This window comes from Phormidesmis sp. 146-20, from assembly GCF_052939475.1.
On the sequence record NZ_JBJPHT010000001.1, the window covers coordinates 57672 to 114135 of the forward strand.

At 48.2% G+C, this 56464-nt stretch carries 56 protein-coding genes (2 of these 56 only partly in view); 25 read left to right on the top strand and 31 right to left on the bottom strand.

From position 1 onward, the window contains the following. From ACKFKH_RS00265 to ACKFKH_RS00275, 3 genes are all read left to right on the top strand, one after another. Positions 1-296: the 3' portion of a LapA family protein gene (locus ACKFKH_RS00265; RefSeq protein WP_446856208.1), read on the top strand. The gene continues 58 nt to the left of window position 1, outside the view; the window shows 296 of its 354 coding nt (coding positions 59-354); the start codon falls outside the window, past its left edge; the stop codon is at positions 294-296. Between the two features lie 253 nt (positions 297-549). Beyond that, complete coding sequence (locus tag ACKFKH_RS00270; protein ID WP_446856209.1) at positions 550-1389, top strand: segregation/condensation protein A; 840 nt, start codon at positions 550-552, stop codon at positions 1387-1389. A 467-nt stretch (positions 1390-1856) separates the two neighbouring features. Beyond that, a complete protein-coding gene (locus ACKFKH_RS00275) occupies positions 1857-3035 on the top strand; it encodes a sugar phosphate nucleotidyltransferase (protein ID WP_446856210.1) in 1179 nt (392 codons plus the stop codon). Positions 3036-3690: 655 nt separating this feature from the next. On the opposite strand, the gene ACKFKH_RS00280 is transcribed toward ACKFKH_RS00275, so the two are convergent. The 4 genes from ACKFKH_RS00280 to ACKFKH_RS00295 form a co-directional block, all read right to left on the bottom strand. Continuing rightward, the gene (locus tag ACKFKH_RS00280; protein WP_446856211.1) at positions 3691-4527 is read right to left on the bottom strand and encodes a YebC/PmpR family DNA-binding transcriptional regulator; all 837 of its coding nucleotides are present in this window, start codon (positions 4525-4527) and stop codon (positions 3691-3693) included. Positions 4528-4608: 81 nt separating this feature from the next. Further along, positions 4609-5433 (bottom strand): carbohydrate ABC transporter permease, encoded by an 825-nt coding sequence (locus ACKFKH_RS00285; RefSeq protein WP_446856212.1) that lies wholly within the window; start codon positions 5431-5433, stop codon positions 4609-4611. 8 nt (positions 5434-5441) lie between these two features. Then, on the bottom strand, positions 5442-6344 hold the full coding sequence (locus ACKFKH_RS00290) for a carbohydrate ABC transporter permease (RefSeq protein ID WP_446856213.1): 903 nt from the start codon (positions 6342-6344) through the stop codon (positions 5442-5444). A 2-nt stretch (positions 6345-6346) separates the two neighbouring features. Continuing rightward, entirely contained in the window at positions 6347-7591 is a 1245-nt protein-coding gene (locus ACKFKH_RS00295; RefSeq protein WP_446856214.1) for an ABC transporter substrate-binding protein, read from the bottom strand. Positions 7592-7695: 104 nt separating this feature from the next. Here ACKFKH_RS00295 and ACKFKH_RS00300 point away from each other — a divergent pair, with 104 nt between their 5' ends. Continuing rightward, a complete protein-coding gene (locus tag ACKFKH_RS00300; protein ID WP_446856215.1) occupies positions 7696-9024 on the top strand; it encodes an ABC transporter substrate-binding protein in 1329 nt (442 codons plus the stop codon). Here ACKFKH_RS00300 and ACKFKH_RS00305 read toward each other — a convergent pair. The 5 genes from ACKFKH_RS00305 to ACKFKH_RS00325 form a co-directional block, all read right to left on the bottom strand. Next, the gene (locus tag ACKFKH_RS00305) at positions 9021-10055 is read right to left on the bottom strand and encodes an FkbM family methyltransferase (RefSeq protein WP_446856216.1); all 1035 of its coding nucleotides are present in this window, start codon (positions 10053-10055) and stop codon (positions 9021-9023) included. The genes ACKFKH_RS00300 and ACKFKH_RS00305 overlap by 4 nt on opposite strands. Before the next feature lie 38 nt (positions 10056-10093). Then, complete coding sequence (locus ACKFKH_RS00310; protein ID WP_446856217.1) at positions 10094-10540, bottom strand: type II toxin-antitoxin system VapC family toxin; 447 nt, start codon at positions 10538-10540, stop codon at positions 10094-10096. Then, positions 10528-10743 (bottom strand): hypothetical protein, encoded by a 216-nt coding sequence (locus tag ACKFKH_RS00315; protein WP_446856218.1) that lies wholly within the window; start codon positions 10741-10743, stop codon positions 10528-10530. The genes ACKFKH_RS00310 and ACKFKH_RS00315 overlap by 13 nt, the downstream gene beginning before the upstream one ends. An 89-nt stretch (positions 10744-10832) precedes the next feature. Next, complete coding sequence (locus ACKFKH_RS00320; protein ID WP_446856219.1) at positions 10833-11342, bottom strand: hypothetical protein; 510 nt, start codon at positions 11340-11342, stop codon at positions 10833-10835. 312 nt (positions 11343-11654) lie between these two features. After that, positions 11655-11912, bottom strand: coding sequence for a hypothetical protein (locus tag ACKFKH_RS00325; RefSeq protein WP_446856220.1), 258 nt, complete (start codon positions 11910-11912; stop codon positions 11655-11657). A gap of 261 nt (positions 11913-12173) precedes the next feature. Between ACKFKH_RS00325 and ACKFKH_RS00330 the strand changes: the two genes are divergently transcribed. The 4 genes from ACKFKH_RS00330 (at position 12174) to ACKFKH_RS00345 (ending at position 17407) form a co-directional block, all read left to right on the top strand. Further along, positions 12174-13397 (top strand): glycosyltransferase, encoded by a 1224-nt coding sequence (locus tag ACKFKH_RS00330; RefSeq protein WP_446856221.1) that lies wholly within the window; start codon positions 12174-12176, stop codon positions 13395-13397. Further along, the gene (locus ACKFKH_RS00335) at positions 13397-14494 is read left to right on the top strand and encodes a glycosyltransferase (protein ID WP_446856222.1); all 1098 of its coding nucleotides are present in this window, start codon (positions 13397-13399) and stop codon (positions 14492-14494) included. Before ACKFKH_RS00330 ends, ACKFKH_RS00335 begins: the two co-directional genes overlap by 1 nt. A gap of 22 nt (positions 14495-14516) precedes the next feature. Next, on the top strand, positions 14517-16373 hold the full coding sequence (locus tag ACKFKH_RS00340) for an ABC transporter ATP-binding protein (protein WP_446856223.1): 1857 nt from the start codon (positions 14517-14519) through the stop codon (positions 16371-16373). A gap of 680 nt (positions 16374-17053) precedes the next feature. After that, on the top strand, positions 17054-17407 hold the full coding sequence (locus ACKFKH_RS00345) for a hypothetical protein (RefSeq protein WP_446856224.1): 354 nt from the start codon (positions 17054-17056) through the stop codon (positions 17405-17407). Between the two features lie 96 nt (positions 17408-17503). Here the strand turns inward: ACKFKH_RS00345 and ACKFKH_RS00350 are convergent, their stop codons facing one another. From ACKFKH_RS00350 to ACKFKH_RS00365, 4 genes are read right to left on the bottom strand one after another with little or no spacing between them, the layout of a single operon-like run. Further along, complete coding sequence (locus tag ACKFKH_RS00350) at positions 17504-18637, bottom strand: ABC transporter ATP-binding protein (protein WP_446856225.1); 1134 nt, start codon at positions 18635-18637, stop codon at positions 17504-17506. Positions 18638-18650: 13 nt separating this feature from the next. Further along, positions 18651-19535: a carbohydrate ABC transporter permease gene (locus ACKFKH_RS00355; protein WP_446856226.1), complete on the bottom strand. Its 885-nt coding sequence runs from the start codon at positions 19533-19535 to the stop codon at positions 18651-18653. Between the two features lie 3 nt (positions 19536-19538). After that, positions 19539-20447: a carbohydrate ABC transporter permease gene (locus tag ACKFKH_RS00360; protein WP_446856227.1), complete on the bottom strand. Its 909-nt coding sequence runs from the start codon at positions 20445-20447 to the stop codon at positions 19539-19541. Between the two features lie 10 nt (positions 20448-20457). Further along, entirely contained in the window at positions 20458-21771 is a 1314-nt protein-coding gene (locus ACKFKH_RS00365; RefSeq protein WP_446856228.1) for an ABC transporter substrate-binding protein, read from the bottom strand. 391 nt (positions 21772-22162) lie between these two features. On the opposite strand from ACKFKH_RS00365, the gene ACKFKH_RS00370 reads away from it, so the two are divergent. Together ACKFKH_RS00370 and ACKFKH_RS00375 are read left to right on the top strand one after the other, a co-directional pair. Beyond that, positions 22163-24889, top strand: a complete 2727-nt coding sequence (locus ACKFKH_RS00370; protein ID WP_446856229.1) for a WD40 domain-containing protein — start codon at positions 22163-22165, stop codon at positions 24887-24889. 34 nt (positions 24890-24923) lie between these two features. Beyond that, positions 24924-27764, top strand: a complete 2841-nt coding sequence (locus tag ACKFKH_RS00375; protein WP_446856230.1) for a C1 family peptidase — start codon at positions 24924-24926, stop codon at positions 27762-27764. 20 nt (positions 27765-27784) lie between these two features. Here ACKFKH_RS00375 and ACKFKH_RS00380 read toward each other — a convergent pair whose 3' ends face one another. From ACKFKH_RS00380 to holA, 5 genes are all read right to left on the bottom strand, one after another. Next, positions 27785-28327: a C39 family peptidase gene (locus tag ACKFKH_RS00380; protein WP_446856231.1), complete on the bottom strand. Its 543-nt coding sequence runs from the start codon at positions 28325-28327 to the stop codon at positions 27785-27787. A 267-nt stretch (positions 28328-28594) separates the two neighbouring features. Beyond that, entirely contained in the window at positions 28595-30136 is a 1542-nt protein-coding gene (glpK, locus tag ACKFKH_RS00385) for a glycerol kinase GlpK (protein WP_446856232.1), read from the bottom strand. A 192-nt stretch (positions 30137-30328) separates the two neighbouring features. Further along, complete coding sequence (gene biuH / locus ACKFKH_RS00390) at positions 30329-31015, bottom strand: biuret amidohydrolase (RefSeq protein ID WP_446856233.1); 687 nt, start codon at positions 31013-31015, stop codon at positions 30329-30331. Positions 31016-31101: 86 nt separating this feature from the next. Next, a complete protein-coding gene (locus tag ACKFKH_RS00395) occupies positions 31102-31584 on the bottom strand; it encodes a DUF4168 domain-containing protein (protein WP_446856234.1) in 483 nt (160 codons plus the stop codon). Positions 31585-31723: 139 nt separating this feature from the next. Beyond that, a complete protein-coding gene (gene holA / locus ACKFKH_RS00400) occupies positions 31724-32704 on the bottom strand; it encodes a DNA polymerase III subunit delta (protein ID WP_446856235.1) in 981 nt (326 codons plus the stop codon). Positions 32705-33243: 539 nt separating this feature from the next. On the opposite strand from holA, the gene ACKFKH_RS00405 reads away from it, so the two are divergent. Continuing rightward, positions 33244-34023 carry a DUF1868 domain-containing protein gene (locus tag ACKFKH_RS00405; protein WP_446856236.1) on the top strand — a complete coding sequence of 260 codons (780 nt, stop codon included), beginning with the start codon at positions 33244-33246 and terminating at the stop codon, positions 34021-34023. Between the two features lie 107 nt (positions 34024-34130). Here the strand turns inward: ACKFKH_RS00405 and ACKFKH_RS00410 are convergent, their stop codons facing one another. Together ACKFKH_RS00410 and ACKFKH_RS00415 are read right to left on the bottom strand one after the other, a co-directional pair. Further along, on the bottom strand, positions 34131-34991 hold the full coding sequence (locus ACKFKH_RS00410) for a CPBP family intramembrane glutamic endopeptidase (RefSeq protein WP_446856237.1): 861 nt from the start codon (positions 34989-34991) through the stop codon (positions 34131-34133). Positions 34992-35049: 58 nt separating this feature from the next. Continuing rightward, positions 35050-35463: an AbrB family transcriptional regulator gene (locus ACKFKH_RS00415; RefSeq protein WP_446856238.1), complete on the bottom strand. Its 414-nt coding sequence runs from the start codon at positions 35461-35463 to the stop codon at positions 35050-35052. Between the two features lie 574 nt (positions 35464-36037). Here ACKFKH_RS00415 and ACKFKH_RS00420 point away from each other — a divergent pair. Then, positions 36038-37048 (top strand): succinate dehydrogenase/fumarate reductase iron-sulfur subunit, encoded by a 1011-nt coding sequence (locus ACKFKH_RS00420; RefSeq protein WP_446856239.1) that lies wholly within the window; start codon positions 36038-36040, stop codon positions 37046-37048. 183 nt (positions 37049-37231) lie between these two features. On the opposite strand, the gene ACKFKH_RS00425 is transcribed toward ACKFKH_RS00420, so the two are convergent. From ACKFKH_RS00425 to psbX, 4 genes are all read right to left on the bottom strand, one after another. Beyond that, on the bottom strand, positions 37232-37750 hold the full coding sequence (locus ACKFKH_RS00425) for a TolB family protein (protein WP_446856240.1): 519 nt from the start codon (positions 37748-37750) through the stop codon (positions 37232-37234). A gap of 12 nt (positions 37751-37762) precedes the next feature. Further along, a complete protein-coding gene (locus ACKFKH_RS00430; RefSeq protein WP_446856241.1) occupies positions 37763-38302 on the bottom strand; it encodes a TolB family protein in 540 nt (179 codons plus the stop codon). Positions 38303-38448: 146 nt separating this feature from the next. Further along, positions 38449-39204, bottom strand: a complete 756-nt coding sequence (locus ACKFKH_RS00435) for a Ycf66 family protein (RefSeq protein WP_446856242.1) — start codon at positions 39202-39204, stop codon at positions 38449-38451. 237 nt (positions 39205-39441) lie between these two features. Beyond that, on the bottom strand, positions 39442-39561 hold the full coding sequence (psbX, locus tag ACKFKH_RS00440) for a photosystem II reaction center protein PsbX (protein ID WP_446856243.1): 120 nt from the start codon (positions 39559-39561) through the stop codon (positions 39442-39444). 156 nt (positions 39562-39717) lie between these two features. Between psbX and ACKFKH_RS00445 the strand changes: the two genes are divergently transcribed. Then, positions 39718-40005, top strand: coding sequence for a YggT family protein (locus ACKFKH_RS00445; RefSeq protein WP_446856244.1), 288 nt, complete (start codon positions 39718-39720; stop codon positions 40003-40005). Positions 40006-40040: 35 nt separating this feature from the next. On the opposite strand, the gene accC is transcribed toward ACKFKH_RS00445, so the two are convergent. Further along, positions 40041-41393, bottom strand: coding sequence for an acetyl-CoA carboxylase biotin carboxylase subunit (gene accC / locus ACKFKH_RS00450; protein ID WP_446856245.1), 1353 nt, complete (start codon positions 41391-41393; stop codon positions 40041-40043). 95 nt (positions 41394-41488) lie between these two features. After that, positions 41489-42187, bottom strand: a complete 699-nt coding sequence (locus ACKFKH_RS00455) for a TIGR02117 family protein (protein ID WP_446856246.1) — start codon at positions 42185-42187, stop codon at positions 41489-41491. 178 nt (positions 42188-42365) lie between these two features. Between ACKFKH_RS00455 and ACKFKH_RS00460 the strand changes: the two genes are divergently transcribed. From ACKFKH_RS00460 to ACKFKH_RS00470, 3 genes are all read left to right on the top strand, one after another. Continuing rightward, the gene (locus ACKFKH_RS00460) at positions 42366-43019 is read left to right on the top strand and encodes a Uma2 family endonuclease (RefSeq protein ID WP_446856247.1); all 654 of its coding nucleotides are present in this window, start codon (positions 42366-42368) and stop codon (positions 43017-43019) included. A gap of 121 nt (positions 43020-43140) precedes the next feature. Next, positions 43141-44448 (top strand): aminopeptidase P N-terminal domain-containing protein, encoded by a 1308-nt coding sequence (locus ACKFKH_RS00465; protein WP_446856248.1) that lies wholly within the window; start codon positions 43141-43143, stop codon positions 44446-44448. Continuing rightward, positions 44445-44702 carry a TIGR03643 family protein gene (locus ACKFKH_RS00470; RefSeq protein ID WP_446856249.1) on the top strand — a complete coding sequence of 86 codons (258 nt, stop codon included), beginning with the start codon at positions 44445-44447 and terminating at the stop codon, positions 44700-44702. The genes ACKFKH_RS00465 and ACKFKH_RS00470 overlap by 4 nt, the downstream gene beginning before the upstream one ends. Before the next feature lie 6 nt (positions 44703-44708). Here the strand turns inward: ACKFKH_RS00470 and radC are convergent, their stop codons facing one another. Further along, positions 44709-45440, bottom strand: a complete 732-nt coding sequence (gene radC / locus ACKFKH_RS00475; RefSeq protein WP_446856250.1) for a RadC family protein — start codon at positions 45438-45440, stop codon at positions 44709-44711. 145 nt (positions 45441-45585) lie between these two features. On the opposite strand from radC, the gene ACKFKH_RS00480 reads away from it, so the two are divergent. Then, positions 45586-46482 carry a peptidoglycan-binding domain-containing protein gene (locus ACKFKH_RS00480; protein ID WP_446856251.1) on the top strand — a complete coding sequence of 299 codons (897 nt, stop codon included), beginning with the start codon at positions 45586-45588 and terminating at the stop codon, positions 46480-46482. Between the two features lie 96 nt (positions 46483-46578). On the opposite strand, the gene thrS is transcribed toward ACKFKH_RS00480, so the two are convergent. Beyond that, positions 46579-48396, bottom strand: coding sequence for a threonine--tRNA ligase (thrS, locus tag ACKFKH_RS00485; RefSeq protein WP_446856252.1), 1818 nt, complete (start codon positions 48394-48396; stop codon positions 46579-46581). Positions 48397-48643: 247 nt separating this feature from the next. Here thrS and ACKFKH_RS00490 point away from each other — a divergent pair, with 247 nt between their 5' ends. The 5 genes from ACKFKH_RS00490 to ACKFKH_RS00510 all read left to right on the top strand — a co-directional run bounded on the left by ACKFKH_RS00490 (position 48644) and on the right by ACKFKH_RS00510 (position 51634). After that, positions 48644-48790 (top strand): Uma2 family endonuclease, encoded by a 147-nt coding sequence (locus ACKFKH_RS00490; RefSeq protein WP_446856253.1) that lies wholly within the window; start codon positions 48644-48646, stop codon positions 48788-48790. A 156-nt stretch (positions 48791-48946) separates the two neighbouring features. Beyond that, positions 48947-49300 (top strand): Pepco domain-containing protein, encoded by a 354-nt coding sequence (locus ACKFKH_RS00495; protein WP_446856254.1) that lies wholly within the window; start codon positions 48947-48949, stop codon positions 49298-49300. Beyond that, positions 49301-50953, top strand: coding sequence for a GUN4 domain-containing protein (locus tag ACKFKH_RS00500; protein ID WP_446856255.1), 1653 nt, complete (start codon positions 49301-49303; stop codon positions 50951-50953). A 94-nt stretch (positions 50954-51047) separates the two neighbouring features. After that, positions 51048-51311 carry a type II toxin-antitoxin system Phd/YefM family antitoxin gene (locus tag ACKFKH_RS00505; RefSeq protein WP_446856256.1) on the top strand — a complete coding sequence of 88 codons (264 nt, stop codon included), beginning with the start codon at positions 51048-51050 and terminating at the stop codon, positions 51309-51311. Then, positions 51308-51634, top strand: coding sequence for a type II toxin-antitoxin system RelE family toxin (locus ACKFKH_RS00510; protein WP_446856257.1), 327 nt, complete (start codon positions 51308-51310; stop codon positions 51632-51634). Before ACKFKH_RS00505 ends, ACKFKH_RS00510 begins: the two co-directional genes overlap by 4 nt. A 33-nt stretch (positions 51635-51667) precedes the next feature. Here the strand turns inward: ACKFKH_RS00510 and ACKFKH_RS00515 are convergent, their stop codons facing one another. After that, positions 51668-51820, bottom strand: a complete 153-nt coding sequence (locus ACKFKH_RS00515; RefSeq protein WP_446856258.1) for a hypothetical protein — start codon at positions 51818-51820, stop codon at positions 51668-51670. A gap of 9 nt (positions 51821-51829) precedes the next feature. Next, positions 51830-52033 carry a hypothetical protein gene (locus tag ACKFKH_RS00520; RefSeq protein ID WP_446856259.1) on the bottom strand — a complete coding sequence of 68 codons (204 nt, stop codon included), beginning with the start codon at positions 52031-52033 and terminating at the stop codon, positions 51830-51832. Positions 52034-53054: 1021 nt separating this feature from the next. Between ACKFKH_RS00520 and ACKFKH_RS00525 the strand changes: the two genes are divergently transcribed. The 3 genes from ACKFKH_RS00525 (at position 53055) to ACKFKH_RS00535 (ending at position 55289) form a co-directional block, all read left to right on the top strand. Further along, on the top strand, positions 53055-53372 hold the full coding sequence (locus ACKFKH_RS00525; protein WP_446856260.1) for a DUF2605 domain-containing protein: 318 nt from the start codon (positions 53055-53057) through the stop codon (positions 53370-53372). Between the two features lie 169 nt (positions 53373-53541). After that, positions 53542-53859: a DUF2973 domain-containing protein gene (locus tag ACKFKH_RS00530; RefSeq protein ID WP_446856261.1), complete on the top strand. Its 318-nt coding sequence runs from the start codon at positions 53542-53544 to the stop codon at positions 53857-53859. Between the two features lie 116 nt (positions 53860-53975). After that, positions 53976-55289 (top strand): YcjF family protein, encoded by a 1314-nt coding sequence (locus tag ACKFKH_RS00535; protein WP_446856262.1) that lies wholly within the window; start codon positions 53976-53978, stop codon positions 55287-55289. A gap of 30 nt (positions 55290-55319) precedes the next feature. Here ACKFKH_RS00535 and ACKFKH_RS00540 read toward each other — a convergent pair whose 3' ends face one another. Next, a protein-coding gene (locus ACKFKH_RS00540; RefSeq protein WP_446856263.1) for a type I secretion system permease/ATPase crosses the window boundary here: on the bottom strand, positions 55320-56464 show its final stretch. 1390 nt of this gene lie beyond the right edge of the window; 1145 of the gene's 2535 nt are visible here — the last part of the coding sequence; its start codon lies beyond the right edge, outside the window — the gene reads right to left on this strand; the stop codon is at positions 55320-55322.

The window sequence follows — 56464 nt, forward strand, 5'->3', positions numbered from 1 at the left end:
GCATTGAAAACACCGAACCTACTGTGATTCGAGTGGTTGAGGGTGTACAGGTGCAGGCACCTTTGTCGATCGAGCTAATTTTGGCGATGGGCATCGGGGCCGTCATGGCCTGGGTGTTTAGCGTCTGGAGTCAGATTCAACGGATGATGGACAGTCGCAAAGAGCTTGACCTCCGAGAAGACCGTATTCAAGAACTAGAACAAGATGTCGAACGCTACAAGGCTGAAATTCAAGAACAACAACGACTACTACCCCAAGCTCAGGATGCCGAATCGAGGGAAGTTTTTGCTCAGTAGAGAGTGAGGGATGAGGGATGAGGGATGAGGGATGAGGGATGAGGGGTTGCCGCTGGCGGCACGCTTCGCGAGAGGGATGAGGGATGAAACTGGTTGATCTGGGTAGTTTGTGGAGTCTTTGGGTGCCTGGTGTGCTGCTGGTGTTTATTCTGCTGGCGGCCGCCTACTTTGTGCAGATCAAAATCAAGTGACCAATTCGCTACAATCGTGCCACCATAAGACCATTCAGCTTTCATCCCTCATCCCTTCCCCTATGACCCTCTCTTTAGCACAGGACGCGATCGCCCTCCTGATTGACCTGGCAGAACGGGGAGAAATTGACCCCTGGGATGTGAAGGTGATTGATGTCATCGATCGCTTCTTAAGTGAGTTGGCACCCACGGCGAGCGGACGAGAACAGTACGAATCTAATCTTTCACAGTCGGGGCAGGCGTTTCTCTATGCATCTATGTTGTTGTTGCTCAAAGCAGACAGCATTACTCAACCTGAACCGCTCGCTGAATCGGAGTATGAAGAAGACTTCTTGGAAGGAGCCGACCTGAATGGGAACGCCCTACCGCTTAATCTAGAACGTCAGCTACGACGTAGAGCCGTGGCCCAACCGCCTCGAAACCGTCGAGTCACGCTTAAAGAACTAATCGACCAGCTACAACTGATTGCCGAAGCGCTGGAGGACAAAGCCCCACGTTCTGCCATTCGTCGCCCCAAAAAGCAAACTCGATCGCAGGCCGTCAAAGCGATCGCCGCCCTCGCCCACCAGGAAAATCTCTCAGAAATGGCAGTGGCGATCGAGCAGTTTTTTCTCGAACACTGGACGGATGTCGCACAGGGCAAAGACTGGATCGATTTTGACCTGGTTTTAGAATTTTGGGTGGCCCTCAAGGCCCAGCGTCCTTCTGATCCCGATGAAGCCGCCCATGCTTCTCACCCCAATCATGAGCGAGTGGGCGTGTTTTGGGCGCTGCTGCTGTTGTCTGCCCAATCTAAAGTCGAGCTTGCTCAAGAAGAGTTTTATCAAGATCTCAAAGTCAAGTCTCTCTTACTGGGAGGATCAGAATTAAGTGACCTATCCACCAGTATTTTGTCCGATTAGCCCTTGAGCGATTTGAATTAGAAATCTTGGTTTAAAGTTCTCCACAGCAAGGAGCAGAAGCGCCAAACCGCAAAGTAAAAACCACGAAGAAAAAAAACTTCACCACCCTGTTTTATTTTGATGTCAGCAATCTAACACCAACAATTTACAATCAGCCAATCGACGAAACCTGTCGGCGTACGTTAAGGTTGGCAAGGTTACACGATTCTCCGTTTTCGCCCGCATTTGAGCAGCCTTGTCCCAAACTGGAGCAGCGAGAAAACTTCTTGGCGCTTACTGTTGAGGGTTCGGTCTTTAGGCGGTGTCGAATTTGAGCGAGAATCGTTATATTCACGACAAGACTGGTTTGGTCGATGACATTTTTTTGGACTCTGCTAAAACAGTAGTTTGTGAATAGTTGGAAAGAGACCTCGATCGCGAGATTTCTGATTGCATTTTGATGGTGTAGGGTTGAGAGAAAACGATCTATGAAAGCCATGATTCTGGCGGCCGGGAAGGGTACGCGGGTTCGTCCGATTACGTATACGACTCCCAAGCCCATGATTCCCATTCTGCAAAAGCCTGTGATGGAGTTTCTGCTTGAGTTGCTTCGTCAACACGGGTTTGACGAAATCATGGTAAATGTGAGCCACTTAGCCTACGAGATCGAAAGCTATTTTCGAGACGGGCAGCGCTTTGGGGTGCAGATTGGCTACTCGTTTGAAGGGCGAATTGTCGATGGCGAACTGGTTGGCGAGGCGGTCGGTTCGGCGGGCGGCATGAAAAAGATTCAGGATTTCTCCCCGTTTTTTGACGATACCTTTGTGGTGCTCTGTGGCGACGCTTTGATCGACCTGGACTTGACGGCTGCGGTGAAGTGGCACCGAGAGAAGGGATCGATCGCCACCGTGATTATGAAAACCGTTCCCCTCGAAGAAGTGCCGAGCTATGGAGTAGTGGTGACCGACGAAGACGGCAAGATCAAAGCCTTTCAGGAAAAACCGTCGATCGAAGAAGCCCTCAGCACCAATATCAACACTGGGATCTATATTTTTGAACCCGAAATCCTGGACTACATTCCATCGGGGCAAGAATACGACATTGGGGGAGAGCTTTTTCCCAAACTGGTGGAGATGAATGCGCCCTTTTATGGGTTGCCGATGGATTTTGAATGGGTTGATATTGGCAAAGTCCCTGACTACTGGCACGCGATTCGCAGCGTCTTGAAGGGTGAAGTCAAAAATGTGGCGATTCCAGGGCATGAAGTTGCTCCAGGGATTTACACGGGGCTAAATGTCTCGGTCAATTGGGACAAAGTTGACATTCAGGGCCCAGTCTATATTGGCAGCATGACCTGTATCGAGGATGGGGCGAAGATTGTTGGGCCGACGATGATTGGGCCAAACTGCTGGGTCTGTAGTGGGGCAACCGTCGATAACAGCGTGATTTTTGAATATTCTCGGCTTGGGCCGGGCGTTCGGTTAGTCGATAAGCTGGTTTATGGTCGGTATTGCGTTGATAAGACGGGTGCCACGATCGACGTACAAGCCGCTTCTCTTGACTGGCTGATTACTGATGCGCGTCAACAACTGCCCTCTCATCCCCCCGCCGAGCACCAAGCGATCGCCGAACTATTGGGCACTGACAGTTCTAAAGTTGCGCCTTAGATAGTCCAAATCACCCAGTCAGGCGACCCTTCTGGAGGAGGTGAAAGCCTGTTTGGAACTATATTCTAGTAAATGAATAGAGCACAGACTCCTCAGAGAAAGTTTGGATGGGGGCATCCCAGGTTTCTTTGAGGAATTTTTTTTGCAAACTTGGCGCAATAGAACTGTTGATATCCATTTAAAGATACGTCAGTTCGATGAACGCTTCGCTTCGCTTTTAGATCCAGGCACGCCTCCTAAATCCCCCACGAGTGAGGGACTTGGAACCAGAATTCCTCTCTGAAAGTCCGCCAAAATTGGCAGCTTGGGGGGCAGAAGCCGTGAACAACGAAGCGAAAAAACTCTCATCGAATTCACGTTAAAGATGTGACAGATAGTTAAAACAACCAGCGATGACGACGCGATCGTTCTTCTCATTGCAGTAAGGCGGTGAACGCGATCGACTGCACAATTAATTCTGCGATTTAGGGTTGCGATCGATGAAACTGAGAGTTCTGTCGATTCATAACTAACTATCACCTGATAAGTCCACCCACTTGGAGGAAGGGGAACCTGGGAAAGGAAGCCTATCCTAGTAGACGAATAGAGCACAGACTCCTCGGAGACAGCTTGGATGGGGGCATCCTGGTTGCTCCGGGGATTTTCTTTTGCAGGTCTACACGATGCTCAGGGCGATCAGGTCGTCTGCCATCTCAAAGTTTGCGGTGACGCTCTGAACGTCGTCGAGGTCTTCGAGCGCCTCCATCAGTTTGAGGAGCGATCGTGCCTGGTCTGGATCGGTGACCTCCATCGTGTTTTGCGGAATCCAGCGCAGTTCGACTTGAGTGACAGTGTAGTGTTTGGTTTTGAGGGTTTGGCTCAAGGTTTCGAGATTTTCGACCTGCGTGAAAACTTCGGCAACTTTTCCGTCTTCGGTGTCAATCAGGTCGTAGGTTTCGGCTCCTCCTTCGAGGCAGGCTTCGAGAAATTCATCTTCGTTGAGAGGTTCTGGGTGAGGGGAACGATCTCTCTGAGTTACCCGCAAGGAGTCGCGCCCTCGGCTCGATTTTTGTAGCGCGAAGGAAACCTCTACCACGCCTTTTTGCTCAAACATCCAGCCGACACAGCCTATTTCGCCCAGGTTGCCGCCATTTTTGCTAAAGGAGATCCGTAGTTCGGCGGCAGTGCGGTTGCGGTTGTCAGTCAGGGCTTCGATTAAGACAGCGACTCCCCCTGACCCATATCCTTCGTAGCGGATCGCTTCCAACGGTGCGTCTGAGCCGAGTTTGCCTGCACCTTTGGCGATCGCGCGATCGATGTTGTCATTGGGAATGCCTGCGGCTTTGGCTTTGTCGATCGCCGTTCTCAGTTGAAAGTTGCTGGCTGGATCAGGAACGCCACTCCGCGCAGCGACGATGATTTCCCGTGAGATTTTGGTAAACACTTTCCCTTTGACAGCATCTACTCTGGCTTTTTGCCGCTTGATGTTTGCCCATTTGCTATGTCCTGCCATACCTGATTGAGAATGCCTGATTGAAAATGTAAGAAAGTCGCTCGATTTATAGAATAGACAAAAATTGCGATCAAAGGGTTCTTATTTTCCGCCTGTAAAGGTGACTCCTTGAATAAAGTAGCGATTAAAAAAGGCGTAGATTGCCAGAGCGGGAAGGGTAAACACCATTGAGGCGGCCATGATGTAGTTCCAATAAGTAATATATTCCCCCTTAAAAGCATTTAGCCCTAACGGTAGCGTGAACATTTCTGGGTTAGACATGACGACAAGCGGTAAGAGAAATTCGTTCCAGGAACTCATGAAAATGAAAATTGTTTGAGCTGCTAAAGCAGGTTTTGCAAGCGGTAAAACGACTTGAAAAAAGGTTTCAAAACGGTTTAATCCATCCAATGCGGCCGCTTCTTCTAATTCTTTGGGAAAGTTGAGAAAGAACTGACGCATCATAAAAATAAAGGTGGCATTGACTAAAGTGGGAACAATTAATCCTTGATAAGAATTAAGCCATCCGAAGGATTTTAAAATCAAAAACTTGGGGAGTAATGTAATCTGACCGGGGACTACTAAGACCGCCAAAATCAGAAAAAACCACCATTTTCTACCCGGAAAATGAATTCTCGCTAGGGCATATCCCGACATTGAATTAAATAGTAGATTGAAGGTTGTTACAATCACTGCTACTAAGACACTGTTGAAGAGCCATCTTCCAAATAAAGGCTCTTGTGTGAAGATTTTCTGATAATTCTCGATCGTAAACTCCTGTGGGATAAAGTTAGCGCCCCCCGCCGAGATCTCTGCCAACGACTTGAACGAGGCAGACAACGCCCAGGTGAATGGAATGAACGTGATCACCGTGTAGAGGACTAATCCTACATAGAGAAGCCAGTTTGACCTTAGCGATCGCATCATTTTTTCACCTAATCTAAGCTTTCTTCTTTGAACAGCGTTCTTTGAATTAAAGTCACACTCATAATCACAAAAGCTAACATTAACGTCAGCGCTAATGCGTAGCCCATATCCAAGTTTTTGAAGGCGTATTGGTAGATTAGAAGCACGATCGTCAAGGTTGCATTATTCGGCCCGCCTGAGCCATTAGAGAAGATATAAGACTGATCAAATAATTGAAACGTCCCAATTACTCCCATTACAATCACAAAAAAAGTAACAGGTTTCAAAAAGGGAAGTGTGATGCACCAAAACTTTTCCCAGGGTGTCGCGCCATCAATCACGGCTGCCTCATATAAACTTTCTGGAATATCTTGAAGGGCTGCTAGATAAATCACCATAAACAGCGGTGCCGTTGACCAAATGTTCATGATCATGATTCCCTTGAGCGCCACTTCTGGATCGCCTAGCCAGTTGTACGCAGAAATTCCGAATAAGCCAAGGAAGCTATTTAGTAAGCCATTCGTATTATAAATCCACATAAAAATCAGTGTCAGGACGGCTGAAGAAGTTACGGTTGGTAAAAAGAAGGCTACCCGAAACCAACTTTTTCCTTTAATTTTTGTATTCAATGCTAAAGCTAAACTAAGGGCAAGTAGCGTCTGAATTGGAACGACGATCGCCACATATTCAACCGTATTTTGTAAAGCGATCCAGACTCGCTCATCGCTTCCCATTCGTACAAAATTTCTCAATCCATTAAATCGGTAACTCACCTCACCCAAAAGTTGAACTCTGTGAAATGCGAGTACGATCGTGTAGAGAATCGGTAAGACTAAAAAGATACCTAAAATGACGATCGTAGGCATCATAAAAACATAGCCCGTCACGCCTTCTCTCGAACTTTGTTTGTTCCAGAAGTGTTTTTTTAGCATCACTAGTTTGATAAATAAATTTCTCGATTTGCGGTATCTTGAGCTTTTCTCATCGCATCGGGTAATGATTGCTCTCCTAACAAAGCGCTAATGAATTGATTGTCAAAATTGGTGAGAATTGTGGGTAAAGTTTCGCCTGCTTGCCAGATAGTGGCGTATTTGGCTCCGGCGACTAGAGGCGCATAAAGCGGATCGCGATCGTATCCCAACTCGGTTAAGACCGATCGACGCGATGGCAATGCAAACCCCTGATTACCTGATGCTTTCATTCCTTCTGGGCTGGTCAAATATTCGATCAGTTTCCAGGCAGCTTCTTTGTGTTTTGATTGGCGATTCATCACATAGGCAACCGTGTACGCCATTGTGCCTTTTTTACCATTAATTGTCGGCACTTCTGCGGTCGCAAACTTTAAGTTAGGAAAGGTTTCTCGAAAGTAGGGAATTGCCCAGGCACCCTCGATCGCCATCACGATTTTCCCTTGTCCAAATCCCTCACTATTCGAGTTTGCTCCTACATCAGACGGTTGAGCGGCAGAGCGATCGTTTCGATACTGGTCTACCACTAATTGCAATCCTTTCAAGCCTTCTGGGGCGGCGAATGCAGCGTAGTTTTTCTGATCTACTAGCTTGCCACCAAAAGCTTTGATCATAAAAGACTGCCTTGCAAGTTCTGGAGCGACTCCCATTCCATATTGATCAATTCTGCCGTCCTTATTTTGGTCGATCGTCAGTCTTTTAGACTTTTGAATTAATTCATTCCAGGTTTTAGGAGGCGCAATGTTTGCTTGAGAAAGAGCAGCTTGATTATAGAAAAGAGCGAGTGTGGAAAAGTCTTTAGGAATACCATAGATTTTGTCATTTTGCTTAAAAGCATTCATTAAAGATGATTCAAAATCTTTGATATTATGTTCAGGTGTAATATACAAATTTAACGGCTCTAGTACTTCATATTTCATCAGTAAAGGAGCTTCAAATGAATCTAAATAAAATACATCTGGAGCCACGTCTCCAATCAAACGAGTTTTGATCACATCCATATATTGACTGTTGATGACTTCTCGCTTGACTTGAATATTAGGGTATTTTTTCTCAAATTGATCAATCACCTGTTCTAATAGTCGTGACTCAGCCGGATTGCTTTGCCAGCCGCTTAAAGTAATTTCGATCGCTGCATCTTTTTGCGTCGATCGACAGCCAGCCAACAGCATCAACGCCAAAACTGAAAGACCAGAAAGCAGTTTTCTCATCAGAAAATCTTTCCAAATAGTGAGATATTTAGATTATCGAAGCGATCGAGCGCTAAACTGACTCCCGTAAGATAGAGATTGGTGCGGGCGAGGGATTCAAAACAATGATTCAAATCATGCAGCGTTGGTTGATTGGGTTGGTTGCTTGCTTATTTTTGAGCTTACTGCTGACGAGCTGCGAGGGTCATTCAGCTTTACAATCCTCTGCAATTCAACTCACGCTTTGGCAAGGGGTGAATCCGCCTCCCAATCGAGATGTTTTGCAAAAGCTGGTGGACAAGTTTAATCAGCAGCATTCTGATATTCAAGTTGAGTCGATTTACGTGGGTCAGGGCGATCAGCAAATGCCCAAAATTCTCGCGGCTGTGGTGGGAAATGCTGCCCCGGATATGCTTTGGTTTGCGCCCATGTTGACAGGTCAGTTGGTCGAATTGGATGCGCTGCGCCCGTTGGATGATTTTCTCGCGACTTCACCACTCAAAGGAGAACTCGATCGCGCCCTTTTTGAAACGATGAATTATCAGGGACAAAATTGGTCGATTCCTTTTAGCACCAACAATGTCGGGATTTATTATCGTCCTAGTTTGTTCAAGGCGGCGGGCATTACGGAGCTACCGCAGACGTGGGATGAGTTTCGTCAGGTGGCGAGGCGGCTAACTCGTGACACCGACAGCGACGGACGAGTTGATCAACACGGAATGCTGCTGCCATTGGGCAAAGGGGAATGGAGCGTCTTTACGTGGTTGCCGTTTATGTGGAGCGGTGGCGGCGAGTTGATTGAGAAAACAGCAGTTCAATCGGGTACTCCCGACAACACAGGTTCGGTCATCAAAGAGGATGTGACGATCGTCAATAAAGGCGCGATCGCAGCGCTGCAATTTTGGCGTGACTTGATTCAAGACGGTTCGGCTATTCTTTCGCAACCAGAGCGCGGCTATGAGTTGGATGGCTTTTTGGCAGGCAAAGTGGCCATGCAGATTTCCGGGCCCTGGACACTGGGACAACTGCAAGCGACGAAAACGGATTTTGGCGTGATGCCCATTCCATCGGGAACTCGACAGGCAACGGCGATCGGGGGCGAAAATCTGTTTCTCTTTAAATCGACACCTGATCGAGAACGAGCCGCCTTCACCTTCGCCGAATACGTGATGAGCGAAGCCTTTCAAACCGAATGGGCGATCGGCACTGGCTATTTGCCCATCAATCTAAAATCTCGCGAGAGTGCTGCTTACCAGGAATTCAAGGCCAAACAGCCCGCCGTCGATGTGTTTTTAAATCAAGCAAAGTATGGACGATCGCGCCCAATTTTTCCGGGTTACAATCGCATCTCAGATAACTTAGGACGAGCGATCGAAGCCACGTTAATGGGACGCAGTTCTCCCGATCAATCGCTCAAATCGTCTCAAGAAAGGCTCGACCTAATCTTTAATTAAACGATCGCGGTTGCCAAGATATCCAGATGCATCGTATCTCCGGTTCCGAATTTTTGGTTAATCTGATGCCAATAATTCATCACCTCAGATGGCTCATTCATTGCTTTTAAATTGCCAGAAAGCTCAATCACCGAAAGTTGATATCCCAACCTGGCAAGTGTGTCTAAATATTCTTGAGGCTGCCCGTTTCCAGAAGATTGAATCAACTTGGGATGAAACTCAGAAATGACGATCGGTTTGTGTTTATGCAAAGTTTCTGTCATGCCTTGAAGAGCGATCGGTTCATGACCTTCGATATCCATTTTTACAACATCAATTTTGGGTTCGTGCTGGAGTAGAGTCTCGATCGCCACTCCTTGCACATAGTCAGCATCAGACTCATCAACTGAATGAACAAATCCATAAGCAGCATGACCACTCAGTTGCAAGAGCTTATGTTTATCCGTTGCCGCATACGGAAAGATCACCACATTCTCAAACTCATTTTCATGAAGGCTGCGATAGAGAAGTTGTAGGCAATTTTGGTTTGGCTCAAATCCAATTACTTTCCCCTTTTTCAATTTACAAGCTGCGACTAAAACAAACCAGCCAATATTGCACCCCACATCGACAAAAACATGATCAGGTTGCAAAATATTTTGCAGAGTTGTTGTTACATGAGGTTCATACTTTTGTTGGAAATGATCTTGAGAATGATGTTGAGAAATTGTATTTGCAACCGGAGAATCATTCGGATCGACATAGAGAACAAAATCATTCGTCACAATGCGATCTTTTGATCTGAGCGTCTGCTTTTTGCGAAATTCTTGAGACTCTAAAAAGCCTTTGACAAGCTCGTCGATCGATATTCCTGAAGCGACATTTTTAGACCACGCCTGCCACCCTTCTGCGTCTGCTTTTCGCCCTAACAAAAGTCGATAACAAAAGTAAAGATCTGCGAGATCAGCCTGTTGAGTTTGCAGTCCAGATAATGTTTTTCTTAAAGGACGACTCAACCAAAAAGACAAGCGTGATTTGAAGCGTGATTTCATGCTCTTTAGAACTCCAGATTAACGTTCCAGTTGAGTGTCTATTTACTCAGAAGCTCATTCAAAACTAAAACTTCTAAATCTGGGACAGTACTTAAGCGCCTATCATTCGTTAAGAAAAACGTAGCACCTTCTCGTATAGCAGTTGCAACCTGAATTGCGTCTGGAGTTCTCAAATTACGTGTTGCTCTCAACTGGGCCGCAACTTCGGCAATCTCAGCAGAGATAGATACTGTGGTTAGACTTTCTTGATCAAGAATAATATCGCGGTACTGTTCAACAAGTTCTATATTGCCCGCCCGAAGTGGATGAACCAGCACCTCTGTCAAAGTCAATGTAGATGTCACGACTTGAAAATCACCCCGGCTCATTGCTTGAAAAAAGGTACGAACAACCTTTAAATATGTCTCATTTTGCTCAATCAAATAGATGAGTAGTGCCGTATCTAAACCAACAACTTTACCTTGTAGCTGAGTCAGCCATCCCATGAATCACGTTCCTGGTTAACGTATTCTTGAGCATCAATTCCCTGCCAAGTTTCTTTTCCTAAGCCTTCTAGTTCCACAATGCTACGTTTCGGTTTTACCAGCATACGGCGACGCACCATTGCAGCCAACTCTTCTAGCAGACGGAGTTGCTCATCGGGATTAAGATTTTTAACTTCGCGGCGAATCTCTTGATAAGTAGACATATTCCTTATTCGATGACTCTATCGCCAATCATGCCACATTGTTGGTTTGTATGGAAGTTCATTTGACCTAGTTACTTTCGCGCAAAAACTCATCTATCAGAACCTCCTAGCAACTCGTTAATAGAGTGCATCAGAGAATTGGGAATCGTGCAATTTTTGACCGATCGGGTAGTCATCGTAGTCATCCCTGCTTTCTCAAAATAGATTAGGTCAGGCTCCGTGCGTGTTAAATCCAGAACATCCAAAAGATAGCCGACTAATCCTTCACTAGTGCTAATTGAAAATAGCCACTCTGAAAACGCCCACCAGGTGTTGTCGTATGTATCATCATCAATCAGAATACGAAAACACAACTGGTTGTTAAGAAAAACGCTTCGACGAGTCTGGTTATAAGTCTCGGAGAAAGATTCCTCTCCCATCCGATGCTGATTGTTGGCAATGATTCGTCTCCATTCATCATCAAATCCTTGATCACATGCGGTGAAAAAAGAATCATCAAGCGATGTCTGAAAGTCGTAGGACTCCGATCGCGTCATATACATCAACGTCTCAAGATCCTCGTGTAACAGTTGGGGTTGTAGGTCGAGGATCAAAGCCATCTCAAATGCTCTACCCATCTAAGTTTTAGTACACTTCAGTAAGTTTTGTGGAATTTAGTAGACAGAAATCTACATTCTCCAGGTGCAACCTATCTACTTAAAATCAACAAATGACTCTCAAGTATTGCCCCAGATTACTTACGACTCCTGAGCTTATGTCTTCCGCTATTACGACGATCGTCAAAATGCTCAAATCTCTGCTCGATGATTTGCAGGAGCAAGTTGCAGATCATATCCGCGAGTACATTGCCCTTAGATGTAAAAATTGAGTGCGTCATTGACACAGGGTTTGAGGGCTTTTTAATCGGTGGTTTAATCTTCTGTCAGGCTGCAAAATTCGTCGGTGTGCAGCAAGATTTCGCCGTAGTCGGGAATCCAGGCTAACCAGTGGTTTTCGGCAGATTGGCAGAGGAGCCACGCTTCATCAAAGCTGAATGCAGTGGGCGGGTTAAGCAATCTCACCCACATTGAGGGCGTAGATCTGGGAGAACAGCTAACCGATCGACCTCGAAGTGCTTCCCAAGCGCGGGATGAGGGATTGATGGCACAAAAGTTTGATTCTAGTGGCATAACACGATCCTTTGTAGCGTCAGGGTTGCGCCCTTTTAAAGCCTCGTTTTCGAGAAGTTTGTAGAACGCGATAAAATTTATTCTGTAGCTTATGATACGGTTTCTCCTCTCTCTAACTGAAGATTTGTATTAGAAATTTACGTTTACAAAAGTCAATGCTCATCAGAAAAATGCAAAATATTCTACCGAAAAGTAGATTGGCAATCTCAATGCATCCGACACAATAAGATGAACGAAAGTTGAACGACAACGCTCTAGAGAATGACCCGGATTGCGCTAATTGCTGGCACTTACAAACCCGATCGCTGTGGCGTGGCCCACTATACCGATCGCTTGAGAAATGCGCTGACTGAACGGGGAATCGAAACGATCGTTTTGACCACTCATGAGGCGGGAACTGATTCGACAATTCGAGGTGTTGTAAAGGATTGGAATATCAGCAATCTGATTCCCTTAATTCGAGCGATTCACCAAACTCAGGCGGATATCTTACACATTCAACACGCTGCGGGAACTTATGGATTCGATCGGGCCATCTTCCTACTACCACTGCTGTTGAGGCTGTCGAGGTGGCACTCTCCGATCGTAACAACCATTCATGAGTATGGCTGGTGGGAATGGCAGCTGAAATGGATTCCCACATCGCTGGTTGAATGGTTGAAGACATCGGGGCAGAAACGGGGCTGGTGGGATCGTGAAGATGGCTTTTTGATCACTCAAAGCGATATAATTGTTACCACGACTGTAGATGCAGAACGAGTCATTAGTGAGCGTTTACCACATATTCAAACTCATCGAATTCCCATTGGGGTCAATGTTGAAGTGGCGAAGGTTGCGCGCTCGATCGCTCGTCAGCAGTTATTGCAGGCTTGTCAGTGGACAGAGCATTCAAAAGTCATTGCTTTCTTTGGATTTCTGCATCCCGTTAAAGGATTAGAAACGTTATTACCCGCTTTCAAAAAGGTTTTGGTCACTCAGCCTGAAGCGCGATTGGTGTTGATTGGCGGGGTTGAGAGTTTGGCGCTGTGGGGCAGTGATGCTCAAAACTATTGGCAAAAATTAGAGGATACGATCGCTCAACTCGATCTAAAAAATCACGTTCACATGACGGGCTATTTGGATGCGGATACGGCTTCTCATTACCTCACGGCTTCTGACATTGGGGTACTGCCTTTTAATCATGGGGTCACGCTCAAAAGTGGCTCTCTGCTGGCGTTGATGGCGCACCAATTGCCTGTGATTGTGACTTGTGTTGATCGTAGTGATTTGCCGAATGTGAGAGCGGTTGCTCCCCGCAATATTGCTCAGTTATCTGATGCATTACTCAATCTGCTTTGTGATTTTGAGCTGAGAAATCAGCTTAGTGTTAGTGGGTATCAATTTAGTCAACGATTTGATTGGTCTAGCATTGCAGATTCTCATATTAAAGTATATCAATCTGTGTTGTCAAAACGTTCTAAGGTCGCTTCTACTGCCATTATCTAATGTTAAATCGTCCTTTGCGAGTAGTGGTTTATACCGATTCGGCTGGTATTGGAGGGGCTGAGATCAGTTTGGGTCATTTGGTTGCAACCGCGTCTGAGAAGATTGAGATCACCGTTGTGGGCGTTTCGTCGTTGGTTGTAAATGCGATCGCTGATCGTCGCTCTCAATCTTCTAGAATTTGCTTGTCTGATAACTTTCTGGATCATCTTCTAACATTTAATCGATTACGTCCCGATATTATTCACATTAATCTTTGTACTCCCTGGGCGTGTTTAACGGCGTTAAGTGCTGCGTTGTTGCTTCCATACGCTCGTGTGATTCGCGTGGATCAGTTGCCTTTGAGAACGACGGATGCGATCGCCCTGTGGCGGACTCGGTTTCTGTCTCTGAGAGTCGATGCCCACGTTGCGGTCGGGGAGGCGAGTTCACGAAAAATGGAGGACTTTTATGCGCTGGGTCGTCATAGCGTAATTTCGATTCCCAATGGGGTGCCTGATTTGGGCGAACCGAAGCCGCTACCTCAGAGAAAACCGATGATCGTGGGCAGTATTGGACGACTGGATGCGATGAAGGCACATGACATTTTGCTGAGAGCGATCGCTCAAGTCGAAAACACCCAAGTCGTCATTTTAGGCGAAGGCGATCAGCGCAACTCATTAGAACAGTTGGCAGCAGAATTGGGGATTGGCGATCGAGTCACACTACCGGGATGGGTTGAAAATCCTCGTGCTTACCTGCCTCAATTCGATGTCGTGGCGCTGCCTTCTCGATCGGAAGGATTCCCCTTAGCAATGGTCGAAGCAATGTTAGCTGGAATCCCTGTGATTGCCACTCGTGTCGGAAGTATGCCTGAAGCGATTACCGATGGTGAAACAGGAATGCTGATCGAAAAAAATGACGTTAATGGATTAGTAAATTCACTCCGACGATTGCGAGATGATCCACGTTTGCGAATTCGACTGGGACAACAAGCCAGAAAAAAAGCAGTCAGTCACTTTACCGTCGAAGCCATGACCGCAAGTTATGAGCATCTCTGGTATAAACTGCTGAACCAGCCTCGATTGCCCCGATTTTTCATTCCCCGACCTCACGATTGAAGGCAAACGCTATCCTGGAAGAATGTATTACAGACAACAACTCAGACGCTTGTTACAGAGCGCATCTCAATCTCTCTCAATTTTTCAATACTGTGGACGAGCGATCGAGCTAGTCTGGACAACCAACCGCCAATTAACTATTCTTTTAGCGTTCCTGACGCTGATCGCAGGACTATTACCTGCCGTAGTCGCTTACACTGGAAAACTGATTGTCGATTCTGTTGTCGTCGCTTCTCAATCGGGGACAGAAAGCGATCTTTTCGAGATACCCGCAAGGGGGCGCTGGACAGCACTTAATTACCTTGGACTTGAAGCCATCACTGTCGCAATTTTGGCAGGAAGCAGACAGGGACTTGCTTTGTGTCAATCCTTGTTGCGGGTGCTGCTCGGTCAAAAGGTCAACGTGCTGATTCTCGAAAAGGCTTTGACGCTGGATATGGCTCACTTTGAGGACTCTGAATTTTACGACAAGATGACCCGCGCCAGACGCGAAGCTTCCAGTCGTCCGTTGAGTCTGGTGGGGCGGACTTTTGGAATCGTTCAGGAAGGGTTGACGCTGATTACCTATGGCGGTTTGCTGATTCGATTTTCGATTTGGGCGGTGGTGGCGTTGATGGTGACAGCGATTCCGGCATTTGTGGCGGAGACTCGATTTGCGGGTGAAGCCTTCCGGTTGTTTCGCTGGAGAACGCCTGAATCGAGAGAACAAAATTATCTGGAATGGCTGATTACTAACGAAGCTCCTGCGATGGAAATTAAGCTCTATCAGTTGGGCGAAACGCTGCTCGATCGCTACCACGCTATTTTTAATCGGCTATTTGGCGAAGACCGCGATCTGACCATTCGGCGAGGGGTTTGGAGTTATCTGCTCAGTCTCGTTAGTACAACTGCCTTTTATGGCGCGTATGTCTGGATTGTGATCGAAACCATTCTCGGTCGCATTACCCTGGGTGAATTAACCATGTATCTTGTCGTATTCCGTCAGGGTCAATCTGCGTTTGCGTCGATATTGAGTTCGATTGGCGGTATGTATGAAGATAGTTTGTATCTCTCGAATCTGTACGAGTTTTTAGAACAAAAAATTCCTCATCCTCAAGGACTTTCCACCCAGGGCACGATACCTGGTGATGGGCTGCGATTTGAGAATGTCAGCTTCACCTATCCCGGTCAAGAAAAACGAGCGATCGACGACGTAACCTTTCATCTCAAGCCAGGAGAAAAGCTGGCGATCGTGGGTGAAAATGGTTCCGGTAAAACAACGCTGATTAAACTACTGACTCGACTCTATACCCCTGACTCTGGGCGAATTTTGCTCGACGGCTTGGATTTACAAATCTGGGATGTTGACGTTCTACAAAAACGCATCGGCGTGATCTTTCAAAACTTCATGCGGTATCAATTTAGCGTTGGCGAAAACGTTGGCGTTGGTGATGTCGTTCATCTGGAAGATAGCGATCGCTGGCATCAGGCCGCCGACAAAGGCAATGCGCTCCCATTCATCCAAGAAATGCCTGAAGGCTTCCAAACTCGCCTGGGACGATGGTTCAAAAGCGGACGCGAACTTTCGGGCGGACAGTGGCAAAAAGTCGCGCTCTCACGGGCATTCATGCGAACCAGCGCCGACCTGTTGATCTTAGACGAGCCGACCTCCGCAATGGATGCCGAATCAGAAGTGCAAATCTTCGATCGCTTTCGCGCCATGACCCCCAACCAGATGGCAATTTTGATTTCTCACCGCTTCTCTACGGTCAGAATGGCGGACAAAATCATGGTGCTGTCGGCAGGCGAAATCGTCGAACAAGGCACCCACAGCGACTTAGTAGAAGCCAAAGGACGCTACGCCTATCTGTTTGGACTGCAAGCGGCGGGATATCAATAAGGATCATGGCTTAAATAACTCCGAAATTTCACCCTCACCCTAGCCCTCTCCCCAAGGCTACCGTGTACACACAAGTTGATTGATCCGTCATTGCCGAGACCCTTCGCCCCCTAAATCCCCCAAAATTGGGGGACTTTGAATGCTAGGCAATCTCTCTGGGTCAAAGTCCCCCAGATTGGGAGATTTAGGGGGCTGAAGCCGCTTGAAACGAAGCGATTCCGGACTTGTGTGTACACGGTAGCTCCCCAAGGAGAGGGAACCAGACTCTAGCCCCCTTTTCCTTCGGGAGAAGAGTTGGCGAGGGCTTCGCCCCACTTTGTGAGGAGGGCGCTCCGAGACTCTACAATTGTCGAAGTTATTTAATTCTCATTCCTAAGCAAAAGTACTCACTACAAGATTACTTCAGCCTCTACTTGACGAGAATCAAAATTCCAGATATTCTCTCAAATCAAGGACGCTTTTTCGTCGCGAGAAGGTCGTCCGATCGCCCAAAAAATCTAGTCTGTCGCCGCCCAAGGCTGTTAGAGCAACCGAGGGCAGCTAACCCGCGAGACTGACTTACCCAGTCCAGAGGGCTAATGGAGGATTTTAACACTCCTTTAGCCGCTCCGACTTGTTCTGCTCGTTGGGGCGGCTAGTTTTTTGGGTTTCTTCGGAAACTTAAAATTGGAGTACCCATTATGGCAGAACGTCTGTTGAACGCTGGCTTTTGGCTGTGCGATTACGCTTACGCAATTTTAGAATGGCTGCAATTTCGCTTGCTTCCCGATACCATTTCCCGTTTTACAGTGACTTCGTTTCGCGTTCCACTTCAGGATCTTTTACCGGATAGTGCCATTCCTCAGTCTGATGAGTTTGAAGCGCTGCGCGTGTTAATTATCGGTTCTTCAGAGGGTGTAACCGAGACAATTCAAAACCTACATGCACGAGGATTTGCAGAGCCTAGCGCCTGGAGTCCTCTACTTCCCGCGCCCAACTTTGGAGACGTAATGAGCATTCTCACCAGACAGCGAAGAAAATCAGACCAATCGTAACCTTCAACAAAAAGAAACAAGGGGGATGTCAAACCCCACTCCGCCCACCGGAACAGTTTTTTCATCCCTCATCCCTCATCCCTCATCCCTCATCCCTCATCCCCTAACCATCTCCCTCGCCGTTGTGCTGGTAATCCGATCGCCCGTTGCCGCATCAAACCAGTGAATTTCTTCAACCGGAATCGACAGCTTAACCGGGTCGCCCACGCTAATCCCTTGATGAATTTCCATGAGCGCTCGAATGGTCATCGGTTCACGATTGGCATTCTCAACTTTAATGCTGATCAGATTGTGCATTCCTAGATTTTCAACTAAGAAAACTTGACCTCTAAGGGCGGATTCTTCGTTCGATCGCGACAGATGCACATGTTCTGGACGCAGACCCAAAATGATTTCTTTAGCAGAAGTTCCCTGCGGAATTGGGATACGAGTGCTGCCGACGATCGCGTTACCACCCTCACAAGGAACGCGCAAAAAGTTCATCTGCGGACTGCCAATAAATCCGGCGACAAACTGATTGGCGGGATGAGTATAAATCCGTTCTGGTGTGTCAAACTGCTGCAAATGTCCATTGTTCAAAACTGCCACTTTGGTTGAGAGCGTCATGGCCTCAGTTTGGTCGTGCGTCACATAAACGACAGGTGCATTTTGCGATCCAAATAGCTGTTTGAGTTCTGCCCGAACGTGTTCTCTGAGCAATGCATCCAGGTTACTCAACGGCTCATCTAACAGAAACACATCCGGACGGCGTACTAGAGTCCGAGCGACGGCAACCCGTTGACGCTGACCGCCAGAAAGCTGACCTGGCTTGCGTTCCATCAATTCGTCCAGTCCCAAGAAATCAGACACTTCCTGAATCCGTTGCTGGATTTCTCCCGCAGGCGTTTTGCGAAGCTTCATCCCAGACGCAATATTTTCGCGCACCGTCATGTGAGGATAAAGCGCATAACTTTGGAAGACCATTGCAATATTGCGATCGCCTGGCCCCAATCGGCTCACATCTCGCCCGTTAATCAAAACCTGACCACTGGTTGGCTGTTCTAACCCAGCAATCAACCGAAGAATCGTCGATTTTCCACAGCCCGACGGCCCCAACAGCGTCAAAAACTCACCCGGCCCAACACTCAAACTAATGTTTTTGACCGGGACAACCTTGGGATTATAAGCCTTGCGTAGATCTACAATCTCAAGTCTTCTGTCGATCGTTCTTTCGTCTTGCATCGGTTTCATGGTTCTAATCCTTTTATCCTTTAACGGCTCCTGCGGTCAGACCTTGTACAATTCGACGTTGGAAAAACAACACCAGCAAAACTAGCGGAATGGTGCCTAAAACGGTGGCGGCGGCGATCGGCCCAAACGGAATCTCAAACGGGGACGCTCCACCCAGTTGTGCGCCTGCTACGGGGACAGTTTTCATCTCTTCACGAGTGATAAACGTCAGCGCAAAAATGAACTCATTCCAGGCAGAAATAAAGGTGAGAATCCCAGTGGTCACCAGCGCAGGAATCGTCATCGGCAAAACAATCTCAAGCAACATCCGCCAAGTGCTGTAACCATCGACTCTTGCAGCATCTTCTAAATCCTTGGGCAATTGCTGAAAGAAACTCCGCATAACCAGAATTGTCAACGGTAAATTGATTGCTGTGTAGGGAACAATTAACGCCAAATAATTATTGCCCAAGTTCAAAAAGCGAACAATCTCCAGCAATCCTAAAAATAATAGAATTGGAGGAAACAACGTCACGATCAAAACACCTGCAAGGATCACACGTTCGCCTTGAAGTTTTAATCGAGCCAGCGCATACGCAGCAGGTGCCCCCAATCCTAAAGCGAGAATGGTAGAGGCAATCGAAACCAAAGCGCTATTGAGAATGTAATTAAAAAACGGACGACGCGCAAACAACTCTTGATAGTGAGTCAGCGTATACCGACTGGGGAAATACACATTTGGCACAGCAGAGATGTCAGCGTTTACCTTAACCGAAGTCAACAGTTGCCACAAAATCGGAGCTAAACAGAACAAAACGGTGAACGCAACCGCCAACGGCAAGATCACCTTTCGCAATGAAGCCCGACCCGACCCCGACGGTGTTTTGCGATTAATATGGTCAGGAAAAACAGTAGTCATGGATCAAACCTCCCCGGCTGCTCTAGCTCTCGATCGCGTTAAGAAGAAACTAGCGATCGCGACCACCAACACCAACAGTAAAAATGTCACAACTACCAACGCTGCACCGTATCCAAAATCGAGATAGCGCATCACAGTTGCGTAAATGTAAAGTGAAACCGTTTCCGTCGCGCCGCCTGGCCCACCGCCCGTCATGACTGAGATCAAGTCAAAGATTCCGAAGGCCTGCGCTAATCGGAACAGTAACGCAATCACAACTTGAGGCAGCAATAAAGGTAGCGTGATTTGACGAAAACTCTGCCAGGGAGACGCACCATCGATCGCTTGCGCTTCGTACAAATCACTGGGAATAGATTGCAAGCCCGCTAATAATAGAATGCTAATAAAAGGCGTTGTTTTCCATACGTCAGCAACGATCACAGATATCATCGCCAATGTTGGATTACCCAACCAGTTAATTCCATTCTGAATCAATCCCAACCGCAACAAAATGTCATTGACAACCCCATATTGATCGTTAAAGATCCACGTCCAGGCAAGCGCGATTAATGCGGTCGGTAACGCCCAGGGAAGGATGGCGATCGTTCTCACAATCCCTCGCCCCTTAAAGGTTTGATTCAAAACTAGAGCGATTCCCATGCCGATCACCAGTTCTAGCAAAACTGACGAAAACGTGAAGACGGCTGAGTTCCATAAAGTCCCCCAAAATCGCCCATCCTGCGCCATCCGTCCGAAGTTAGTCAGTCCAGTAAACGAAGGATTTAGCTGATTCCCCAAATTCTGGACGAACAAGCTCTGCCAAAACGCCCGCAAAATCGGATACGCAAACACCAGAGCTAAAACTAACAGCGCTGGAACCGTCAGAAACCAGCCCGCTCGTCGCTCTCGTTCTCGAATAATGTCTTGTGTCATAGTCGTCTCCTCAAGCATTTGCACCCAATAAAGAGCGCGTCTCATTAGCAGCCGATTTCATCGCATCTTCAGGAGTCATCCGACCCGACAGCGCAGCACTCAAATAGCGTTGCAGAATGTCAGAAGCTTGGGCATATTGTGCGATCGGAGGGCGCAAAGCCGCATTATCTAAAACCTGCAAAACCAGCGGGAAAAATTCGTACTTAGCCAACAGATCCTTGTCATCATAGAGCGATCGCCGACTGGGTAAATAGCCCGTGTTCAAAATCAGCTTTTTCTGCACTTCAGGACTGGTGAAATATTGCACCACTTTCCAGGCTTCTTGCGGATGCTTGGTCGTGCTGGCAATTCCCCAACCCCAACCTCCTTGACAGGCAGCGCTCTCATATCCGGAAGCGTGAACCATCGGACGGATGCCAACTTTGCCCTTGACCGGAGACTCATCCGCATTCAACAGCGCCCAGGCATAGGGCCAATTTCGCATAAAGACGGTGTTGCCACTTTGAAACAGGCGACGCGCTTCGTCTTCTTGATAGGTAATCACTCCGCCGGGAGAAATGCCCTGCTGAATGGTGCTGGTGAGAAACTTGAGGGCATCGATCGCTTTTGGCTGATCCAGTCCGACCTGATTAGTTTTGGGGTCAACCCAGAAGCCTCCGTTGCCTTGCAGCACTTCGATAAACATGGCTGCTACACCCTCATACTGTCGCCCCTGCCAAACGTAGCCCCACCGAGCCGCATTTTCTTTCTGTAACGCTTTAGAGGCTTGGGTCAAATCGGCAAAGGTTTCGGGCGGCTTGAGATTGGCTTGATCAAGCAGATCAGTTCGGTAATAGAGCATCCCGACATCTGTCCGCCAGGGCAATCGATAGAGCTTATCTTTGTAGCGTCCGCCGTTAATATCTCCCGGCAAAAATTGCTTTAATTCTTCAGCAGGGATGAGATCATCTAACTCCCGAAGCCAGCCTGCTGCGGCAAATTTGGGCACCCAGGTCACATCTAAATTGAGCAAATCGTAGGGTGATCCGCCCAACAAAAAGGCTGAAGTATTCAAGTCTTCGATTAAGTTTGATGCATTCGGGCCTTCGATCATATTGAGGCGAATTCCCGGATTTTGTTGCTCAAACTCTCGAATAATGGGCTGAAAAGGTTCGACTTCTGGCGCATTCATCAAAAAGGTTAAAACCACTGGCTGAGACATCGCAGGTAAGATCACCAGCAACGCGCTCAACCCAAACGCAGACAGGACTGTAATCACTCGAAAGAGTAAAGACCGCCGCCAAACCTTCGCAAGATTTTGTCTAATAAATTCCAGGATTTCCATAGAATTGCGTGGACGATCGCAGCTTGTTGGCACTGCCTCGCTCGATCGTACTAAAAAGATTAAGTAAAGTGAATTTTCACTCCAAAGAAGCAATTGAGATCCTATCAAATGCTGTCATCAGCATGATGAGAAATCTATAATACGAATCTCCTAGTTCACAACTCATCTTCTTGAAGAGGTATAAGATGAGACAAAATATTAAATTAAATTAACTCAGGTTGTAAATCGGTGGTTCTTGGCTGATCCCAATTCCACAAAATGAGAGATTCACAAAATAAGAGATTGATCAATTCCATCGTTTTGTTGGTTCAAAATTGCAGACAGAACTGTCAATAATTCTCTCAGACGTTGTAAATTGCATAACATCCAATGCGATCGTTAGGGGGGGTGTATGACTGAAGCGTTTATTTCTTACTCACGTAAAGATCTAGCCTTCGTCAAACGGCTCTGTGAAGCACTCAAACAACAAAATCGAGACATTTGGGTCGATTGGAATGACATTCCTCTAGCCGCAGATTGGCGACAGGAAATCTTTGCGGGCATCAATCAGGCAGACAATTTTGTGTTTGTGATTAGCCCCGACGCGATCGTCTCTCAAGAATGTCTCGTTGAACTGAATCAGGCGATCGAGTCTCGCAAACGGTTGATTCCGATCGTCTGGCGTGATACTCCTACCTCAGAGATTCCTGCTGATCTCAACAAATTTAATTGGATCTTCTTTCGCGAAAGTGAGAATTTTGATCAGGCGATCACATCGCTCTGTCTCGCCCTGGATACCGATTTAGAACATGTCAGAGAACACACTCGACTGCTGACACGAGCGATCGAATGGGATCAAAAAAACCGAGACAAAAGTTGTCTGTTGAGCGGTCGCGATCTGCTGTCCGCCGAACAATGGCTGATTTTGGGTGCCAACAAAGAGCCATACAGCACCCTGCTTCAGCGAGAATATCTGGGGCAAAGTCGGCGGGCGGAGTCGGCGCTGCAAAGAAATCGGTTTTTGGGGGTGACGCTCGCTTATGTTGCATCGGGATTGGCGATCTTTGCAGGACTTCAGTATCAAAGAGCCGAAAAAGGCCAGATCGACACCCTGAGCCAGCTTTCTGAAGCACAGTTTGCGGTGAATCAAAATTCATTTACGCCCCTGTTGACAGCCCTGGATGCCGGAAATCATCTAAAGAAGCTGATTGGCGGTGCAGATCCTTCCCTTCAGGCGACCGTGTTGACTCGACTGGGGCAATCGATCCATTGGGTGGCCGAGCGCAACCATTTAAATCACATGACGGCTGTGCAAAGTGTGGCGGTGAGTCCCGACGGACAAACGGTTCCTTCGGAGTTGCGCGGAGCGCTAATCGCCACAGGCTCTCATGACAACCTGCTAAGACTTTGGAGCCGTGACGGTCGGCTACTCAACACCCTGACAGGCCATACAGAAGCCATTATGGGGGTGAGTTTTAGTCCGGATGGTCAAACGTTGGCAACAGTAAGCTTAGACAGCAAAATCAAACTCTGGAATCGAGATGGGAAACCACTTCAGAGCTTTGGGGGCAAGGACGATCGCGTCTACAGCGTCAATTTTAGCCCTGATGGTCGATTGCTGGTGACGGCTCATCAAGACCAGACCGCCAAACTCTGGACGCTCAAGGGCAAACTGATTCGCAGCCTCAAAGGTCACAAAGGGGAGGTCAACGGCGCGAGTTTTAGCCCCAATGGTCAAACAATCGCCACCGTCAGCGATGATGGCACCGCAATTCTCTGGAATCAGCAAGGCAAACCATTACGCACTTTCAAAGGTCACACTGACTTGGTTTTGAGCGTCAGTTTTAGTCCTGATGGGCGGACGCTTGCCACTGCCAGCAAAGACAACACGGTCAAACTCTGGAACGTGCAGACGGGCGAACTTCAAAAAACCCTGAGCGGATACCGCGATCGCGTCACCAGTGTCAGTTTCAGTCCCAATGGCAAAATGATTGCGACGGCGAGTGCAGATAACACCGTCAAGCTTTGGGATAGTAACGGACAAGAACTGCGATCGCTCAAAGGGCACAGTAGCCGAGTCAATGCCGTCAGCTTTAGCCCCGACAGCACAACGCTGATTTCTACGAGCAACGACAACACCGCCCGCGTCTGGCAGGTGACTTCTCCCTGGCTAACCATGCTCACAGGTCATCGTGATGCGGTGAATGGTGTCGTTTATAGTCCAGATGGTCAACGACTTGCGACGGCCAGTTCTGACTACACGATCAAACTGTGGAATCGATCGGGACAGTTACTATCAACGCTAATCGGACACGAGGGGAAAGTCAGAAGCGTGAATTTTAGCCCCGATGGAGGGACGATCGCCTCAGCCAGTGACGACGGAACGGTAAGATTTTGGAATCGGCAAGGCAAGCAGATTTTTAGCTTTGAGTCACAGTCCAGTGAAGTGTGGGATGTCAGTTTTAGTCCTGATGGTCAAACGCTGGTAACGGCGGTATCAAACACGGTAAAGCTTTGGAGCCGAAAGGGACGCGAGATCAAAACGCTCAAGGGGCATGGTGGACTGGTATGGGATGCAGAATTTAGCCCCGATGGTCAAGTCATTGCCTCTGCCAGCGATGACCGAACGGTGAGACTTTGGAATCGGGACGGTCAACTCCTCAACACCCTCACAGGACACAAGGGCCCGGTTTACAACGTCAGTTTTAGCCCCGATGGTCAGATCATTGCCTCTGCCAGCGACGACAACATGGTGAAACTCTGGAATCGAGACGGACAACCCCTCAAAACTCTGACGGGGCACCTGGCAGGCGTTTGGTCAGCCCGATTTAGCCCTGATGGACAAATCATTGCCTCTGCCAGCAATGACAACACGGTGAAACTCTGGAATCGAGACGGCACTCTGCTCATCACGCTCACCGGACAAGGCGCTGAAGTGAATGATCTGAGTTTTAGTCCAGAGGCACAAACAATCGCCTCTGTTAGCAACAATGGCACCGTGATTTTATGGGACGTTTCAAACTTGAATTTAGACGAATTTTTGTCTCGCGGCTGCTCCTGGGTTGGCGATTATCTCAAGACTCATCCCGATGCTCGAAAAGACCTTTGTCCACAATCTGAAGCCCTGGGCAAGAAATAATCTAAACTAACAACCAATCAGGGGAGAAACTAACATGACTAAAAAAGGAACAGGCTGGATTCCAGATTATCCCGATGTCAAAGATTACACGCTAGAAACCGATGAGATTCAAGGAGTTGTCAGCCGAGTCAGACGAGAGCAAGTCACTAGCGCGATCGAAGACATCACCATCAAATTTACTGAAGCGCTCAGACTTTTGGCACCAGAGCAATCAAAAAATGAACTCACTAAACTCACAGATGAGATTGAGAAGAGGGTGTTGGGCGAGGTCAGTTTCAAGGTGGCGAGAATTCATAAAGTTCTCAAGTTGGGCATGGTCGAGCCAGAAGTGCTGTTAATTAAGAACTACTTGCAGCGCATTTCACAAAAATCTCAAGGGCTAGAGATCACGATCGAGTACAAGTCAGAAACCGTCACCGATGCCCTGTTTGATCAAGATGCTGAGTCAGCAATTAGAGCGTTTCAGGCAAGTCAGAAAAATCTGGTGGAAGATGGAGATGGAGATGGAGATGGAGTCGTTGATATCGATACCATGATTGCCCTGCGGGAGGTCGTCGATGCGCTAGAAGGCGGTAATGACAGGCTGCACAGTCTGATTCAGAAATGGGCACAACTCAGTGAAGACCAGCCTAAAACCGTAATCGAGTTGCTGGGCGAAGACCGCTCTAACTACTTCAAGCATTTAAGTCGTCTTATCGCGATCAATCAGTTGAGTCGTGAGTGGAACGAAATTAATTATCTTACAAACCACTTGACGATTTATTATCTAAAAGGACTGACGAGTTCTTTCATAGGTAAAGTCCTTTCTCACGTCCCTCAATGGCAGGTCAAAAAGGATGAATTAACTAACAATTTGCCTCAATTTTTTAAGGAGCTTAAAACAACTTTTGATCACCTAGATCTAAAGAAGCCTCTTGAAGAGCCGAGCGAAGGTTATCTCTATCCTCCTTCAAAACCAGAAGAATCTTCTAAGCATTCAGCAATAGATGAATATCTTAAGTCTTTAAATGAAAGAAATGAAAGCTTCAAGAAGCGAGAAAGTCTTTTTAACCTTTTGACCTATTTAAGCAAGTCTTCTGAAAAGAAAGAATTAGATTCCAGTGAAGCATTGGTCAGAAGACAAAAAGTTATTCAACTGATACAGTCACAATCTGAAGAACAATCTGAAAAACAAATAATAGAGAAATATTTTGAGGACAATCAAGCAACCTATAATAAGGAAAATGCAGCGTTTCAGTCTGTCATGCAACAGCTAACTCAAGTGTTGTTTCCTGTAATGCCGCCCAAAGCTGAGAGAAGAGAGCAAGCCATTTCCGCGCCTCTGCCGCCTCAAGTATTTGAATTTGTCAGCAAAAAGCTGATCGACCTAAAGGTTTACAAAAAAATTCACAGCGAAGATCTCGAAAAACTCTATCAAGTCATTCGTCCCATTGCAGAAGCGATCGCTCAGATCATCTCTCCACTTGGCAAGCAGAGCAATTTGCAGATCGCGTTAGAGAGAGGCTTTAAGACATTTGAAAGAGAGATCAATCAAGCACAAAGTTCTTCTGATCAACAAACGAGGTTGGTCAGTCTAGCCCCGATCGTGCCCTCTGAAAGAACAGCCCCGATCGTGCCCTCTGAAAGAACAAGGCTTCAAGAGGTCATTTCTGAAGCAGTTCAACAAGTTTTAGAAGGGATTTCGTCCCATTCAAGCAGTCCACAAACCGGTTCATCTGATCGTGAATCAACTGCTGAATACACTAGTGAACCAACCGACCCTACAAATCAGACTGCCCTTTATGCAACACCTCAAAATGCAACACCTCAAAAGCTGAAATCGATCGCAGATCTGAAGACCAAACTGAATGAATACATTGAAAGTGGGAAGCTAAACCATGATAAAAATCCTAAAAGTTTTGAGTATTGTGTGAGTAAGCCTAAGAAAAAGCTGTTAGAAATCATCGACCTCAAACCTGAACAAAAAGGCTCAGAATATTTACAAGTTCCGCTCACTAGACAACTCAAGCAAGAAATCGAGAAACGTCAGCTACCTGGTGATAACATTCCCCTCGATCGACCTTCAGAAGAAGATAAAAAAGTCTATTTGTTCTTACCCGAATTTGTGGATTTAAGCTTTTGGTGTTCTGAAATTGAAGACCAGGGTTCTCTCAATTCTTGTACTGCTCATGCTGGCGTTGCCCTCACTGAATACTTTGCTAAAAGAAGCTTTGATCGCTATGTGGATGTGTCTCCCTTGTTTCTCTACAAAGTCACTCGCGATTTGATGCACCGTCAAGGAGACGCAGGCGCTTCGGTTCGAGAAACGATGAAAGCAATGGTGTTATTTGGCGTTCCTCCTGAAGAATATTGGTCTTATCCAGAACATAGTGCCGATGAAGATCCTTCGCCTTTTTGCTACTCATTTGCCCAAACCTATCAAGCTCTCAAATATTTTCGGTTAGACTATGCTGGGATTTCTAAATATGCCTTATTAACTCAAATTCAAATCACATTAGTGGCTGGGTTTCCCTGTATGTTTGGGTTTACGATTTACAGTTCTATCTACAGCGATGTCAATATGAGAAAGGGCTATATTCCCTATCCTGGCAAAGCCGATAAAGTTGAGGGCGGTCATGCCGTGGTTGCCGTGGGCTACGACGATAGCAAAATCATTGAAAATGCAGATGGGCGACAATCGATCGGGGCGCTCCTGATTCGCAATTCCTGGGGAACCGCCTGGGGAGAGGGAGGATACGGCTGGCTCCCTTATGACTATGTGTCGGACGGGTTGACGGCAGATTGGTGGTCGCTGGTCAGATCTGAGTGGTTTGAAACGGGCCAGTTTGGTGTCGGAGCCTCCGATTTAGGCGATACTCGACCGGGGCAAAAGTAGTTCACTGCTCTAACCAAAAGTCAGTTCTGCTTTGAAAGAAAATGCACCTCAAACCCTTGGCCTTCAGAGCAGCATAGATTGTAGATCAAGCTGTATGAATAAGTGGGGTATTTTCCAGTTCTACTGTTGTCGTAGTATCGAGTGTCAAAATTGGGTATTAGCTCACCGTAGTAGGGGTCATAGACCACAAATCCCTCTTCATTAAAGCCAACGATGCAGAACGCATGGCCAGAAATCGTGAAAGGGCGATACGCAATGACTGGATTCTCCTGGACAAGCCAATCTTTAACCTCTAAAAAATTTGCTGGGTGAATAAAGCGAGCGTCGCATCCGTAGTCTTCCGTCACCTTTTCCACGTTATACCGCTCGAAACTCTCCAAGCGCTTCTCTTTATAGCAATCAGCCAACTCATCAGCAAATCGCTTACTCGGATGCTTGCGAGGGACGTGTAGACAAGCCAGTGCCATCGCCAAAGAGGTAAGACCACTGCTGTCAAGAGGATTGTTGAGATTCTTTAGCTGACTGTAGGAAGGCACCTCTAACTTCTTAACGCTTGGAAACACAATGTCATTTTTCTCGACGATCGCGCCCTTCTCTTTTTCGAGAGACCAGGTATCGATGCCTTCTATTTCTTGCTCTAAGACAACTTGCAGATCGTCTTCGTCAAGCTGTATGATTTGAGCGTCAGAATCGTTCCTGCTTCGATCTTATGTTCTTCTTGCCGTTGAGACTGCCGTGATATTTCCTGATTTAGTTTGTGTGTGAGATTTGTGTCTGATAGTATTTTGAGGTATATCATCTGATGCTCCCATTTTAATTGTGGTATTGATTCACTCGACCCAATGTTGCGATCGCTCCACTGCTTTCTGCCAGATCACAAAGTTAGCTAACGCTTGCTCAGATCCGTTTCCAGGTTCAAACACGCGATCGAGTTCTCTTTGGGCAATTAGCGTCTGATAATCCTCCCAAAAGCCCACCACCAGACCTGCCGCAAACGCAACGCCCTGCACAGTCGCGTCACGCATTTTGGGACGCTCGATCGCAATTCCCAACACGTCTGCCTGAAACTGCATCAGAAAATCATTTTCACACGCTCCACCATCGACTTTGAGGCGCGTAATTTTAAGGGAACTGCACTCCTCGATCACCTGCACCACTTCTTTGACCTGATACGCGATCGACTCCAAGACGGCCCGAATTAAATGCGATCGTCCTGTCCCACCTGTGATTCCCCAAAATGCGCCTCTTGCCGTCATATCCCATCGAGGAGCGCCCAACCCACTGAGAGCAGGCACAAAATAAACGCCGCCGTTGTTAGGAACCTGTTGAGCGATCGCGTCCGTTTCGGCCGCCGTTGAAATCAGTTGCAGCCCATCTCTGAGCCATTGAATGCAAGCCCCCGTGGTGAACATGCTGCCTTCGAGGGCGTATCCTACCTGATCGGATTGAGTCCAGGCGATCGTCGAAATCAATTGTTGAGACCGCACGATCGATTCGCCACTGTGAGCTACCAAAAAGCAGCCCGTTCCGTAAGTGCATTTGACCAGACCAGGACGATCACATCCATGTCCAAAAAGAGACGCTTGCTGGTCGCCCAAAATCGCCATAATCGGAATTTCTGCTCCCCACAACCTTGCATCCGTCACGCCAAACTGACTCAAACTAGGCTGAATTTTAGGCAACACATGAGACGGAATCGCAAACAGATCCAAAAGTTTTGCATCCCACTCGCGAGTTTCTAAATTGAATAACATCGTGCGGCTGGCGTTGCTGTCATCGGTTGCGTGAACCTGGCGCCCGGTGAGATTCCACAAAATCCAGGTGTCGATCGTGCCTGCTAACACATTTTCTAGCGGTGTCTCAGACACGACGTTTTCTAACAGCCAGGATAGCTTCGTCGCCGAAAAGTAGGCATCCAAAATCAGTCCAGTACGATCGCAAATGTCTGGAGCGTACCCGCGATCGCGCAACTGATTACAAAGGGGAGCCGTCCGCCGATCTTGCCAAACGATCGCATTGTGAAGTGGCTGTCCCGTCGTTTTGTCCCACAGCAAACAAGTTTCTCGCTGAACGGTTAGTCCGATCGCCGCAATCTGACTCGGCTCAATCTGGGCCCGCTGCATCGCCGTCTGCATGACTTCACAGGTAGCCTGCCAAATTTCTTGGGGATCATGCTCCAACCCTCCAGGCTGCGGATAGTGCTGTGTCAACGCCAGATAAGCCTGACCGGCCACGCTCCCCGATGAATCAAACAAAAAAGCGCGATTGCCCGTCGTGCCCAAATCAAGCGCCAAAATATAGCCAGCGGGAGTGATCATCTCAAAGAGAAGCGGTTTTAGTTCTTCTCCAAAGCCTACCTTGAGATGAGTCAATGTTAGCGATCGACGTTGAATCAACCTGAATTCAATTACAAGCTTTAAAGGCTAATAAATTTGCCCAAAATGGAGAACTTTGAGCCGAAACGCTTGCCTTAAAGTCCCCCAAAATTGGCAACTTGGGGAGCAGAAGACGCAAACACCGAAGCGAAAAACTTCACCAAAGTTCCGAAAATTCAAGGCTGACCTTTACAGGAGATCGATCGCACTGATCACCGCTTGAGAATCCGCAACAGCACCAAACACGCCACCCTGCATCGTCACCATTTTGAGCGCCGCTAAATGATTGCCGTAATCCGTTGCGCCTGTGCAGTCCGATAAAATGAGACACTCATAGCCGCGATCGTTGGACTCTCGCATCGTCGTATGTACGCAGACATCGGTTGTAATGCCCGTGAGAATGATGTTTTGAATGCCTTTTCGCTTGAGCAGCAGATCCAGATCGGTGGCGTAAAAAGACCCTTTGCCAGGTTTGTCGATGATGGCTTCTCCCGGCAGGGGTGCCAATTCTGGAATGATTTCCCAGCCAGGCTCCCCTCGGACGAGAATTTTGCCACAAGGCCCAGGGTCACCGATGCCAGCGCCAATTTGCCGACTGCGCCACTGTTTATTTTCGGGTAAGTCAGACAGATCGGGTCGATGACCTTCGCGGGTGTGAATGATCTGGAAGTGCTTGGCCCGTGCCACTGAGAGCAGATTTTTGATCGGCTCGATCGCCCGCCGCGTCAAAGACAAATCGTAGCCCATGCGATCGACATACCCTCCAACTCCACAAAAGTCAGCCTGCATATCGATCACCAAAACCACCGTATTCTCCGGACGCAGATCTCCATTGAATGGATACGGATAGGGATCTGCCTCAACAAAACAGCCCATAACTCACCTCAGAACGATCGCTTATTCTAAGGATCTACAGAGTTCTCGCCATCAATTAGGTATCTTGCATCACTTTTTGATCAGCTTTAGCGAAGATTCAAATTGCGAATCTCAGCTTCGATGCGAGATTTCATATCAGGATTTTGGCTCTGCCGTTGAAAGCTGTTGAATTCGTCGCGGCTAAGTTTGTACTTATCCTGAACGATCGACTTTGCCTGAGCCGAAAAATTATCGCAAATGCCCTTGACTTGATCGCGCACATTAGACGACACCTGCGCCAAGCTAGACGATTGACAAACGTTGCTCGGCACGTTGCCCCCCGTAAGTTGCTTGACTTGATCGAGGAGCGATCGCCGCATCTTCTCAATCTCAAAGGCGGCTTTCACATAGCGCGTAAACGTCGATTCTTCTTGAGCATGGACTGCTGTATCAAACAGTTGAGTAGGTTGCCCTGAGAGATTAGGCGCAACGCCAGTCAGTAGTCCGAGTGTCGAAAGCGTCGCGATCGTCAGCGATCGGGCTAAAACTCGGTTGAGTTGAAATGGAAAGCGAGAAACACAGTTCATCATAGTGTGTGTGACATTCCGCAAACTAGCACACGGTTGAGGTTCAAGATTCATGAATTATTTTATGAGCAAGAAGTTCCAGAAGTCAGCAAGAATTTAGTTTTGGAATCAAGTGATTTTAGTCACTACTGAGAAAATGGCACTAACTAAAAATTTGACAAAGCTCGATCACCTTCGTTTGCATAGCAGCCGTTTCGTCAATGCCGCGTTTGAGACTGAATTCTAGTTCGAGGAGTAGCGGAAGGGTTTGTTGAAGCTGATTAACTGAGAGTTTAGCCAATTCTTTTTGCAAAAAGTAAAGTTTTTTGGGATTGTTTAACTCAGCCGCCTGAGCGATCGTGCGTTCATCTCGCTCTCCCGATTGCATCATGATTTTGATCCATAGGCGTTGTCTAAATTGATTGATTAAAGTCACCACGATTTTAATGGCAGGTTCGTTTTGACGCAGCAAATCTGTGACCAGTTCCAAGGCTTGATCGGTTTTACCTTCGAGAATCATTGCCACTAGCTGCAAACTGTTTTGGCTGGTCGTGGTGATTAAGGGAGCGATCGCTTCCACGCCCAAGGGTTTTTTAGAGTCGCCCGCAAATAATCGGATTTTCTCCAACTCACTATAAAGCTGTCTCGTGTTATTGCCGACGGCTTCGACCATAAATTCTGCACCAGCGATCGATAGCTTGACCCCGACTTCTTGCGCGACTCGCTGCACCTGCTTGAGAAGAAGATCAGTTTTCCAGGGCGGAATGGGCGAAAATTCTTGAATCTGAGCGTATTTTTGCAGCAGCTTGGTCGATTTCAAGCGGCCGTCAGGCTTTACCAAACTCGTCATCAAAAACGTTGTCGTTTCAGGAATTGCGGGAAAGGTACGATCGAGTTCTGCCAAGAGTTCTTCTGAGCAGCGCTGAGTTAGAGCCGTATCGACCAGCCAGACAAACCGATTTCCCGACCCAAACGGCGGTGTCATCGCTTGATTGAGACCTTGAATGACGGATTCTGGCTGATCAGGAGAAATTTTGTCAAAGTTAAAGCTCTCCCAAGTGGGATCGAGCGATCGTGCCTGCAACCTCTTGACGGCTTGGGCGATCGCAAAACTATCTTCTCCCCAATAGAGGTAAATTGGCATAGGACAGGGATGAGGGATGAGGGATGAAGCGCTTAGAACTCGTGGGATAAAACGTTCTGGCAGTGCTGAATCAGGGGATGAATTGCCCCAAAGCGGCGGGAAACCTAATATTCAAAGTCCCCCATTTTTGGGGATTTAGGGGGCGAAAAGATGGACACTTCTCACAGATTCATCCCTCCAATCAGCAACGCCAACGTTCTAATCTGCGAGGGCAGGGTTTGTTCTTATAGCCGTGAATTAATTCGTCAGGTTTGTTTGAACGTTTGTTTAATCCATGATCTTAGGCACTTTGCTGAGTGATTTGTTTTGATGTAACTCTTGTGGGAATTAGAGCATAGAACTCAACTTTCCTTTTCATCCCTCCTCCCTCCTCCCTTCCAGATTTCTCTCGCTGAAGTTTTCTTAAGCTTTTCTCTACTTCGGCAGCTTTTAGAGGCAATACTGAAATCTCTGAAGAGTAAGAGACACTTTTAAGAGACACTTTACCGCTAGATTAAGGAAGGATTTCTAAACTGTCGATTATAGGTGAGGCGATCGAGTTGGACGAGAATTATCAGACCTACCTCAACCGGGTGATCCGGATGACGCTTCCAGACACCTACAAGTCTCAGGTGCAGCATATTCAGGAATCGCCCAAGTTTAAGCCGTCTGGAGAAGATTGGCAGGCGAACCCGTTTCCAGGCTATACCGTGGTGACTCCTTGCGGCGCAGATGATCCGGAGAATGCTGCTCTATTCGATCGCCTCACTCAATTTCAGTCTCAGGTTGCTCAAAAAGTTGGGTTGGATCTGCTCGCTCCCCTTCCGGCTGAGAGTTTTCACTTGACGCTGGCCGATTTGATTTGGAACGGCACCTATCGTCACGCTTTGAGCCAAAATCCAGCGTTTGAGGAGCAGTTGCGCGATCGCATTGCCCAAAGTTTTCAGCAGTGTCAGCCGCTTTCTCAAAGAAACCCGATTCGTTTTCAGGTGTTGGGCCTGATTGTGATGACGCGGGCAGTGGCGGTTTGTCTGGCTCCGACCGATGAAGAGTCTTACGATCGCATTCTCAAATTGCGCCGTGCGATTTACCAAAACCCGGATTTGATGGCGATCGGTATTGAGCAACAGTACTACTTCACGCCTCACATCACGCTGGGATATTTTGGCGACACTTCACAGGTCGAGAGCAATCGTCTCAGCCAAACCTTTGACGAACTCAACAAACAATGGCTAGAGCAAGAATCACAAACGTTTCTAGTCCATCGAGCCGAACTTCGCAAATTTGATGACATGACAACCTACTACCGCGATCCTAACTGGGCCAGCTTTGAGTTTTGAGGGACTGAGAAAATGTAAATTCGCAGAAATGCCTCACTGCAACTGTCAATCTGGGAACGCCTCCCAAATCTATGAAAGAAGCTTGACAACGTAGCGAAAAGACTTGATCAAACTGACACTGCACTAAAAATGGCTCTAAGCGGGATCAGTAGCAGTCCGGTTGCTAAGAGAAACAGCAGACCCATTACGCCCTCTAGCGGCTTGCCTGCTGGGCCAGTGAGCCACTCTGGGGCATCTTTTTTGAGGTGAATCAATTGCGCGGAGTCAAGAGTCGCGATCGTCCACACCCATCCCGCATGAAGCCCCCAGGCCAGCCCAAGACTTCCAGAATTTGCCCCCAGCGCTAGACAAAGCACCACGCCCATTAGAGAGAGTCCAGGAAGCTGAGGAATGTTTTCTTTGCCTTCCCAGACTAAGTGAAGCAGGGCAAAAATCAGACTGGACGCGATCGCCGCTGTCCAAAAATCAAACCCTGTCAAAAGCTGGTTAAAAAGAAATCCTCGAAACACTAATTCTTCAATCCCGCCTACCAGCAGTCCGAGTAATAGGGTGGGCAGTAAAACAGCAGCTAGTTTCGTCCCAGGCTCACTACGCCACTCAAGCCAGCCCAAAACCGTTTGTAGGGTAAAAAGCAGAATTAAACCGATCGCACCCAACCCAAGCCCGATACCGAGAGAAGAGAACGTTTGTCTATTCCAAATCAGACCATAGCTGGAGAAGGGGACATTCTGAATCCAGGCAACACCCCAGAGAACGATCGGAGCCAGCAGATACAGTGAAGCAACCAGCGGCAGCTTTTGGCGAACGTCTAAAGGCTTGAAAGGGTGCCACTTGAGAAAGGCGGCCAGGGGAATGGCGATCGGGAGCCAAACCAGAAGCCAACCGACAAAAAAAACGCCCACCCTCACCCACACAGGAGCTTCTGCAAAGGCTGCAAAAAACTGGGACGTGCGATCGAGCGTAGGCATAAATTTTTCCAAAAAACAGCAGCATCAAGACTCGATTTGAAGACAGTCTTTCTGAGTGCTATTCTTCTTCTTCCTCAAGATGAACTCCGTTTTGACTACTCTTATCAGCGTCAATCTGAATGAGATGAATATGCTTATAGCCCAGCTTAATTTCAAACTCATCTCCGGGTTTTAAGCCCATCGCCTTGGTATAGGCTGCACCGATTACAATTTGACCGTTTTGATGAACACTGACGCGGTAAGTTGGCTCACGCCCCCGACCATCTTTAGACCCTTCTGGGCTAAGTGGAATTCCCCTAGCGACCAACAAAGCATCATAAAAATCAGTCAGATTGACACGGGTTTGGTTGTTTTTAGTAACCGTGTAATAGCCGCAGCGTTTGGCAGTTTCCCGCCGAGGCAAGTGCGACAGTTCTTTTACTTTTTGAAGTAATGCCTTCCCTGTCAAAGGGGCAGTTGCAGTTTCAGTCATCTGCTACAGAATATCCCTACGATTTCTGAGTGGTAAATAGAGTCAATTTTGAATGTTTGACTTAATAAAATATATCTCCAATCTGCAAAACTTGAACAGTAATTTTCAATATTTTTTTTGGTATTAATAATTTCAATAATAATTTCGATCGAGCCTTGCCCTTTCTCAAACTTTCTCAAATCGATGGTGAATGGAAGTTGTTTCAATACGCCTCATCTAGGCGAGACAAAAATTTTCTATTTTGCAGATGTCTTAAAGAAGTTGACGTTAAACTTTTTGGACAAATCGGCTCACCTTGAGAAATTTTACTTATCCAAAAGCGATAATCTATGCATCGATATTGACAGGTCGTAACTCAGCCAATCCGCTTAGAGGCTGGTGATGCGCTAGATTGATTACAAGGGAATTGGGCCGACTGCCCGCAACATTTAAAGCGAGAACTGATGAAGCTGCTTTTTTCGTAACAAGCTATTAAATGCATAGATAATTTATTACTAAACAGGAAATCTCTGACTGATTTTTTAGCTCAACTCTCGACTGCTCACCCTCCACATTTCAAGGTCTCGTTATCAGAATGCAAGTTGTTTTTAAAGTCGTCCGGCAAAATCAGGGCTACGCTCCTGCCATTCACTCCTACAGGCTGGAGGTTGAGTCAGGAAACACAATTCTCGACTGTCTCAATCAGATTAAATGGGAGCATGACGGGACGCTGGCTTTTCGGAAAAACTGTCGAAATACGATTTGTGGCAGTTGTTCAATGCGAATTAATGGGCGATCGGCTCTAGCCTGCAAAGAAAATGTGGGTAGCGAAATTGCCCGATTTCCCTCGGATTCTGAGGTGCCCGAAATTACCATTGCTCCGATGGGTAACATGCCCGTGATCAAAGATCTGGTGGTCGATATGCAGGGATTTTGGGCTAATCTGAAAGCCGTCGATCCCTACGTGAGTACCGCAGCGCGGCAGATTCCAGAACGCGAATTTCTCCAAACTCCAGAGGAGCGATCGCAGCTTGACCAATCAGGAAACTGTATTCTCTGTGGAGCCTGCTATTCAGAATGCAATGCCCGCGAGGTCAATCCTGATTTTGTCGGGCCTCATGCCCTGGCCAAAGCCTATCGAATGGTGGCAGACAATCGTGATGACCAAACCGCCGATCGCCTGGAAAAGTACAACGAAGGAACGGCGGGCGTTTGGGGCTGCACGCGCTGCTATTACTGCAATAGTGTGTGCCCGATGGAGGTTGCGCCAATGGATCAAATTGGCAAGATCAAGAACGAGATTTTAGTCGGCAAAACGGGGCAAGAGAGTCGATCGATTCGACATCGCAAAACGCTGATCAGTCTCGTCAAACAAGGCGGCTGGATCGATGAGCGGCTGTTTGGGTTGCAGGTGGTAGGCAACAGTTTTAGAGATCTGAGAGGGCTGTTGAGCCTTGCGCCTTTGGGATTGAAGATGATCAGCCGTAAGAAGTTTCCGCTTAAGTTTGAGCCGTCTGAAGGGGTGAAGGAAGTGCGATCGTTGATTGAATCTGTTCAATCTTATGAGGCACAATCAAAGGGTTCTATCACGTCTTCTAACTCATGAGTTCTCAACCTCCCGCCCCAAACAATCAAGATCCCCAGTCAGAACCTCCCGCTTTTGGCTGGAAACCTTACGCAGAAAGGATCAACAGCCGATTTGCCATGATCGGGTTCGCCGCTTTGCTGATTCTTGAATTCTCGACAGGCCAGGACTTTTTTAGCTGGATAGGCTTAAGATAATCACCTTCTACTGGGGATCGGTTGGAATGTTGAGGGGCTGTCCGGTGCGATCGTAGAGCAAAATATCCCACTGCCCTCTAGCGTTTGACTCAAAGGCGATCGTACTGCCGTTGGCGCTAATGGTGGGATTTCTGACTTCTGAACGTAGATTTTCGGTCAAGTTGCGAAGCTGGCGAAGTTCTCGATCGTACAGATAGATCCCCGTTCTGCCTTGCCGACTCCCCGCAAAAACAATCAACCGCCCATCTTCAGAAATGTCAGGGTGAGAAGCCATCAAATCGAGTGCATTGAGTCCCGGCAAATCAATTAAGCGCTGCTCGATCGTGTCGTACAGATAAATATCTTGTGTGCCCCGACGATCAGAGGCCAGCACGATGTAGCGCTTTGTAATCCGAGGGTTTATTTCTGCATAGGGACTGTTGAGACTGCGCCCTCCCGGATCAAACGGAAACGTCAGCAACTGATTGCCCCCACAGCTATGCAGCAAGGGAACGATCGCCATCCACACCAAAACAGAACGTTTCACGCCAAAAATCTCTTAGGGAGCAGACCGACGATCGCCAGGAAGATCCAACTCCACAAAGGCCCCGCGATCCAAGACTTCGACATCCCACTGCCCACGAGTACTGCTTTCAAAAGTGACATAGCGCCCATCGGGGCTGATACTCGGACGGCGCACCCAACCTGGATAGAGCGACATCAAAACCTGGGGCTGCTGAGTAGCTCGATCGTACAGGCGAATTTCTGGAGTGCCGCGATCGCTGGCCATGTAAACCAGGTAGCGTCCAGTGTAGCTGAGACTGGGACTTTCGGCGATCGCGTCGGGTCGATTGAGGCGTGGCAATTCAACAAACTGTTGTTGCTGTAAGTTGTAAACCAAAATATTGCGGCTGCCGTTGCGGTTCGACACCAATGCCAGCAGGCGAACGTCTCCACTCAGGGCAGGCTGTTCTTCGTTGTAGCGGGTGTTGAGAGCGGTGGAGCCGATCGGCATCCCCGCAGGAGGGGCGCAGGCTGTCGTTCCCAGAAGGGCGAGTTTTATGGATAGAGAAAGTAATCGACCAAACAGCCTTTTCACAGCCTAAAAATTCCAGTTCCAGAAACCACACAATCAGCTTGACGAAATGCAGAATACAGCACGCCCTCATAGCAAATCCCCCCGACTTCACAAATTGTAGGAAGCAACGGGAGGATCAACGTTTCAGCGATATTCAGAACAAAAGGCTAAGAATTTCCCCAGTTGTCGTTTTCGTCGTCATTGGACTCGATCGGACGGTACTCGACATAATCATCAGATGGGCGGACAACTTCTCTGCGGCGAGAAGACGCTTCATCATCGGTAGGGCGAGGTCTTCTGGGACGGCTAGCAGGAGGCGTATTGCGGCTGCGAGATCGGTCGTCGGCTCCCCAAGCACTGCCATATCCGTTCGATTCGGAGGTCGCATCCATGATCGAGTCATCTGCGCGAGGGCGACGACGGGGACGATCGTCAGAATCGATTCGAGGGTCAGGATTGCGGCGGGTTGTGGGGCGGCGACGACTGTCATATCCATCGCGCTCAGAGCGGACTTCTCGGCTGCCTTGAATGCGAGGACGGCTGACGCGATCGTTGATCACTTCTTGGTCGTCAAACTCAGCGTTGTAGGTCGTTTTGTAGCTGCGGCTCACAGGACGATCGCTGTCCACGATGGGCGTATTTTTCTTGGCCTGCTCGGTCGAAACCTTTCTCAGACGCAGATTCTCGACGACAAAGAAAATCGAGGCCCCCGTCAGCAAAACTTGACCAAACTGCATAATCGGGTCAAATCGCCAGCCATAAAAAATCAAAATCAAGCCACACAGTAGCCCGACAGCAGAAAAGAAAATGTCGTGATCTCTAGATAACTCAGGGCGCGTCGATCGCACAGCATAAAGGGCTGCTCCACCGACTGCGAGGAGAATACCTGAGACGCTTGCAAGATTGAACTGAAAATTAACCATTCCCGGTCTCCTAGGTAAGTCCCATGTTAGCGAGTTATGCCTAAAATCTCTACTTTCAAAGTCATAGATTTGTCTCAGATTTCAAGCGATCGCACCGTTGATTAGACCCCAAGTTTTGCCCGTCAAAGCAAAAACCCCAGTTTTCAAGGCGACTGCCTCTACTTTAACTGAGGTTTTAATCGTAAGAGGATGGTTCTGAGCAGAACCTGAAAAAAGATTGTCTTGAATTTTGACCAATTAAGAGCGTCTAATTTTATCTTTTTGGCTAATGAAAATGAGTCCGATCGTAGCCGGAACCAGCACAATAAAAAGACCAGCGGCGAGGCTTCCTAAGAAGTTTGCTAAAGAAGGAGTCATGGATTTGAATGTCCTTTTGTGAACAACAAGCAAGTAATTCTAATTTTACGGGTTCAGTTCCCCCTTGCATAGCTCCTTTTCAAACCGATCGAGCAAACTGAGGGAGCCGAGTAAAGTTAGAATTGAGTTACAAAGCTTAAAGATTTTGACTCTCTTATGGATTTTTCGACAATTGCTGCTGGGTCGCTGAGTATCCTGCTTGGCTTGATGACCTTTTTATTCATTTTCCGAATTGTTTTGACCTGGTATCCACAAGTCGATTTGACCCAGTTTCCGTTCAATTTAGTAGCTGCTCCGACGGAGCCGTTTTTGTCGCCCACTCGCAAAGTGATTCAGCCGATCGGGGGGGTGGATATTACCCCGATCGTTTGGGTGGGTATTTTTAGCCTTGCTAGAGAAATTTTGCTCGGACAGCAAGGTCTGATCACAATGGCGATGAGATAGGCGATGAGATAGGAGAATTCGGACTCACCGTTTTCCTACTTCTTGTTCATCATCACGCTTTCTACAAAATTGGTGTAGATATCACCTTTGAGGAATTCTGGCGTTTCGAGAATCTTTTGGTGGAAGGCGATCGTCGTCGGCAATCCCGTTACGGCACATTCTCTCAAGGCCCGCTTCATGCGGCGGATAGCAGAGGGGCGATCGCTGGCCCAGACGATCAGTTTGCCAATCAGCGAATCGTAGTACGGCGGAATTTCATAATCGGTGTAGACGTGAGAATCCATTCGGACACCCGGCCCGCTAGGAGGCAGATACCCACTGATGCGACCGGGACTGGGACGAAAGTTGTGTTCGGGGTCTTCGGCATTGACGCGACACTCGATCGCATGTCCCCGCAAAATTACCTGATCTTGAGTCAGGCTCAATTTTTCGCCCTGAGCGATGCGAATCTGTTCGGCAATCAAATCGATCCCGGTGATCATTTCGGTCACAGGATGCTCGACCTGAATGCGAGTGTTCATTTCCATAAAGTAAAATTCGCCGGACTGATCCAGCAAAAATTCCACCGTTCCGGCACCGACGTAATTAATCGACTGAGCGGCGGCCACGGCGGCGGCTCCCATTTTTTCGCGGAGGGCAGGAGTCAATGCAGAACTGGGGGCTTCTTCTAACAGCTTTTGGTGACGACGCTGAATTGAGCATTCCCGTTCGCCTAAGTGAATCACATTGCCATAAGTGTCTGCCAAAATCTGAAACTCAATGTGGCGAGGCTTTTGCACAAACTTCTCTAAATACACCCCAGAATTGCCAAAGGCGGCTTCTGCTTCTCCCTGGGCGGCCATGTACATTTTGCCGAGTTCGTCATCGGTGTTGACCAGACGCATTCCTCTGCCGCCTCCGCCCGCCGTCGCCTTGATGATCACGGGATAGCCCATCGATCGCGCGATCGTTCGAGCCTCGTCTTCATCCTGCACCAATCCCTTACTTCCAGGAACCGTCGGCACCCCGGAGCGCTGCATCGTTTTTTTGGCGGTTGACTTGTCACCCATCGATCGGATCGAGTCGGGAGACGGCCCAATAAACGCAATCTGGTGGTCGGCGCAAATTTCGGCAAAGCGGGCGTTTTCGGCTAAAAACCCATAGCCAGGATGAATGGCCGTCGCATTGCGAGTCAGAGCCGCGGCGATGATATTGGGAATGTTGAGATAACTTTTGCTGCTGGGAGGCTCACCAATGCACACGGCTTCGTCAGCCAATTGCACATGGAGAGAGTGGCGATCGATAGTGGAATGAACCGCAACAGTACCGATCCCCATCTCCTCACAGGTGCGAAGGATTCGTAGGGCAATCTCTCCCCGATTGGCAATCAGAATTTTCGAGAAACGCATTGTCTAATTTTTGTTCTGTAATGAGTAGAATAGCGCTTCTGAGTCCCCCCAAAAGCCTCGCAGCGATTCTCAACATAACCTATGCAGTGGTCATTTTAACGATCGCATTCACAGCCCTGAATTTGTCTCATCACTGAGGAAGCCAGTCCTGACCAGAGGGGCGTGTTGATATTGGCGGCCCTCAAACTATTGGCAGCCCAGGTATTACAGGTTTTTAGCGCAGAATAATGTCCCGTACCTTCATAAAATCCGCTCGTCTCGTTGCCGCCGTCTTGAATGCGAATCGGAGCGCCTTTTGCGTCGCGTTCAAAGGAGTTTTGAATGAAGTCAACCATCTGAGAATAGTCTTTTTGACTGACTCCAACGCACTTGATTTCAACGCCTTTTTTTTGAGGCAGATCTGTAAACCCCTGGACATACATTGCGGTTGGATTTCCAGGCATGAATAAAGCTCTGAGAACGTTGGTGATTCTCACTTCTGACCAGTTTGGCGTGTTCATATAAAAGTCGCGATCGCCCCAGCCAAATTTCAGATATCGATAGTTCTCTTGCGAATCTCGACCAATCTTTTGTATCGGTAAAAACTGGTTCCAATCATTCGTTTGATTTCGGACAGGCAAAATCAGATTGACGTGCATTTGATCGCCCTCCACATAGATTCGATAAGGACTATCACAGGTTTGTGAGGCGTTCCATCTTCGGGGGGTAAAGTACCCGATCGCCAACAGAGAAGCCACGACGAAAACCGAACCCAGAAAAACCTGACCGCTTCGCTTGAAAAACTTACCGTTCACCTTCTTCTCCTTAAACTCTTGCGTCCAGATCTGTTCTAACTTGCTGCGATCCCGCCTTTGATCAAACTCAGACAGAATTGCGATCGGGGAAACCCTTCAGACGAGAGCGACCCCTTGTGAGTAACTCGAAGAGATCGCAGTAAAATCAGAAAGTAGAACGGTGTCGAAGGAAACGAGCATGGCGAAGAAACCCGCTCCTACTGAAAAGAGAGTGACGTTATCAGGCGTAAGTTGGCAACAGTTTGAGACGTTACTCAATGAGTTGGGCGCTAATCGGGTCGCCAGAATGACCTACGATCGCGGCAAGCTTGAAATGATGACCCCGTTGGAGGAGCATGAACGCTGTAGTCGGCTGATCGAGTCGCTGATTCTCGTCTTTGCGGATGAACTGGTTTTGCAAGTTAGCTCGATCGGTTCTGTATTGCTCAAGCGCCCTGATCTGTCCTGCTGCATTCAGCCCGAAGCGTCTTATTACCTGGATAAAGAAGTCGAAATGCGCCGTCGCGCAGAACTTAATCTCGAACAGGTTGCGCCACCGGATCTGGTACTGGATATCACCATCAACAAAAGTACGTTGAATCAGTTTGCAATCTATGCGGCGATGGGCATCCCAGAAGTCTGGCAATATGTGACGACGATCGGCGACGACGTGCTAAAAGGCAATCTGATGATTTATGAATTGCAGGGCGATCGCTACATCCAATCTGCAAACAGTGTGGCGTTTCCGCTGCTGCCTGCCAAACGAGTGCTGGAATTTCTGGAACAGAGCGACTCGATCGGCTTGGCACAGTCTCTCATCTTGCTGAGAAGTTGGATCAAGGAGAAACTGTAGGTTTCTAAAACATCAACTTTCTAAAACGCCTGCCATTTCTCAGAAGTTGGTTATTCAGAAATTCTTTGTTCAAAAATTCTTTGTTCAAAAACAATCGTAGTAAACTCAAAACGGCTTCATGATGCAATCAGAATTTTGTCAACGGCGCGAACAGTTCATGGCAAAGATTGGCAACGGGACGGCGATCCTGCGAAGTGCGCCAGCGGCTGTCATGCACAACGATGTGGAATATAACTTTCGGCAAGACAGCAACTTTTTTTATCTGACGGGGTTCAATGAAGCGAATGCAGTTGCGGTGTTAGCTCCCTGGCACGAGACGCACAAGTTTATCCTCTTCGTCCAGCCCAAAGATCGAGACAAAGAAACCTGGTCAGGCTACCGGATTGGAGTCGATGCCGCTAAAGAACAGTACGGCGCAGACGAAGCGTATCCCATTAGCGAACTCAACGAAAAACTGACGCAGTATGTCGAAAAAGCCGATCGCATCTTCTATCATCTGGGGCGCGATCGCACCTTCAACCAAACTATTCTCGATCTCTGGCAACGGCTGATGGCCACCTACGATAAAACGGGAACTGCCCCGATCGCGATCGAAGACCCGGCTCCTTTGCTGCATCCTTTACGCCAAACCAAAAGTGCGAGTGAATTGGATCTGATGCGAAAAGCGGTGGCGATCGCGGCCGAGGCTCATCAGTTAGCCCTTGAAATGAGAAAACCTGGCTGCTATGAGTACGAAATTCAGGCAGAAATGGAGCGGTTGTTTCGACTGCGGGGCGGCGTAGGAGCAGCCTATCCGTCGATCGTCGCGTCGGGGGTAAACGCTTGCATCTTGCACTACACCGAAAATAATCGCCAAATGCAGGATGGAGAATTGCTGTTAGTTGATGCAGGCTGTTCTTACGATTACTACAACTCCGACATCACGCGCACCTATCCCGTTGGCAACCAATTCACTCAAGAACAAAAAATTCTCTATGAACTGGTGCTAAAGGCTCAACTGAATGCGATCGAGCAAGTCCAGCCCGCCGCGCCCTGGAATTTGTTTCATGATGCCTCAGTGAGAACGATCGTCGAAGGCTTAATGGATCTGGGACTTTTGCAAGGCGATATCGAAGAAATCATCAAAGAAAAGAAGTACAAGCCGTTTTTTATGCACGGAACGGGTCACTGGTTGGGCTTGGATGTGCATGATGTGGGTGTTCGGCAAATTGGCGAAACCTGGCAAAACTTTCAACCTGGGCAAGTCGTCACGGTCGAACCTGGAATCTACATTCGTCCCGACTTCCAACCCTTTGAAGGTCAGCCCGAAGTGCCCGATCGCTGGCGAGGAATCGGTATCCGCATTGAGGACGATGTGCTGGTGACTGAAACTGGACGTGATGTGTTGACAGCCGCAGTTCCCAAAACAGTCGAGGCGATGGAGCGATGAATTTACCAGACTTGAGCAGCGAAGCGATCGACCGCATTCTCGAAATGGCATGGGAAGATCGAACTTCATTTGACGCGATCGAGACTCAGTTTGGTCTCAGCGAAAAGCAGGTAATCGCCCTGATGCGTCGAGAGATGAAGCCGTCCAGCTTTCGCATGTGGCGAGAACGAGTCACCGGACGCAAAACCAAGCATCTGAAGGTTCGGGAATTTGTAGAGGGACGCTTTCGATCGCAAAACCAAAAGGGTTCATAAAACCTGCTAATCTCCCTGGGGTAGCTCATTCCACAGCGAAGTGGTTTGTCTCAGACTGAGGTAATCGCCATTGCCCAAAATCAGGTGATCTAAGACAGGCAACCCCAACAATTGAGCGCCAGAAAGCAATTGACGAGTGAGCGAAATATCTTCAGGGCTGGGTTCAAGATTGCCAGAGGGATGATTGTGAGCCACGATCGCACGAGTCGCCCCCTGCCGGATCACTTCTCGAAAAATATCGCGCGGATGAGCTAACGTCTCGGTTGCGGTGCCGATTGTAATGATCTGAGTGCCAATCAGCCGATGCTTGACATCCAACAACACGATGGCAAATCGTTCTTGAGACTGCCACATCAGATCGTGACTCAACGCCGCCGCTGCCACTGAGGGATCATCGACCACCGTTTTGTCTGCCGGACGAGATTGATAGACGCGCTTGCCTAGCTCGATCGCAGCCAAAATTGTCGTCGCCTTGGCGGGCCCAATCCCTGGAATCTGCGTCAACTCTTGGATGCTGACTTCGCGCAAGACTCCCAACGGATCGCGCTGATGTTGACCCAACTGCTGCAAAATGTACTGTCCCAACCCAACCGCAGACAGTTTGCCCGCTCCTTGACCTGTGCCCAGCAAAATAGCAATCAGTTCAGCCGTTGAGAGACTTTTGGAGCCTTGAGCCATCAGCCGTTCACGCGGACGTTCGCTTTGGGGCAGATCAGCAATTCTGAGATTGTAGGTCATGCAGAGACAAGAGAAATTTGAATCGTTCGTCTATTAATCCCGTGAGCCTTGGACGGGTAGCACTTCGATTTGTCAAGAACAGAGCATTTGAGAAAATCTCAGAATCAGGTAAATTCTCAAGGTAGACCAGTGAGGAGTGTGTCAGATGAATAATGGATTTGGGATGACGATCGCCACCGTTTTAATCGGGACAGCGGTGAGTGTGCAGCCAGCCTGGGCAGTTCGGAGTCAAGACTATGCGCCAGAGCAGTTTATTTCAGTGCTAAATGGGTTTGGCTATCCGGTGTCGCTTAGTGCCCCGTTGACTGACCCGATCGTGCAGCAGGCGATCCGTGATTTTCAGGCTCAAAATCGGTTGCCTGTCGATGGCACACTCAATCCACCGACTCAAGACAAAGCTGCCGAGTTGGTGCGTCAGTTGCAAACTAATCTCAATCGAGTGATTCAGCCCAGTCCCCAGCTACCCGGAAGTCAGTTTTATGGCAAACAAACCGAGAGTGTCGTCAGGCTGTTTCAGCGACAAAATGGCTTACCTGAGACGGGAATTGCCACCTTTGAGACTCGTCAGCGCATCAGCGATATTCTCAACGACGCAACCCCCCGAAACCCAACCACGCCTACACCCTCTTCGAGTTCCCCGCAAGGAGTCGCGTCGCCGCCAACGCCTTCTGTCCCTTTGGGCAATCTCTACAACGAGTCAGAGTTTCGGCTGGTTTTGCGAGGGTTAGGCTATGACATCAATCCTCAGCGTCCGCTCACTGATGGGCCTACGATCGCTGCGATTCGAGACTTTCAGCAGCGCTATGGATTGTCTGTGAATGGTGGGGCTGACCAACCAACTCAAGAAAAAGCCGCCGCGATCGTTCGTAACTTGCGATTCAGTCTAAGAGTCGTGCTGAAGAGTGATTTGCCTATCGATCGCTATTACGACACGCCCACTCAAGAAGCGGTCAGAGCCTTTCAAGCACGAGTTGGGCTAGGTGTAGACGGCATTGCAACCGTGAGAGTACGTCAAAGATTGGATGCCGAGGCGAAGCGGTAGTGTCCTCATCCCATTCAAAATTGATCTCTAACAGCCGATAGAGTTTCATACGCACTTATTCACAAACTACAAATCCCTTCAAGGTGAAAGCGAATTCTAGAAGTTGCCGTGGTTTTCGTTGGCTTGTTTTAGGCGATCGAGCACTTCACTCACCGCAACTGCCCCCAACTCACCGGATGAACGAGTCCGAATACTCAGCGAATTAGCTTCCACTTCTTTGGCACCAACCACCGCCATCACCGGAATTTTGTCCTTCTCTGCATTGCGAATCAGCTTGCCTAAGCGATCGCCACTCAGATCCACTTCAGCCCGAATGCCCACCGCCAACATTTGCTCAACCACCTGTTTGGCAAACGGCACAAACTCATCACCCACCGCCAACAGCCGAACCTGAATCGGAGCCAGCCACACGGGAAAATCGCCCGCATACTCTTCGATCAAAATGCCGATCAGCCGTTCTAACGATCCAAATGGCGCACGGTGAATCATCACAGGTCGTTTGCGAGTGCCATCTTCCGCGACGTATTCGAGATCAAATCGTTCGGGTAAGTTGTAATCAACCTGGACGGTGCCCAACTGCCACTCACGATCGAGCGCATCACTAAAAATAAAGTCCAGTTTTGGGCCGTAAAATGCGGCTTCACCAATGCCTTCAAAGTAGTTCATGCCCAAAGTTTCGACCGCACGACGAATGGCACCCTGAGATTTGTCCCAGGCTTCATCAGAGCCAATGTACTTATCCGACGCGGGATCACGGAAGCTCAAACGCGCTTTAAAGTTCTTGAGTTGCAGACTTTTGAACACCGAAAGAATCAAGTCCACCACGTTGAGAAACTCAGCATCTAGCTGCTCAGGCGTGACAAACAGGTGAGAATCATCAACGGTAAAGCCGCGTACTCTGGTCAAACCACCCAATTCGCCTGATTGTTCGTATCGATAAACCGTGCCAAACTCCGCCAACCGCATGGGAAGTTCTCGGTACGATCGCAATTCACTCTTATAGATCTGAATGTGAAATGGGCAGTTCATCGGCTTCATGACAAAGCCTTGCTCACTTGCGGCCGCTTCCGAATCTTCTGCCATCAGAGGAAACATGTCCTCTTTATACTTTTGCCAGTGTCCAGAGGTTTTGAACAGGTCAACTCTGGCAATGTGAGGCGTGACGACTGGAAGATAGCCCCGCTTGAGTTGTTCTTTTTGAAGAAAACTTTCGAGGGTCGATCGTAGCACCGTTCCTTTGGGTGTCCACATGGGCAGACCGGGGCCAACCAGATCCGAGAAGATAAACAAGCCGAGTTCTTTGCCCAGTTTGCGGTGATCGCGCTTCAGGGCTTCTTCTTTGCGGCGTTTGTATTCGGTTAACTGTTCAGGTGTTTCCCAGGCGGTGCCATAGATGCGTTGGAGTTGGGCTTTGGTTTCGTCGCCGCGCCAATAGGCACCTGCAACACTTTCGAGGTCGATCGCATCTGGTTTTAACTCAGCCGTATTCTCAAGATGCGGCCCGGCGCACAAATCCCACCAGTGTTCGCCCAGGTGATAGAGCGTGATGGGTTCTTCTAGCCCTTCCAAAATCTCTAACTTGTAGGGTTCATTAGTCGCTTTGATGCGGCGTTCGGCTTCTTCGCGACTGACTTCTTCGCGTACCACAGGTAGTTTGCGATTGATGATTTTGATCATCTCTTTTTTGATCGCCTTCAGATCCTTTTCGGTAAACGGTTGAGGATTGTCAAAATCGTAATAGAAACCGTTTTCGATCCAGGGCCCGATCGTCACTTGCGCTTTAGGAAATAGCTTCTGCACGGCCATCGCCATCACATGAGAGGCGGTATGACGAATTTTTTGCAACACAACAGATTCGCTGGTCTTGGGCAAGTGAAGTTTTTCGGGCGGGTTAGAAGATTCTTCGGCAGACATGAGATCACGAGATAAAAGTTTTACGCTCTGAGTTGAGTCCTGAGAAGAAATCCTCTCTTCTCGCTAAGACTCTAAAACTCGTTGCCTTTACTATCTTACCGATCCGCCAGAGCAAACGCATTATGGCAAGTCGAGCCAACTCTCGATAATGTTGAGAATATTTGCAGCAATAGCTTCTCATCAGGAAGGGTAAGCCCACCAGTAGGGTCATTGGACTATCTCGACACTATTATTCTCTTGAAACTAAATGCGTTCGCCCTGGAAACGCGACCGAGAAGCCAAGCTGAAGCTGTATTCGGTTCGAGGGGTGCTGGAATACTGGATTGTGAATTGGCAAACGCAGCCGGGAGAATGCGGTTCTAAGGTTGGTGGCGACGCTGTATCAGCAGGATGAATTGACCAGCCAATTCTGCCTGAGTTTAGCTGCCTGGTCAGCCAGCTTTTCCAGCAGTCACTTTCTCATTTGCAGGATTAGCGTGATGGCGTGTGGGTTGGCTTAAACCTTGAGCGGAGGGTTATCATCATGCTAATCCTCTAGCCCCTTTTGTTTATGCCAGAAGACTACCTTGTGATTGTGACCGATGAGACTGACGAGGCTTCTGTACCAGTTGAGGGGCAACGGGGATGGGGTGAGGAAGTCCGCAAGCGCTTCTTGAGCTTTAGGGAAGTCCAGTTGCCTGTCTCACAGTTAGAGCAGAACATGAACCAGTTTTTACAACTGATGGGACGCTTATTTAAGCAAGTGGATCAGCAAATTGGCTCAGAATCGGACATGAAGCTGGATGAGGTGGAGCTATCGGTGGAAATCAGCGGGGAAGGAGAGGTTAAATTAGTTGCAGGAGGAAAAGCTGCTGGGAAGGGTGCCATTAAGTTAAAATTCACAAGATCGAACACAAACAGATAGATGGCAAACAATTGGGCGATCGTCATTGGCATCAACCAGTACGAATTTTTGCAGCCACTGAAGTATGCCAAGCGTGATGCAGAAACGATGCACAATTTTCTGAGTCAGGAAGCCAAGTTCGATCGCATCTTTCTGTTTACCGATGATTCTCTCAAGGTTAACGGCAGATCCACTAAACCCTTTCGAGCAAACCTGCTGCAAGTTCTGCGCCAGATTTTTGCAACACCGTTCATGCAGGATGGCGATAACTTCTGGTTCTTCTTCAGCGGACATGGCGTTCCACATAATGGGCAAGACTATCTGATGCCTTGGGATGGTGATCTTGGAGATATTGAAAACACAGGTATTTCGACGAATACTATCACTAACTATCTGCGAAGTTGTGGAGCCGACAATGCGGTGATGATTCTGGATGCCTGTCGCAGTGGGGGGCGTAAAAGTGGTGAAGGGATTGGTAAACAAACAGAAGCAGAAGCCCGCCAAACTGGAGTGATTAGCCTCTTTTCTTGCAGTCCCGACCAGTATTCTTATGAGTTGGAGGCAATTGAACAGGGAGCCTTTACCTATGCCCTGATTGAGGGACTGGGGATTCGGGGTCGATGTGCCACTGTGGAACGGTTAAACCAGTATCTCGAACATCGTGTGCCTGAATTGGTTAGTCAACATTTGGGCAGAGTCAGACAAACTCCTTACACAATCGCCGAACCACTGAATAGATCGCACCTGATCTTGATGCCTCAACACGCTAGTTTGGCTGATATTGCCACGCTGAAAAATGATGCCTATCGTGCCGAGAGAACTCAAGATTGGGCGTTGGCGCAACGATTGTGGATTCGTGTGTTGGAGGCTTCTTCCGGTTCAGATATGGAGGCGATCGAAGCTCTGCAAAATCTGGGTAGGCAGCGCCGTCCTGGAACAGCTATACCCCAGCCGGAGCCACCCCGCTCACTAAGCCGACGACAGTTCTTAAAGTGGGCAGTTCCAGCAGGAGTGGGAGTGGTGGGAGTGACGATCGCCAGTCAGTTAATCAAAGTGCCATCTCAACCAACTTTCTCCCCATCTTCTCCCGTGCCCTCACCTTCTCTATCCCCATCCCCATCTTCTTCCCCATTTCCCTTGTCTTCTCCATCTTCCACTTCTGTTGATTACTCCAGGTTAGAAAGCTTGCTAAAAGCAGGGAAATGGAAAAACGCTAACCAGGAAACCAGTAATTTAATGCTTAAGGTTGCGAATCGAGAAAAGGAAGGCTGGCTACACCCCGAAAACATTCAAAAACTTCCCTGTGAGGTATCGAGTAAGATTGATCAACTGTGGATTGCCAATAGTGATGGCAGGTTTGGATTCAGTGTCCAAAAGAAGATCTACGTAGAAAACTGTGGCGGTGAACCGGATGGAGAACTTTATGAGAAGGCTTGGTTTTGTCTAGGCGATCAAGTGGGTTGGTATGTAAACAATCAATGGATCGATTACTCTAATGTAACTTTTGATACCCAAGCTAGAGATGGACACCTTCCGGTGTTTAGAGAGGAGCTGGGGTATCAGTTGTGGAGAAGTTTATATGGAATATGGCAGGTGTTGTTGGTCTTCTTCTCTCGTGCAGAAACTTGTAAACTGTCGCATTTAAAGGTTTCAGTAGTTTCTAAAGATTTGTAATGGTGACCGTTTCAGCCAAATGATCAACATTTCAGCAATTCGTTACTTGGCACCGGGTGTTACAGTGAATTCACTCTGACTCGTCTCTCAGCCGATGCCCAAGCAACTCACGATCGCCCAAGCGCAACAACAACTCCCCAACCTTCCTGACGAACTGACGGACGAACCCATCATCATTACTCAAGATGGGGTTCCTGTCATCGCTGCCCTCAGCTACAGCCATCTGACCGAACTGCTCGAAACGCTCGACATTCTCACCGACACCGAATTTGTTACCCGATTGCGCCAAAGCATTACTCAAGCTGAACAGGGCAAAACCATTGCCTGGGAGAATGCCAAGGCTCAACTAGGGCTGTGACGGGTGCCGCCAACGGAATTGAATATAAGATTCAACTCACCCCACTCGCCCTGGAAATGCTGGCTGCAGTTAAAGATCGACGAGAGCAAGAAAAACTACGCGATCGCATTGACCAGCTTAAAACCGAGCCAGAAAAACAAGGGAAAGCACTGGTGGATAATCTTTCAGGATTTCGCAGCGTTCGAGCTGTTGGGCAACGCGATCGCATTGTCTATCAGGTCGAGCAAGCGCAAGTGCTCATTTTAGTCGTTGGCATTGGCAGACGAAAGGAGGGAGACAAAAAAGATATTTACACCCTGCTAGAAAAGCTTCTGCCGGAGTAAATCCAGATTCTTGTCGCGTTTCTCCAGAACAATCTAACTCACCAACAGCCCAGGGAGATTGAGCAGGCGATCTCTCCATTCTTGGGCATGTTTAGCAATCTGCAAGCGATCGACTGGACTCGACCAAAGCGTTGACCCTTGTTTCCATCGACTCAGTTGGCGTTGCAGTTCAACCAATTCAGTCACTAACTCCAGCTATGTTTCTAAATTAAGACTTGGCACTAACCACTCAATAAAAAACTGATTTTCTCGAATCTGGTCTTGAGCAAGCTGCCCCTCTATTTCCGCTTGAGTTAAGGCTTTGACTTGAGACAAGTTTTCTACCAACCAAGCAAGTTGAGTAGAAACGTTCTGGTGGAGATATTGAGTTCTCAGGAGATCTAAGGAGATTTCTAGCAAAGAGGTTACCAACCTTGGGAAGCCCCCTAAATCTTCCAATTCTGGGGGACTTTGACTTTCAGAACTCTCGATGGAGACAGCCGGGTAAATTTATTAAAGGAAATCTCCTACATTGACTGCCATTTCCCATGATCCAAATCATAAAAACTCCTCGATAGGTGGGAAACTCAGCGTCTTTAGACCTGAGAGGGAAGCCAACGAGCGGTTTTAACCGCCGGGTTCTTCCTAGATTTTGGGTGTCGCGACCGCCTTGGGGCAATTGATTCGGGGTGCTTTTGTATTGCACTTTCAACGGGACAATTACCGTTTCAAATCGTTCGTCCTGTACGCATCGCGACGTTGTTTGCTACCGCAGTAGCCTCCTTGCGGAGTGATGTTCGCTTCGCCAATGTTTTAAGAGCTTCTTACTCAATCCTCTACGGAGGGAGACCCTCCTCCAAGGTTGAGCGCTTGTTCGGCTAATCGCACGTCCTTAACCCAAATAAAGATGTTTAACGATTAACGACAGAGCAAGGGACTAGCGTCGCATCCCAGGGTGTCGTGACTCAAAAAACGTAGACCGCGAAGCGCTCAATCCTGGAGGAGGGTTTCCCTCGTGGGGAATTGAGCAAGACGGTCTGAAGCTGGTCAACTGAAACTAAAGTCTCTAAGCTGGAGAGCTTCAGTCACTTCAGTGCTGAGTCGTTGACTCAAGAATCCATAAACTATCTGATTGTCACATCGATCACCACCAAATGTCCGATGAATCGCAGAGCAAACGTATCAGGTCAATAAGTCGAGCCAATTCTCGATAATGTTGAGAATGTTTGCAGCGATGGCTTCTCATCAGGAAGGGCAAGCCAACCAGTAGCGATCGTTGGACTATCTTGACACTATTATTCTTTTGAAATTAGATGCTTTTGCCCTGACCGATCTGCTGCCTGAATGCGTATTTTGGGCAATTTAGCGATAAGATGAGAAAGCGTTACAAAATGTAAAAAGTTTTAGCAACCCTTGACCTTTTACAAAACATTACTAATTTATGTTTCATTCAAATCTGCCAGAGCCAGACATTCTCAAAACTGTTTTAGAGCCGCTTTTAGAAGACTTTCAATACTGGTTTACGCGATCGCGCACTTTGTTAGAAAACCAGGAGATTCCCTTTCTTGAAAATGAGAAACAGGCTAATCTACTGGAAAGGGTTTTACAAGCACATCAAGAGGTCAACACGGTTCGCACGTTACTCAATGTGACCGAAGGGCAGGTCGGGGTCGAAACAGCGATGCTCATGACCTGGCACCGACTCGTCGCAGAATGCTGGCAGGTAAGTATGCGGCTACGGTCTGGTAAGTCTGTCTAAAAACAGATAGTCGAATTCTGAGAAATCTGAGAGACTATAGAAAGATAATCAGAACCATTTTTCAGATAATTCTCATAAACCTTCGGCTTGAATGCTGCACAGACCGTCAAACTCAATACAATTTTAATCTCCACACTTTCAAACCAGCGTGGATTAAGGGAGAGTCGATATGGTACTACATTTGCTTTACATCTTGGCTTTTACTGCGCTTGCTTTTATGGCAGTGGGCAATCTCATTCGCAATTTGTTGACGTTGGGGGTTGAGTCTCAGCGTCATTACGCTCCTAGAAGCGGCTCTGGGTATGATCCTCGCTCTTCTCTGTCTTCTCGGCTGCGATCGGTGCCTCACCCCGAACTGTTAGATAGCGATGGTCGAATGATTGACGAACCGCTGCTGGTGATGCGATCGATGACGGTAGAAGATGCCCGTGAGCAACTGGATGCCCTTTACAAGTCCTCTCCGGGTGGCGATCGTGAAGAAGGCTAGAGTTTGAATCGTTAATGGCAAGCCTAAAATTCGACAGGGTTCGGTTCTTTCATCTGTTAGAAAATCAGTAGGTACGATAGTTTGAAAGTATCGCCATTCCTGCCTGATCACTGACTATGACTGAGCGAACCAAAGAAACAAAATCTGCCCTTCAAAAAACTGAAGCATCTCCAAAGTCAGAGCCACCCTGGGTAGACAAAACCCGTGACTTGATTGGAGGTGCTTTTTCAACGATTGGTAAAGCCCTGCCCGTTCAGCAAGTCTCGGATACGGTGATCGGTTGGTTTAGCGTGGACGAAGCGGAAATCGCGGGGATTTTGCAAAAGGTGCGATCGGAGTTGCCGACGACTGAGGCGATTTTGGTGGGCAAACCTCAAGCGGGAAAGAGTTCGATCGTTCGAGGCTTAACGGGCGTTTCGGCTGAAATTATTGGACAGGGCTTTCGTCCTCACACGCGGTTTACTCAACGCTACAACTACCCAACCGACGATCTGCCACTTTTGGTCTTCACCGACACTGTAGGACTGGGCGACGGCACGCAAGAAACGACGGAAGTGATTGGAGAGCTAGTCGAAGAAATTCAGGAAAACGAGGAAACGAGAGCAAAAGTTCTGATTTTGACGGTAAAGATCACTGACTTTGCGACGGATACTTTAAAACAAATTGCAGGTCGAATTCGCCAACAGCATCCCGAAGTGCCTTGTCTATTGGTCGTCACCTGTTTGCATGAACTTTATCCGTCTGAAGTGATGGATCATCCTACCTATCCCCCCGACTATGAGGATACCAATCGAGCCTTCGCTGCCTTACAAAAAGGATTTCAGGGATTGTTCGATCGCGCCATTCAAATCGATTTCACATTAGAAGAAGATGGTTTCACTCCAACATTCTACGGTCTAGAAACGCTGGTCGATGCGCTGGCAGATTTGCTCCCCGAAGCGGAGGCCCGAACGATTTCTCAACTACTGGATGATCGCGACGCTGGAAAACAAATCAGTGACCTTTACCGAGAAGCGGGTCGCCGCTACATTTTGCCGTTTTCTGTAATGGCGGGTGCTTTGGCAGCGATTCCTTTACCGTTGGCGACGATGCCCGTTTTGACCGCCCTGCAAGTGTCGATGGTCGGAGCGTTGGGGCAGTTGTATGGTCAGACATTGACTCCTTCTCAAGCGGGTGGCGTGGTGAGTGCGATCGCAGGTGGATTTGTGGCGCAAGCGATCGGGCGTGAGTTGATCAAGTTTATTCCGGGGTTTGGCAGTGTGATCGCGGCTTCTTGGGCGACGGCTTACACCTGGTCGTTGGGTGAGACGGCTTGCGTTTATTTTGGGGATTTGATGGGCGGCAAAAAGCCCGATCCTAGGCGTATCCAATCTGTAATGAAAGAGTCCTTTGAGGCGGCAAAAGAGCGCTTTCAAAGCGCTAAGAAGTAGAGGATGATTAAGTAAAAACGCACTTTCAGCTTAGACCGCAGCTTGTTGGCGTTGGTAGAGTGACCAGTAGAGACCCTTCGATCGAATCAATTCGTCATGCGTTCCTTTCTCAGCAATGACTCCTTTCTCCATTACCAAAATCAAATCAGCGCGTCTGAGGGGCGCAAAGCGGTGAGCAATCAGAAATACCGTGCGGTTTTGAGCGTGTTTTTGCAGGTTTTGCAGAACTTGCTGCTCGGTTTCACTGTCCAGGGCGCTGGTTGCCTCATCCAACACCAACATGGGCGAATTGGAGAGAAACAATCGCGCTAAAGAAACCCGTTGACGCTGACCGCCCGAAAGCGCCGTGCCCCGCTCTCCCACATCGGTTTCATAGCCTTGAGGCATTTCGCTGATAAAATCATGAGCCGCTGCCAATCGAGCCGCCTCAACCACCTGTTCTGCTGAGACATCCGATCGCCCCAAACTAATGTTGTCAAGAATGCTGCCCTTAAACAAAAAGTCTTCTTGTAGCACGACACCCATCTGAGTCCGCAGCGAATGCAAATCAGCGCTCTTGATGTCAAAACCGTCTACTAAGATTCGTCCGGCTTCGGGTAAATACAATCGCTGCAAAAGTTTCGACAGCGTACTCTTGCCCGACCCACTGCGCCCCACGACCCCGACCAGCATTCCCGGCTCTGTCGTAAACGAAATACCCTTCAGCACAGGTTCTTGAGCCGGATTGTAGCGGAAAAATACTTGATCAAACGTGACCTGACCCTTGAGCGGCGGCAACACCAGACCTGATCCCGGTTCCGCTTCAGGGGCGACGTTGAGAATATCGCCGATGCGATCGACCGACAACAACACCTGCTGCAAATTTTGCCAAAGCTGCACGAGTCGCAACAACGGGCCCGTTACCCGTCCTGATAGCATCTGAAAGGCGACCAACTGACCGACGGTGAGTTCTTGCTTAATTACCAGATTTGCCCCAAACCAGAGAATCAGCAGATAAGAGAAGTTGGTCAAAAAGTCGCCTAAATTATTGCTGATATTGGAAGTCGTCGAAGCTTTAAAACTGGTGCGAATGTAGCGAGCAAAGAGACCTTCCCAGCGATCGCGCGACGGTTTTTCTGCGGTGTGCGCCTTGACCGAGTGAATTCCCGTAATGGTTTCTACGAGAAAAGACTGAC

What these genes read in the sequence shown, in the direction of transcription:
- ACKFKH_RS00270 (WP_446856209.1), top strand. Translation starts at nt 550, where the DNA reads ATGACCCTCTCTTTAGCACAGGACGCGATCGCCCTCCTGATTGACCTG.
- ACKFKH_RS00275 (WP_446856210.1), top strand. Translation starts at nt 1,857, where the DNA reads ATGAAAGCCATGATTCTGGCGGCCGGGAAGGGTACGCGGGTTCGTCCG.
- ACKFKH_RS00280 (WP_446856211.1), bottom strand. Translation starts at nt 4,527, where the DNA reads ATGGCAGGACATAGCAAATGGGCAAACATCAAGCGGCAAAAAGCCAGA.
- ACKFKH_RS00285 (WP_446856212.1), bottom strand. Translation starts at nt 5,433, where the DNA reads ATGATGCGATCGCTAAGGTCAAACTGGCTTCTCTATGTAGGATTAGTC.
- ACKFKH_RS00290 (WP_446856213.1), bottom strand. Translation starts at nt 6,344, where the DNA reads ATGCTAAAAAAACACTTCTGGAACAAACAAAGTTCGAGAGAAGGCGTG.
- ACKFKH_RS00295 (WP_446856214.1), bottom strand. Translation starts at nt 7,591, where the DNA reads ATGAGAAAACTGCTTTCTGGTCTTTCAGTTTTGGCGTTGATGCTGTTG.
- ACKFKH_RS00300 (WP_446856215.1), top strand. Translation starts at nt 7,696, where the DNA reads ATGATTCAAATCATGCAGCGTTGGTTGATTGGGTTGGTTGCTTGCTTA.
- ACKFKH_RS00305 (WP_446856216.1), bottom strand. Translation starts at nt 10,055, where the DNA reads ATGAAATCACGCTTCAAATCACGCTTGTCTTTTTGGTTGAGTCGTCCT.
- ACKFKH_RS00310 (WP_446856217.1), bottom strand. Translation starts at nt 10,540, where the DNA reads ATGGGATGGCTGACTCAGCTACAAGGTAAAGTTGTTGGTTTAGATACG.
- ACKFKH_RS00315 (WP_446856218.1), bottom strand. Translation starts at nt 10,743, where the DNA reads ATGTCTACTTATCAAGAGATTCGCCGCGAAGTTAAAAATCTTAATCCC.
- ACKFKH_RS00320 (WP_446856219.1), bottom strand. Translation starts at nt 11,342, where the DNA reads ATGGCTTTGATCCTCGACCTACAACCCCAACTGTTACACGAGGATCTT.
- ACKFKH_RS00325 (WP_446856220.1), bottom strand. Translation starts at nt 11,912, where the DNA reads ATGCCACTAGAATCAAACTTTTGTGCCATCAATCCCTCATCCCGCGCT.
- ACKFKH_RS00330 (WP_446856221.1), top strand. Translation starts at nt 12,174, where the DNA reads ATGACCCGGATTGCGCTAATTGCTGGCACTTACAAACCCGATCGCTGT.
- ACKFKH_RS00335 (WP_446856222.1), top strand. Translation starts at nt 13,397, where the DNA reads ATGTTAAATCGTCCTTTGCGAGTAGTGGTTTATACCGATTCGGCTGGT.
- ACKFKH_RS00340 (WP_446856223.1), top strand. Translation starts at nt 14,517, where the DNA reads ATGTATTACAGACAACAACTCAGACGCTTGTTACAGAGCGCATCTCAA.
- ACKFKH_RS00345 (WP_446856224.1), top strand. Translation starts at nt 17,054, where the DNA reads ATGGCAGAACGTCTGTTGAACGCTGGCTTTTGGCTGTGCGATTACGCT.
- ACKFKH_RS00350 (WP_446856225.1), bottom strand. Translation starts at nt 18,637, where the DNA reads ATGAAACCGATGCAAGACGAAAGAACGATCGACAGAAGACTTGAGATT.
- ACKFKH_RS00355 (WP_446856226.1), bottom strand. Translation starts at nt 19,535, where the DNA reads ATGACTACTGTTTTTCCTGACCATATTAATCGCAAAACACCGTCGGGG.
- ACKFKH_RS00360 (WP_446856227.1), bottom strand. Translation starts at nt 20,447, where the DNA reads ATGACACAAGACATTATTCGAGAACGAGAGCGACGAGCGGGCTGGTTT.
- ACKFKH_RS00365 (WP_446856228.1), bottom strand. Translation starts at nt 21,771, where the DNA reads ATGGAAATCCTGGAATTTATTAGACAAAATCTTGCGAAGGTTTGGCGG.
- ACKFKH_RS00370 (WP_446856229.1), top strand. Translation starts at nt 22,163, where the DNA reads ATGACTGAAGCGTTTATTTCTTACTCACGTAAAGATCTAGCCTTCGTC.
- ACKFKH_RS00375 (WP_446856230.1), top strand. Translation starts at nt 24,924, where the DNA reads ATGACTAAAAAAGGAACAGGCTGGATTCCAGATTATCCCGATGTCAAA.
- biuH (WP_446856233.1), bottom strand. Translation starts at nt 31,015, where the DNA reads ATGGGCTGTTTTGTTGAGGCAGATCCCTATCCGTATCCATTCAATGGA.
- ACKFKH_RS00395 (WP_446856234.1), bottom strand. Translation starts at nt 31,584, where the DNA reads ATGATGAACTGTGTTTCTCGCTTTCCATTTCAACTCAACCGAGTTTTA.
- holA (WP_446856235.1), bottom strand. Translation starts at nt 32,704, where the DNA reads ATGCCAATTTACCTCTATTGGGGAGAAGATAGTTTTGCGATCGCCCAA.
- ACKFKH_RS00410 (WP_446856237.1), bottom strand. Translation starts at nt 34,991, where the DNA reads ATGCCTACGCTCGATCGCACGTCCCAGTTTTTTGCAGCCTTTGCAGAA.
- ACKFKH_RS00415 (WP_446856238.1), bottom strand. Translation starts at nt 35,463, where the DNA reads ATGACTGAAACTGCAACTGCCCCTTTGACAGGGAAGGCATTACTTCAA.
- ACKFKH_RS00420 (WP_446856239.1), top strand. Translation starts at nt 36,038, where the DNA reads ATGCAAGTTGTTTTTAAAGTCGTCCGGCAAAATCAGGGCTACGCTCCT.
- ACKFKH_RS00435 (WP_446856242.1), bottom strand. Translation starts at nt 39,204, where the DNA reads ATGGTTAATTTTCAGTTCAATCTTGCAAGCGTCTCAGGTATTCTCCTC.
- psbX (WP_446856243.1), bottom strand. Translation starts at nt 39,561, where the DNA reads ATGACTCCTTCTTTAGCAAACTTCTTAGGAAGCCTCGCCGCTGGTCTT.
- ACKFKH_RS00445 (WP_446856244.1), top strand. Translation starts at nt 39,718, where the DNA reads ATGGATTTTTCGACAATTGCTGCTGGGTCGCTGAGTATCCTGCTTGGC.
- accC (WP_446856245.1), bottom strand. Translation starts at nt 41,393, where the DNA reads ATGCGTTTCTCGAAAATTCTGATTGCCAATCGGGGAGAGATTGCCCTA.
- ACKFKH_RS00460 (WP_446856247.1), top strand. Translation starts at nt 42,366, where the DNA reads ATGGCGAAGAAACCCGCTCCTACTGAAAAGAGAGTGACGTTATCAGGC.
- ACKFKH_RS00465 (WP_446856248.1), top strand. Translation starts at nt 43,141, where the DNA reads ATGCAATCAGAATTTTGTCAACGGCGCGAACAGTTCATGGCAAAGATT.
- ACKFKH_RS00470 (WP_446856249.1), top strand. Translation starts at nt 44,445, where the DNA reads ATGAATTTACCAGACTTGAGCAGCGAAGCGATCGACCGCATTCTCGAA.
- radC (WP_446856250.1), bottom strand. Translation starts at nt 45,440, where the DNA reads ATGACCTACAATCTCAGAATTGCTGATCTGCCCCAAAGCGAACGTCCG.
- ACKFKH_RS00480 (WP_446856251.1), top strand. Translation starts at nt 45,586, where the DNA reads ATGAATAATGGATTTGGGATGACGATCGCCACCGTTTTAATCGGGACA.
- thrS (WP_446856252.1), bottom strand. Translation starts at nt 48,396, where the DNA reads ATGTCTGCCGAAGAATCTTCTAACCCGCCCGAAAAACTTCACTTGCCC.
- ACKFKH_RS00490 (WP_446856253.1), top strand. Translation starts at nt 48,644, where the DNA reads ATGCGTTCGCCCTGGAAACGCGACCGAGAAGCCAAGCTGAAGCTGTAT.
- ACKFKH_RS00495 (WP_446856254.1), top strand. Translation starts at nt 48,947, where the DNA reads ATGCCAGAAGACTACCTTGTGATTGTGACCGATGAGACTGACGAGGCT.
- ACKFKH_RS00500 (WP_446856255.1), top strand. Translation starts at nt 49,301, where the DNA reads ATGGCAAACAATTGGGCGATCGTCATTGGCATCAACCAGTACGAATTT.
- ACKFKH_RS00505 (WP_446856256.1), top strand. Translation starts at nt 51,048, where the DNA reads ATGCCCAAGCAACTCACGATCGCCCAAGCGCAACAACAACTCCCCAAC.
- ACKFKH_RS00525 (WP_446856260.1), top strand. Translation starts at nt 53,055, where the DNA reads ATGTTTCATTCAAATCTGCCAGAGCCAGACATTCTCAAAACTGTTTTA.
- ACKFKH_RS00530 (WP_446856261.1), top strand. Translation starts at nt 53,542, where the DNA reads ATGGTACTACATTTGCTTTACATCTTGGCTTTTACTGCGCTTGCTTTT.
- ACKFKH_RS00535 (WP_446856262.1), top strand. Translation starts at nt 53,976, where the DNA reads ATGACTGAGCGAACCAAAGAAACAAAATCTGCCCTTCAAAAAACTGAA.